The sequence below is a fragment of the Neobacillus bataviensis genome (genome assembly GCF_019969725.1).
In genome coordinates this window covers 1-57,671 of record NZ_JAHXYW010000017.1, presented here as the reverse complement: position 1 = coordinate 57,671, position 57,671 = coordinate 1, and the positions used below count along the sequence as shown (strand labels likewise).

The window sequence follows — 57,671 nt, the reverse complement described above, 5'->3', positions numbered from 1 at the left end:
CCTTTTTTCCGCGGCTTATGTAATATATTAGTGTATATTTCGTGGATAATAAGTATTGGTGCGATGTTGTCCATACTCTTCCTGCGCAAATTTACCCTTCAGGCTTTCAATTAAATAAAGGCCCATTAAATCGTATAATTCCTGTTTACTCATATCCTGAATTAAAGCAAGAAGGTCCTCATGTGACATTTCCTCCAAAAAAGCAAATGCGAGCATATCGATATCTTCTTCATCACCCGTAAGCTTGTTCCGGTACATTTCATATAGTTCATCGACTAATTTCATACTTGAACACCTCCTGCCTTAATTAGTATTTTTTCTTTTACAAACGTAAACCATTCCCATAAACAGCGAAAAATTACTTTTTCCAATTGACTGAAAAATCTGTTTTCTTAGTTTGTATGATTATTATATCGTATTCAATTCTAAAAAATGAATCGAAATTTGTAAAAGAATAAATTTTATCTTTTTGTGGATTAATAAATAGTAAAAGGGGATGACAAAAATGGATGAACAAAAGAAAACCTATTATATAGATGTTGGGACAGGCGAAATTTCTCAGAGTGCCACTAGTTCAACATGGAGCTATAAAATTCAGGCAACTGATGAAGAAATTACTCAATTACGCGAGTTGTTTGACCAAAATTATTCGACAGAGTGGAAAAACTTTATCAGGGCGCATATTCCATTTGTTGAATATCATCATGACGGTGATAATCATGCCTATGATAGTACAATCCAACAAGTATATGGGATGATCCATAAGCTAGGGGATGAAGAGGCACGAAATCATATTGAAAGTATGAATATTTTACAAAAAAATGAATAAGAAGAAGCGGGAAAATCCTAGTCTCTAGGGTTTTCTTTTTTTGTTATAATAAAAATACTAAAAACGATTTGAGGCGGGGTGGGCATGATTGATTTTTTAGATAGTAATGGAAATAAGGTGACATTGTCGTTTTCTCATGATGCTTTTTTAGAAGATGCAAAGCATGTTCTCGTCATTTGTCAATTAGGTGATGAGTGGGTCCTAACCAAGCATAAAAAACGAGGGCTTGAGTTTCCTGGCGGGAAAAGAGAGTTCGGCGAAACACTCGAGGAAGCGGCTAGGAGAGAAACCTATGAGGAAACTGGAGCCATTTTAGGTGAATTGAAATATATTGCTGAGTACAAAGTGTCAGACAAGGAAGGTTCGTTTGTAAAAGCTGTTTTTTGGGGAAAAGTAAAAAGGTTAGAGAAAACAAATACATACCACGAAACAAATGGTCCCATTTTGGTCAGAGGCAATCTGCTGCAGCTTCGTTTTGAAGAAAATTATAGCTTCATCATGAAAGATCAGGTCGTGGAGGAATGCATGAAATGGCTGCAAAATGAAAAGGAATAGTGGCAAGCTTAAAGCAATCCACTATTCCTTGATAAGTTTTTTTTCTAACAGATCGACAAGCTGATACATAATCGTTGCAAATAAAGCGATGACCAATAATGATAAGAAGACAAGTGTAAAATTAAATACCTGAAATCCATAAATAATCATATATCCGAGTCCTTTTGTGGATACAAGAAATTCTCCGACAATGACCCCAACCCATGAAAGCCCGACATTGACCTTTAATGTAGAGATAATGGTTGGAAAACTGGCAGGCATAATGGCTTCTTTAAAACATTCAAAGCGTGTGGCCCCGAAGGTTTGAAGCACCTTTAAATAATTGGGGTCTACTTCTTTGAAGGAGGTATACACAACAAGAGCTGTGATGATTACTGAAATTATAACGCCATTGGCGATTATAGACGTGTATCCCGGACTTAAGGCGACAATAATTACCGGGCCCAAGGCTACTTTTGGCATCGCATTAAATATAACAAGATAAGGATCAAGTATTTTGGACATCAAGGGGGACCACCAGAGAAGTGCAGCAATCAGGACACCCAATATCGTGCTTATAATAAATCCTACGATGGTTTCCATTAATGTGGCCCCTAAATTGGTAAGTAAAGAGCCGTCTTGAATTTTATCCAAGCATAGAGCCCAAATTTTTGATGGAGAACTGAAAATGAGCGGGTCAATCCATTGCATTCTGCTTAATAATTCCCAGCTCGAAAATAGGAGTACGAAAATAATTAACTGATAAAATCGAACCCACCGTTTTTCAATTTTTAAGGAATGAATGTAGTTTTTATGGAGGAGTTCCACCTTATATTTTTCATGATTCAAGTGACTCCAACTCCTTCCATATTGTTTGAAAGATTCCTTGAAAGGCTTCGTGATTTCTTGCTTCAAAAGGAGAAAGATTTCGAAGCTCTTCCGGCATTTCAAACGTTTTATAAATTCTTCCCGGTTTTGCTGAGAATAAAAAGATACGATCGCTCATAGCTATGGCTTCGCCAATATCGTGGGTTACGAGTATAGCCGTTTTGCTGAATTCATCTAACGTTTTGGAAACTAAATCCTCTAGCTTTAACTTTGTTTGATAATCAAGTGCCGAAAATGGTTCATCCAGCATCAGCAATTTTGGTTCTGTTGCCAGCGTTCGGACAAGGGCGACACGCTGCCTCATCCCACCGGATAACTGCTTAGGCAGCAGTTTTTCCACACCAACTAACCCAATTTGATTTAATAGGCTATGTGCTGCAGACTTTGTTTTCTCATTGAGCTGTTTTGATAATTTAAGGCCTAATAAAATATTTTCTTCAATCGTTTTCCATGGAAACAAGTAATCCTGCTGCAGCATATAGCCAATTTCATTTTTAGAAGTAGATACAGGTTTATTTTCTAAAAGGACTGTTCCCTGGGTTGGTTTCAAGAGACTGGAGATAATCGAGAGCAGAGTTGTCTTTCCACAGCCACTAGGGCCAAGGAAGGAAACAAATTCTCCCTCCTCAACCATAAGTGAAATATTGGAGAGGGCCGTGGTGGCAGAGGCTTTGGTGAAATAGGTGTGATGAATATCCTGAACCTTTAAAAAGCTCATGTTGACGGCCTCCCTTTCCTATTTATTTTTTTATTACTTTATTCGCAACATCGGTATTGACAAGTGTTTTATGGTCTACTTGTTTAGGAAGTGAACCGGCTTCCTTCATGATATTTTGCAGGTTGTTCCACTCTTCCTCGTCTAAAATAGGATCCGTGGCATAAGAGCCTTGGCTCTTATAGCGATCAATAACGGTTTTCATAATCTCAAAATCGGTATCTGGAAAATAAGGCTCTACTGCTTTAGCAATTTCCTCAGCACTATGTGCTTGCACCCATTGCTGTGCTTTGTAGATGGCCTTTGTAAATTTTTCGATTGTAGCTTTATTTTCTTTCATATAGCTATCTTTCGCCATAAAGGTTGTGTAAGGAACATGGCCAGATTCTTTACCAAAAGAAGCAACAATATAACCTTTTCCTTCTTTTTCAAAAATGCTGGCGGTAGGCTCGAATAATTGGACATAGTCGTAATTGTCGGAGGAGACAAAGGCATTAGCAATGTTGGCAAAATCGACGTTTTGGGTTAGGTTTAGATCTTTATGAGGATCGATGCCATGTTTCTTTAATACGAATTCACCTACCATCTGTGGCATTCCTCCAACACGCTGACCAAGGAAGTTAGATCCTTTTAATTGCTCCCAAGAAAAATTATCGTTTTTCTTTTTTGCTACAAGGAAGGTTCCGTCAGTTTGTGTTAATTGCGCAAAATTAATGACCGGGTCGTTAGAGCCTTGGGCGTATACATAAATGGATGTTTCTGAGCCGACAAGGGCAACATCAGCGGCCCCGGAGATAAGGGTCGTCATCGTTTTGTCTCCGCCAGGGGTTGTGGTGATGGTGACGTCAAGACCTTCATCCTTAAAGAAGCCTTTTGATGCTGCAACATATTGAGGGGCGTAGAAAATAGAGCGGGTAACCTCAGCAACTCGTACCTTTTCAAGTTTGGTTGGCTTAGCTGTGTCATTGTTATTGCAAGCAGCGAGTGAAAACATCAGTATAGCAATGAGGAGAAAAGAAAAACTGAATTTTAACCATTTTCTCATGAATGAACCTCCTTATTTACCATTCAATCTGGGCGTTTTGCCTATGATAATGTATGAAAAGGAAAAAAATGTGTGAATGCCCAGTGATAATTAATTTGGAAGGAAAGATGACAGAGTTGAACCTTGATGATGGAAAAATCTTAGACATACAGCGGTTTCCTTCACCTAATCCAAAGGTGGAATTAAAAGTAATTACGTATTTATCTGATGGGTTACGGGTTAAGGGGATGCTGGCGGAACCAAAATGTATAGGTCGGATGGATGGGTTTCTTTATTTACGCGGGGGAATTAAAAATGTTGGGAAGGTAAGGCCTTCCAGGATTGCTCAGTTTGCCTCAGAGGGGTTTATCGTGTTTGCTCCTTATTATCGTGGAAATCAAGGCGGAGAGGGCAATGAAGATTTTGCTGGTGATGACAGGCTGGATGCTTTTTCAGCTTATTTGCTGTTAAAATCTTTACCTAGGGTACAGGCTGTCCATATTTTTGGTTTCTCTCGCGGCGGTGTGATGGCGCTGCTTACGGGTATTCAGTTTCCTGAAGCAGCTTCTGTTGTCACTTGGGGCGGTGTCAGTGACATGAGCCTTACCTACTATGAACGGAATGATTTACGACGAATGATGAAAAGGGTAATTGGCGGGACACCTGCGAAGTATCCAGAACGGTATCAAGACAGAACTCCCCTTTATGGGCTTGAAAACCTTGCATCTCCAGTGCTGATCATTCACGGTGTTATGGACCACAATGTGTCTGTTGACCATGCTTACCGTCTGGAAAAAAGGCTCAGAGAATTGCACAAACCCTTGGAGTGCTGGTACTTTGAGAATTTTACACATTATTTTCCTCCTGAAATCAATCGAAAAGTCGTAAAGGATTTAACGAACTGGATGAAAACAAATGGTAAAAGATGATAAAATAGGAATATCAAGAGCAGAGGAGCGGATTTTTGATGGGTATGCCCCTTGAATTAAATACGATGATTGTAACAAAGGGTAGAGAGAAGCGAGTGGAGGAAAACCTATTTACTTTAGAAAAGGAAGGCTTCCGACTTTATCCAATTGAGATTCCAATTGATGTTAGAAAAACAATCGAAAGCGATTCAAACGGAACCGCTATGATTAAAAAAGTAGAATGGCAAAAGAACAGCACAACCATCACGTATCAACTAATTTCATTGAATTCCACGAACTAAGCAGGCGGATTGATGCCTGCTTTTTTTCTTTTTAAAAAAGTGTAAGAAAAATTTGCCAAACACGTCTAATAATTAGAGAAAAACAATTAGTTATGTTTATTGAGTAAGGGGGAGTTAGGTTGGAGCGAGCCCATCCAATTGAAAAATGGTTCATTCAATATGAAAAAGATGTCACAAATTTTTTAGTTTATTATACGGGATCGAGGGATGTAGTGGATTTGGTCCAGGAGACCTTTTTGCGGGCCTTTCAAGCATATAGCCGATATAAAAATGAAGCAAGCCCGAAAACCTGGATGATTTCAATCGCGAGAAATACAGCCATAGATTTTTACCGAAAAAGATCCGTTTGGCAGAAGCTTAAAAAGCTTTTAGATACTGAATCACCCAAACCCCTTGAGCCTGCAGAGGATTTGCTGTTCAGGAAAATGGAATATGCTAATTTATACGAGGCGATAAACCAATTAAAAGATAATTATCGCGATGTCATCATACTTAGGGGGATTGCCGAACTTTCTTCACAGGAAGCCGGCCAAGTTCTCGGTTGGTCAGAAAATAAAGTAAATGTAACATTTCATCGGGCAGTAAAAAAATTAAATGAGTGCCTGAAGGAGGGGGAGTACTATGAGGAATTTATCTGATAAAGATTTATTAGAGATTCTTGAAAATTTTCCAAAGCATGAATTAACAACAGAACAGAGAACGGATATGTTAAAGGTAATAGACGAAGCAAGTACCAGGAAACATAGAAAATTATTTAACTTTCAAAGATTAGCAGCGCTGGCCGCCGTATTTATCTTTGGTTTGTTGGCTCCTCTCCTATATTTCACTGATAAAAAAGAATCTTCTTCACAAATTACGGGCTCTGGAAAAACTAAAACAGTCCAACAAGGTGACTATTTTGCACTTAAAGATACGGACGGCTCTCCTCTTTATGCAGATAGTAATTTTGGTATCCCAAACAAAGTAAGCCTGCTGGCACCACTGGAATGGATAGCGAAGGACAGAAGAGGTGTTTCGAAGATAGCCATTTATTTATGGGGCGACTATCAAAAAGATTTTGCAAATAAGTCTCTTAATATTGAGGCCGTACATGAAAAAACGGGGGTAAAAGAACATCTAGCAACAACCGTCATTTCAGGTGGTATGTATGGGGCAGACGGGCATGCAATGACTAGCTTTAAATCGCTTGATTTACCCGGAATATGGAATCTTGAATTTACGGCAGGCAATAAAAAAATCGGCGAATTTTCCATCTATGTAAAAGAGTCCTACATTAAAGTTGGTAATTCTACTTTGATGATTTCACAAGAAGATTTGTACGCTGGTTTCTACGAGGATGTTTCCATCGAAATAGAGGGAGATGAACTTCCTCCTGAATTAAAATTAGAGGTATTTGCATTAGATAGTGCAGAAGTATCAGAATTCACCTTTAAAGATAAAACAGATTACACGACAACGGATGGTAAAAAGATGTCGATGTATAAAGGAGATTTCCACCTTAAAAAAAGCGGTAAGTACCGGTTTACCATTTTACAAAAATCAGAAGCAGTAGAAGTAAGAAAGCCCTTATCAAATTGATAAGGGCTTTTCGATATTTAAGCGATAGGTCCGCCTTTTTCTTCGATTTCAGCAGCGACATTCGTAAACTTTTTAAAGTTTTCACGGAACTTAGCAGCAAGTTCTTTTGCTTTCACTTCATAGGCCTGTGGGTCTGCCCACGTTTTAATTGGCTGAAGAACTTCATCAGGAACACCAGCAATATGAAGCGGAATGTTTAGGCCGAAGATTTTATCCTTGACTGTTTCTACATGGTTCAATTCTCCCTCAAGGGCCGCTTGAACCATTGCGCGTGTATACGAAAGCTTCATGCGGTTTCCGACACCATATTCTCCGCCAGTCCAGCCTGTATTGACTAAAAAGACATTGGCATTATGCTCAAGAATTTTTTCACCAAGCATTTCAGCATAACGAGTTGCTGGAAGCGGCAAGAAAGGCGCTCCAAAGCAAGTAGAGAAGGTTGCTTGTGGAGATGTGATTCCACGCTCGGTTCCGGCAAGCTTTGATGTATAACCGCTTAAGAAATGGTACATTGCTTGCTCTTTCGTTAACTTTGCAATTGGAGGCAATACTCCAAAGGCATCTGCTGTTAAAAATACAATTGTATTTGGATGTCCTGCAACGCTTGGCAGAACAATATTATCTATTGCTTGAATTGGATAGGCTGCTCTAGTATTTTCAGTTAATGTTCCATCATCATAATCCGGAATTCTGGATTCTTGGTTAACCGTAACATTCTCAAGCACAGTACCGAAACGAATTGCATCAAAAATTTGCGGTTCTTTTTCACGACTAAGGTTAATACATTTCGCATAGCAGCCGCCTTCAATATTAAAGACGCCATTGGAAGACCAGCCATGCTCATCATCGCCGATCAGCTTGCGATTTGGGTCTGCTGAAAGAGTAGTTTTTCCTGTACCAGACAAACCAAAGAATAACGCTACATCTCCCTCAAGCCCAACATTCGCAGAACAGTGCATTGAAAAAATATTGTTTTCAGGAAGCAGGTAATTCATCACAGAGAAAATTGATTTTTTCATTTCACCGGCATATTCCGTTCCGCCGATTAACACAATGCGTTGTTCAAATGAAATAATAATAAAGGTTTCTGAGTTTGTACCATCTACGGCTGGGTCTGCCTTGAAATTAGGAGCAGAGATAACCGTAAAGCCAGCTTCATGTTCAAGCAATTCATCTTCTGTTGGACGAATGAATAACTGGTGGGCGAATAAATTATGCCATGCATATTCATTTACGACTTGAATTGGCAACTGCGATTTTTTATCAGCTCCAGCAAAACCTTTGAATACAAAAAGTTCATTTTGTTCCTTTAAGTACTCTAATACCTTGTGATAGAGATTAGTAAATACTTCTTCGGAAATAGGCTGATTGGACCCCCAAGCGATTTTATCCTTTGTTGAATTTTCAACGACAATAAATTTATCTTGCGGTGAACGTCCTGTATACTTGCCAGTGGAAACACGAACTGCACCTGTTGAAGTTAACGATCCTTCATTTCGGCTTAGAATTTTTTCAACTAGCTGTGGAACAGACAATTGAATTTGGACGTTATTTTCTTTAAGTAATTGCTTTAATTCATTGGGAATATGAACAGAATTCATTTAATTAACCATCCTTTTTATTTAATTTTAAATGGCGTTTATTATATCAATTAGTATAACACATTTATAACATTAGTCTATACTATTTAATTAGTTCAAGTTGTATTTTATACATTATTCAGGGATTAAGCAAAAAGAAAATATTTATATCATGAAATTAAAATTTTTTTATAATTAACGCAATATACATGGTAAAAGTTTCATAAATAACAATTGACACTATTCGATATTATAGGGTATGATTTTAATTTGAACGGATACTCTCTTATCCCGAGCTGGTGGAGGGACAGGCCCTATGAAACCCAGCAACCTGCAAACGAAAAATAGTATTGTTTTAATTTTTCGGGCAAAGGTGCTAAACCTGAGGCAAGGCTTGACCTTGAACGATAAGAGTGAAAGGCACGCAAACATTTTTGCACTCAACCTTTCCTCATACGATGGAAAGGTTTTTTGTTTTTCGTGCTGCATTATCGCTTTTTCTTTATCCCATCGTGAGTTCTTCAGCCGGGTTTATTAATAATACTGCTGGTTATTAATAAAATACCCGTGTTTATTTCATACTACTAAGGGAATGAGTTCCGTATCAACCCGAGGTTAAACTAACAAGGTAGCAATAACCCCACACATAACCTCACTTTATTTCAATAATATAGGAGGAATTCAGATGTCAACAAAACGTCGTTTGTTCACTTCTGAATCAGTAACTGAAGGTCATCCGGACAAGATCTGTGACCAAATTTCTGATTCCATTTTAGATGCTATTTTAGCAAAGGATGCTAATGCCCGTGTTGCGGCTGAAACTTCCGTAACAACCGGATTAGTCCTTGTTGCTGGGGAGATTACCACTTCTACTTATGTGGATATTCCAAAAATTGTCCGCGAAACAGTAAGGGAAATTGGTTACACTCGTGCAAAGTACGGCTTTGATGCGGAAACTTGCGCCGTATTAACTTCAATCGATGAACAGTCTCCAGACATCGCAATGGGGGTTGACCAAGCGCTTGAAGCTCGTGAAGGACTAATGTCAGATGAGCAAATAGAAGCAATTGGTGCAGGGGACCAAGGTTTAATGTTTGGCTTTGCCTGTAATGAAACGAAAGAGTTAATGCCTCTTCCAATTTCACTTGCACATAAGCTGGCACGCCGTCTAACAGAAGTTCGTAAAGAGGAGCTTCTTCCTTATCTACGTCCTGACGGTAAAACACAAGTTACCGTTGAATATGATGAGAATGACAAACCAGTTCGCATTGATACAATTGTAATTTCAACACAGCACCACCCAGAAGTTTCGCTTGAGCAGATCCAGCGAAACCTTAAAGAATATGTGATTAATCCAGTAGTTCCAAAGGAACTAATTGATGAAAATACAAAATACTTCATTAACCCAACTGGCCGTTTTGTTATCGGCGGACCACAAGGGGATGCAGGCTTAACTGGCCGCAAAATCATTGTTGATACATACGGCGGTTATGCTCGTCATGGCGGCGGTGCCTTCTCTGGTAAGGATCCAACAAAAGTTGACCGTTCTGCCGCTTATGCAGCCCGTTATGTAGCAAAGAATATCGTTGCAGCAGGTCTTGCTGATAAGGTTGAAGTACAGCTCGCTTATGCAATCGGTGTAGCAAGACCAGTTTCCATTTCAGTGGACACTTTTGGCACAGGTAAAGTAAGCGAAGATGTTTTAGTTGATCTTGTAGGTGCAAACTTTGACCTTCGCCCAGCTGGTATTATCAATATGCTTGGCCTTCGCCGTCCAATCTATAAGCAAACAGCCGCATATGGACACTTTGGCCGTACAGATGTTGATCTTCCTTGGGAGCGTACCGATAAAGCTGAAACATTACGTGAGCAAGCAAATTTATAATTAGCCTGATAAGGAGTTGCATATAAATATGTAACTCCTTTTATTTTTTAGGGTTTATTTTAATATATAGCGGGTTTAAGTAGGTCGAAAGAAGTGAAAAATGGTTGTACTTGATTTTCCTCAAGTTCACAGTTCCATTTTTAAAAAAAAGTGGTAGTATAAGAGAGTATGTTTTTTAGCAAGGATATTTTGAACTGGAGTAGGTGAGGTACATAATGTGTGGTTTTATCGGTTGTGTACACGACAAAACACAAAGCTATAGTGATGAACAAAAACAACAATTTAAAAATATGAACGATATTATAACCCATCGCGGTCCTGATGATGATGGTTTTTATTATGATGACCATATTCAATTTGGCTTCCGCCGCTTAAGCATCATTGACATAGAGTCCGGACACCAGCCGCTGACCTATGAAAATGAGCGCTATTGGATCATTTTCAATGGCGAAATTTATAACTATGTAGAGCTTCGTGAAGAGCTTCTCAAAGAGGGCTTGAAGTTTGCCACTAGTTCAGATACAGAAGTCATTATCGCTCTTTACAGCCATTTGAAGGAAAAAGCGGTTGAAAAGCTGCGCGGGATGTTTGCCTTTGTCATTTGGGATAAACAAGAACAGACACTTTACGGGGCACGCGATCCGTTTGGAATCAAACCGTTCTTCTATTTTGAAGATGGTGAAAGAACTTTTTTTGCTTCAGAGAAAAAGAGTATTCTTCTTGCCCTTGAGAACGATGTGCTTAATTATGATTCCTTGCAGCATTATTTAACCTATCAATTTGTCCCTGAGCCGAATACCCTGTCTGAAGGAATTAATAAGCTTGAGCCTGGACATTATTTTACAAAGAAAATCGGCGCTAAAATGGAAATGAAGCGTTATTGGAAGGCCCATTTTAAGCCGGTTCAGAAATCTGAAAATGATTTCGTCAAAGAAATTCGTGACATCCTATTTGATTCAGTTGAGAAGCATATGCGAAGCGATGTTCCAGTCGGCTCCTTCCTTTCAGGTGGAATCGATTCTTCTATCATTGCGTCTATTGCTAAACAGTTTCATCCTGCAATCAAAACCTTCTCAGTCGGCTTTGAGCACAATGGGTTTAGTGAAATTGATGTTGCCAAAGAGACAGCCGAGAAGCTGGGCGTAGAAAATATCAGCTATGTGATTACTCCAGAGGAATATATGAATGAAGTTCCAAAAATCATGTGGCATATGGATGATCCGCTTGCAGACCCTGCCTGCGTACCGTTATACTTTGTCGCTCGCGAAGCGCGGAAGCATGTTACGGTTGTACTTTCAGGTGAAGGTGCCGATGAGTTGTTCGGCGGATACAATATTTACCGCGAGCCACAATCATTAGAGGTATTTAATAAAATTCCGAGAGTCGGTAAGGTGCTATTAAAAGGAATCGCTAATATGATGCCTGAAGGCACGAAAGGCAAAAGTTTTATCGAACGCGGCGTGACACCAATGGAAGAGCGCTATATCGGCAATGCCAAAATGTTCACGGAAGAGGAAAAACGGGAACTTCTAAATGTGTACCGTCCAGGATTAAACTATACTGACATTACAAAGCCTCTTTACGAAGAATCCAGAGGCTATGATTCTGTTGACCGAATGCAATACATCGATATTCATACATGGATGCGCGGAGATATTTTATTGAAAGCAGATAAAATGACAATGGCACATTCGCTTGAGCTACGTGTTCCATTCCTTGATAAAGCTGTTTTTGAAGTGGCTTCAAAAATCCCTACAGGCTTTAAAACAGCTAATGGGACAACAAAATATATTTTACGCAAAGCAGCCGAAGGCGTTGTTCCAGAACATGTACTGAATCGTAAAAAGCTAGGCTTCCCAGTGCCAATCCGTCACTGGTTAAAGAACGAAATGAATGATTGGGCGAAAAAAATCATTCGCGAAAGCAATACAGATCACTTAATCAATAAACAATATGTGTTAAGACTGCTTGAAGACCATTGCCAAGGCAAAGCCGATAACAGCCGGAAAATTTGGACAGTGCTTATGTTTATGGTATGGCATCAAGTATATGTCGAAGATGTTTATTCCTTTCAGCGTGAATATGCAGCCGCAAAATCATTAGAAACAATGAAAAATTAAGTTAAAAAGCACCCGGGGGGTGCTTTTTTTTCATTATGATTGTAAGGACTTATAATATTGGGCTTTCTCAGCATATTCTCTCGTGATTCTCTCCATATCCTTTATATCCTCTGGGGTTAATTCTCTAATAACTTTAGCGGGCCTGCCGAATGCTAATGTATTAGGGGGAATTTTTTTTCCTTGCGGAACAAGGCTTCCGGCTCCAATAAAGGCCCCTTCACCAATTTCAGCCTGGTCCAAAACGATGGATCCCATTCCAATTAAGGCTCGTTTCCTGATGATACAGCTGTGAAGAATTACCTGATGCCCAATCGTTACTTCATCTTCTAAAATTAGCGGGTTATTGGGACTTTGGTGTAAGATAGAATTATCTTGGATATTTACTTTATTTCCGATTTTTGTCGGGGCAACATCGCCCCTAATGACAGAATTAAACCAAACGCTGGATTCTTCGCCAATTTCAACATCGCCTGTAATCGTGACATAATCAGCAATAAAGGCCGTTTCGGCAATTAACGGATACTTATCTTTAAAGGGATAAATCATACTAGTAGCTCCTTTTTTGATGATAGTTCTATTGTAGCGAAGATTGGGAGCCTTTTTCAAAAAGTTAATGTGCTAAATTTATTTTATTTTTTGTCAATTATTTTTAGGGGGATATAAAAGTATGTGGAAGTGGGAAGCAGAAGGGGATGCAAAAGCGGTCATTGTGATGGTACACGGGGCAATGGAGCACCATCGCAGGTACGGGTGGCTGATTGAGATGTGGCGTTCTTCAGGCTTTCATGTCATTATGGCTGACCTTCCTGGGCAAGGTATGACAACACGCGCCAACCGCGGTCATATTGATTCCTTCGATGAATACATAATTGAGGTGAAGGATTGGGTTCAGGCGGCCTACCGCTATAATTTACCAGTGTTTATACTTGGACATAGTATGGGGGGGCTTATCACAATCAGGCTTTTACAGGAGGAAAGGCTGAATATAGCGGGGGTTATTCTATCTTCTCCATGTTTAGGATTGGTGAATTCTCCGTCCAAATTCTTAGATATCCTCTCCTATGGTTTAAATGTGGTGTTCCCTTCTTTAAGGATGAATTCCGGTTTAACCGTCCAAATGGCTACAAGGAATGAAGACGTGAGGGAAGCGGATTCGAATGATACTCTTTATGTAACGAAGGTTTCTATTAGATGGTACCGCGAGCTAGTACATGCCGTAAAACTTGCATTCCTAAATTTAAAAAAGATACAGGATGTTCCCATGCTTGTCATGCAAGGCGGCGATGACAAAATTGTTAATAAAGACAATGTTAAGGAATGGTTCAATCATGTCCCGTTATCGGAAAAAAGATTTAAAGAATGGCCAAAATGCTACCATGAAATTTTTAATGAACCTGAGCGTGAAGAGGTATTTGAATACGCGAAGGATTTTGTTATTAGTCAATTAAAAGCAATAGGTTATATTGTATAGAAAGGGTTGTCGCATTCCATGAAGCCAATTACTCTAATGTCCAGGGTTTACCGAAAAATACTTCCAGCCGTACACAAAGAATTGGCTTATTGGAAAAGCCGTGCTGAAAAAATACCGAATCCTGAATTAAGAACCCAGGCTCTTGCTAGTATTGAGCATAAAACCTTCCATTGTGAGGGAGGAAGTATTCTCGCTATCACTTCAGGTGAACATTATAAAAAAGCAATCAGGTTTATCGTTGCCTATCAAACGATTAGTGACTATCTTGATAATCTCTGTGACCGCAGCACCTCACTTGATCCTGATGATTTTGCGGCCCTTCACGAATCAATGCACGATGCACTTATAATAGATGCGGAAGAGAAAAATTATTACCGGCTTCGCGAAGATCAGGATGATGATAACTATTTGAATGATTTATCAGCAGCGTGCCGAGAGGTTTTAAGGGATGTCCCTCATTATGAGCTGATAAAGGATTATCTGCTTGAATTGTGCCAATATTATTGTGATTTGCAAATTCATAAACATGTTATAAAAGATGAACGAGTGCCGCGGCTCGAGAGGTGGTTCCATCACCATCAAAATCAATTGCCGCCAATGGAATGGTATGAATTCTCTGCCTGCTCTGGTTCAACGTTAGGGATATTTTGTCTGATTTCTTATGCGATGAGGGAAGATTTTCAGGCAAGTGACGCCGAAAACATTCGAAAAGGTTATTTTCCTTATATCCAAGGCTTGCATATCCTCTTAGATTATTTTATCGATCAAGAGGAGGACGTTGCCGGAGGCGATTTGAACTTTTGTTCTTATTATGAAAGCGAAGAAACGCTTTTTAAGCGGTTAAAGCATTTCGTTATAGAGGCTGACCGGCATACGGAATTCCTCCCCCATAAAAAATTCCATCAGCTAATTAATCGCGGGTTATTGGGGATCTATTTATCTGATTCAAAGGTTCGAAAACAGAAAAATGTACGTAAGCTGGCAAAAGGAATTATTAAATCTGGCGGATGGATTAGTTATTTCTTTTATTTCAATGGACTTGCCTACCGCTCGCTGCAAAAATCGGTGCCATCCTTTGTAACTAGACTTATGATTAAATAAAAAAACCAGGCGTGGCCTGGTTTTTACCTCTTTTCAATTGCAACAATAAACGGCGGGTTATTTTGTTGATTGATGAATTGATATTGGAGGACGTGTGCTGTTTTTTGGTCTATTTCTTGGCAATATTGAAGTAAAGAATCCCGTTCAATAGCCCCTTCCTCGTGACCGTGATAGATGACAAGAACAATGATGCCCTTAGGTGCCATCAACTCCATTAATTGCTCAATGGCAGCAACAGTCGTCTCTGGTTGGGTCACAATTGTTTTATCACCGCCTGGAAGGTAACCAAGGTTAAAAATAGCCCCGGTAATTTTTCCTTGGTAATCCGGTGGTATATTTTCTGATAAATGCTCGTGACCTTCATGAAAAAGGGTTACACGCTCTAACATTCCGTGTGCGCTTAGGCGTTCTTTACTGGTATGGATAGCTTCCTCTTGAACATCAAATCCAAACACCTTACCAGTTTCACCAACCAAATCCGCTAAAAATAACGTATCATGTCCATTTCCTAAAGTAGCATCCACGACAGCATCGCCGGTTTGTACAGCTTTTTTAAGTAAGCTTTTTGCAAACGGAAGAATTCGTTCCATTTTCATTGATTTAAACCTCTTGATAAAATTTGCCTTGCCAACTATCCCGTCGTTTTAGTTCCGCATCAATCGAGTTTAGTACTTCCCATTTGTTGACGCTCCACATCGGCCCAACCATTAAGTCAATTGGTCCATCTCCTGTAATTCGATGGACAATCATTTCCGGCGGTAAAATTTCTAATTGGTCACATACTAAATTTACATAATCCACTTGCGAAAGAAACTGGAGCATGCCCTTTTCATATTGTTTCACCATTGGAGTGCCTTTTAAAAGATGAAGCAGGTGAATTTTAATTCCCTGTACATCTAATTTGGCAACCTCCCGAGCTGTTTCCATCATCATGTCATACGTTTCGAGCGGCAGACCATTGATTAGATGCGAGCAGATGCGGATTCCATGCTTCCTTAGCTTATTGACTCCATCTACATAACATTGAAAGTCATGAGCACGGTTGATTAATAATGCTGTCCGCTCATGAACCGTCTGCAGACCTAACTCTACCCATAAATAAGTTCGTTTGTTTAATTCCGCTAAATATTCGACTACATCATCTGGGAGACAATCGGGACGGGTAGCAATCGAGAGACCTACTACGTTTTCCTGCTTTAGCACTGTCTCAAACTTTTCTCTCAGTACCTCAACTGGAGCATGGGTATTAGTATAGGCCTGGAAGTAGGCCATATATTTGCCGTCCTTCCATTTTGTATGCATTTTTTCTTTAATTTGGTTGAATTGTATTTCAAGAGGCTCGGCACGGCTCCCTGCAAAATCTCCGGAACCTGCAGCACTGCAAAAGGTACAGCCTCCATAGGCGACCGTACCATCACGATTAGGACAATCAAATCCACCATCTAACGCAACTTTAAATACCTTATGACCAAATTGATTTCGTAGGTGATAATTCCAGGTATGATACCGTTTATTATCAGACGCATATGGAAAAGGTTTAGTCTGAAGCATCAGAAAACCTCCTTTATTTTGTAATAATGTTGATTGGAGCGTAAATCAACATTCAAGTTTAAAAAAGTTTGCATAACTTTGATTTTAACATGAAGCGAAAAGCATATCCATTGCGTTTATCACAGTTGAATTCCCAACATTTATCAAATCGTTCATTGTCATAGGAAAGCAAATGGAGAACAGAATAAGAAATGAAGCAGTGTGCTTCTAAAGAGAAGAAGGGGGTTCTAAAGATGGCAACTCGTGAATCCATGGAGACATTAATGCAGCAATGTGAGGATGCTATTCGATATGCCCAAGATCAATACAAGGATAGCAGCCTACAAGAGCATTATAATAACGACGATTACACTAAAGCCTTACAAACGCTTGAAGAAACCTACCAGGATATTGCAAAGATGGCCCACAGTGCAAATTCACAGCAGCGGGAGCAGCTTCACAGAATGAGGCTGCAAATTCAACAGCTGCAAAATAATATGATCCTGCAAGGGCATTAAGGGAGGGAGCCTTTTGAAAAAACGTTCAAAACAACAAAACCCCGAACAAACAACACGAAATGGCATCAATAATCAAGACCTTGAATTCGGACAAGATGTTGATGTCGTGAAGCAAGCTAAAAAACAATATGAAAAGTCAGGCGGCCAGCCCGTAAAATCGAAAATGCATCAAGAAAAAGACCAATCGTCATAATAAAAATGCAAGATCCCTCATTTTTTTTCTTAGAGGGGTCTTTTTTTTCTGCATCTAAATCGCTTTCAAAAGTGCTAAAAATCACTTGTGATATCAATTTCTCATTAAAAACACCTTCAAAATAGGATAAAAACCCTGTTCACATTTTTGAAACATCTCCAATTTAATGTGTGACGGACGTCACAGATTGAGATATTTTTTAATGGTTTAAATAAGATATTGGATGACAAAATTGTTTCCAGAACATCCATTTTTTGCTAGATAAACGTTTGTTTACTAGCATCTTTTATAAAGTTTTTATGTGAATCTGTTCACAAATTTTTCACATCTATTAACCGCTCACAGTTTTCGTTATCAAATTTGGATTAAGGTACTTAGGTACTTTAACAATAAAAAGAGAAAAAGATCTTTATGGGAGGTGAAGAGATGATTAAAAAACTTCTTAAAATTGACAAAAAGCTCTTAGTTGTTATGGCTCTGTTAGGCGGAGTATTTTTATCACTGGTAACTGTAAAAACCATGGCCTATACAGATTCACCGGGCTTTTGTCAAAACTGTCACACGATGCAATCAGTTTATACTTCATTCATGGACTCAACTCACGCGAAATTGTCCTGCAATGACTGCCATCTTCCCCACGAGAATATAGCAAAAAAGCTATTTTTCAAGGGTCGGGCTGGGATGACACATGTGTACTTCAACTCCTTAGGCACAGACGATATTCCAGACGTCATTCATGCGACGGACAGAACAATGAAAGTCATTAATGAAAACTGTATTTCCTGCCACAAAAGTACGATTACGAATGTATCGCATGATGCTAAAGATAGCTGTGTTTCCTGTCACAAAACTGTACCGCATGGAAAAGGCTTTAAGGATGATCATTATAAAGAGCCGCCTAAATCAGGAGAGTTATTAGAGAAAAAGGGAGGATTTTAAAAATGGGAAGGTTAAGATTTGGGGCATATCTTTTCCTGGCTGCAATGGTATTAATCATATCCGGGTGTGGTCATGATTCCGGTGAGAAAACAGCCTCTGCAGCAGGTCAAAGAACAACGGGCCTAACTGAGGACGAAATCAGCAATGAAGCGTTTAAAAAATTATTTCCGCTGCAATATAACAGCTATAAGAAAAATGAAAAAATGGAGGACACTGCCTACGGGGGCTCTGAAAAACGTAGTAAATATGAAGCAGATAAAGAACCGCTCCTGCCAATTCTATTTAACGGATATGGATTTGCAACGGAGTACAATGAAGAACGCGGCCATACTTATGCCCTAGAAGATATTCGCAGCATTAAACGGATTACCGATAAATCAGTTGGATCTTGTTATACATGTAAATCTACAGCAGTGCCAAAAATGATTGAAGAAATGGGTGAACACTATTGGGGAGCAAATTTTAACAAGGAGATTTGGCCAAAAGGGGAGGCCATGGGTCACTCGCCAATTGGCTGTTCTGATTGCCATGATCCCAAAACAATGGATTTACGTGTAACGCGGCCAAGCTTCTTTAAAGCACTGAAAGCACAGGGTGTTGATGTTTCCAATCCAACGAAGAATGAAATGCGCAGCTACGTATGTGGTCAGTGCCATGTTGAGTATTATTTTTCTGCAAAAAACAGTGAAGTTACTTTCCCATGGACGAAGGGCTTCAAGCCAGAGGACATGTATGAATACTATAATACGATTGCCAAACAGAATGGGTTTGAAAAAGATTGGATTAGCAATATTTCCGGAACACCAATGTTAAAATCGCAGCATCCTGAGTATGAAACCCATATGTCAGGAACACACGGAAAAGCAAATGTATCCTGCGCTGATTGTCATATGCCATATGAGCGTGTAGATGGAAAAAGAAAAATCACCTCACACTGGTGGACATCACCACTTAAAACCATGCAAACCTCATGCGGCCAGTGCCACGGTGACCGTGATTTGGACAAACTAAAAGACCGCGTTCTTGAAATTCAAGAAGCAAACGTAAGTGCCTTACATGAAGCCCAAGAGGTTTCAACCACATCACACTATTATGTAAACAAAATGATTACGTCTGGTGTAAACAAGGATATAATAAAACAAGCTCAGGAATATGTACGCCAGGGGCAATGGTACTGGGATATTGTTGCTGCTGAAAACTCTGCCGGCTTCCACAACCCGCAAGGTTCAATGGATTCGCTAAGGATTTCAATTGAGCAGTCCAACAAAGCAATCCGCTTAGCGACGGAAGAACTAGTGAAAAAAGGCGTCAATATGGATGAGCTTGATAAGGAAATTGAAAAAGTGAAAAAAGCAGTACTGGAAGAAAAAGTGAATGAAAAGAAAAAAGACATGGCTGTAAACAGCTACTTCCCTGCTCAAGCACCATTAGTGCCGGCAGTTCCTGTAAAAAAATAGACCCTTTCCCTATATCTCTAATTCGTCCCGCCAAGAAGGAATAAGGATGGTATTGGAAAGAGCCTGAGAATAATTTGACCACTTAAAACACTGTTTCTTTTTTAGAAGCAGTGTTTTCTTGTGTTATTTTGTCAAAATTGTGGCAAGGTGTCAATGAAGAAAATGATTGCATTGAAAATGAAAAAGGTCTAAAATTACCAAGGATATCGAAATAATTTTATGATAAAGGAGCGTATTTTCATGCCACGTGCCTTATGGCTTTTAATTATCGGGATGGCAGTGAATGTAATCGGCTCTTCTTTTTTATGGCCTTTAAATACCATCTATATTCACGATCATTTAGGAAAATCCTTATCGGTTGCTGGAATTGTTCTGATGTTGAATGCAGGGGCAAATGTCATCGGAAATTTATACGGCGGCCATTTATTTGATAAAATAGGCGGCTATAAATCTATTCTTCTAGGAATCTTTATTTCCCTTGCAGCCCTTGTCGGATTAACCTTTTGGCATGGCTGGCCGGAATATGTTGTTTTTCTAACGATTGTAGGCTTTGGAACAGGAATTATTTTTCCCTCTATGTATGCGATGGCTGGCTCAGTATGGAAAGAAGGCGGAAGAAAGGCATTTAATGCCCTTTATGTCGCGCAAAATCTTGGTGTAGCAGTAGGTGCTGCACTAGGGGGACTAGTGGCAGATTACTCATTTCAGCTCATTTTTCTTGCCAATATGGTTATGTATGTGATCTTCCTGCTTATTGCCGTTTTCGGGTATAAAAGCATTTTAGTAGATTCGGGGAAACAAGAAAATAAAGCAGAAGCGGAAAAAGGAATAAAATCCAAGGCAAATCTTCAGGCATTAATGATTCTTTGCTTAGGTTATTTACTATGCTGGGTAGCATATGTTCAGTGGACTACCACGATCGCTTCCTATACGCAGGAAATCAATATAACCTTAACGCAATACAGTTTTTTATGGACAATTAATGGAGCGATTATTGTTCTAGGTCAACCTCTTTTAAATGGGGTGTTGAAATTTCTTTCTTCATCATTAAAGCTTCAAATACTGATTGGAATTGGAATTTTTATTATCTCATTTATTGTAGCAGGGAATGCCAGCGCCTTTTCAGAATTTCTAGTCGCTATGATAATCTTAACAATTGGGGAAATGTTCATCTGGCCCGCAGTCCCGACAGTTGCCTTCAGTTTGGCACCAAAGGGCAGGGAAGGCTTTTACCAGGGAATCGTCAATAGCACCGCAACCGGAGGCAGAATGATTGGCCCGCTGTTAGGAGGCATGCTTGTAGATTTATATAGCATGTCAGCCTTATTTACCGTTTTAATTGGATTATTCCTCATTGCAATCGTCACGACCCTTTTATACGACCGAAATTTAAGGGTGTCAGGCACCGTCCGTGGACAAATCCAATGATTTGTCCACGTGGGGTGGACAAAAGGTTTTGAGGTTTAAAAGAGAAATTTGTTGTCCATTATGAAATTAGGCAGCGGGGTTACTTGCAAATTGTTGGGAAATTTAATACAATAACCGTAATACTTTTATATTGAAAAAACAGTGATTAGGAGTAGTAATGGTCCCTATCCGCATTTAGAGAGTTGACGGCTGGTGAAAGTCAACCGGGTACATCATGAACTCGCCTATGAGTCGCAAGCATGAATCTAAAGTAATGTTTGCCGTTTACCGCGTTAAGGATAATGAAGCGAGTGTTTTAAACACTAATGTGGGTGGTACCGCGGGAAGATACATATACAATCCTCTCGTCCCTTTTTGGGATGAGAGGTTTTTTTATTTTTTTATCCAGCTACAGCGCCTAGCCCCTCTTTGGTCTAAGCCAATCCGTCGAGAAGGTTAAAAAGCAACCTTCCCGCCGGCTCGTCTTATGCTTGTCGGGGCTGGTTAAGGCGCTTCCGCTTTTACTTTAAGGAGGAACAGACAATGAGTTTCGATCATCAGCAAATCGAAAAGAAGTGGCAAAAGAAATGGGAAGAAGAAAAAACCTTTAAAACAAGCGAAGAATATGATAAGCGGAAATTTTACGCTTTAGATATGTTTCCATATCCATCAGGAGCCGGCCTTCATGTGGGTCATCCAGAAGGCTATACAGCAACCGACATTCTTTCACGAATGAAGCGGATGCAAGGGTACAACGTTCTTCACCCAATGGGCTGGGACGCATTCGGCCTTCCGGCAGAGCAATATGCCCTAGATACTGGAAACGACCCGGCAGAATTTACCGAGCAAAATATCAATACCTTCCGCAGACAAATTAAAGCACTAGGTTTCTCATACGATTGGGATCGTGAAGTAAATACAACGGACCCTGAATATTATAAATGGACACAATGGATTTTCTTAAAGCTTTGGGAAAAGGGACTTGCTTACATCGATGAAGTAGCGGTGAACTGGTGCCCGGCATTAGGTACCGTACTTGCCAATGAAGAAGTCATCGATGGCAAAAGTGAACGCGGCGGACACCCTGTTGAACGTCGTCCAATGAAGCAGTGGATGCTTAAAATTACAGCATACGGCGATCGTTTACTTGAAGACCTTGAAGAACTTGATTGGCCGGAAAGCTTGAAAGAAATGCAGCGCAATTGGATTGGCCGCTCTGAAGGTGCCGAAGTTACTTTCTCCATTGATGGGCACGAGGAAACCTTCACTGTATTTACAACTCGTCCGGATACACTTTTTGGTGCTACCTATGCGGTGCTTGCTCCTGAGCATGCTTTTGTAGATAAAATTACCACCTCTGAGCAGCGCTCAGCAGTTGACGCCTACTTAGATAAGGTAAAGTTAAAAAGCGACCTTGAGCGTACAGACCTTGCGAAAGAGAAAACAGGTGTTTTTACGGGTACTTACGCAATCAATCCAGCAAATGGCGAAAAAATGCCAATCTGGATTGCTGATTATGTATTAGTCAGCTACGGAACAGGTGCCATTATGGCGGTACCAGCACACGATGAGCGCGACTATGAATTTGCTAAAGAATTTGGGCTGCCAATTAAAGCGGTTGTAGCAGGCGGCGATATTGATAAAGAAGCTTATACCGGCGATGGTGAACACATCAACTCTGACTTCTTAAATGGTTTAAATAAAGAAGAAGCGATTTCTAAAATGATTGCCTGGTTAGAAGAAAAAGGTATCGGTACGAAAAAGGTAACGTACCGCCTGCGCGATTGGTTATTTAGCCGTCAGCGCTACTGGGGCGAGCCGATTCCAATTATTCATTGGGAAGATGGCACGATGACAGCCGTACCGGAAGACCAGCTTCCATTGATGTTACCAAAAACGAAAGATATCAAACCATCAGGAACAGGTGAATCACCTCTTGCCAATATTGCTGAATGGGTAAATGTAGTCGATCCGGAAACAGGTAAGAAAGGCCGCCGTGAAACCAATACAATGCCACAATGGGCTGGCAGCTGCTGGTACTATTTACGTTATATTGATCCAAAAAATAGTGAGGCCCTAGCTTCACCAGAAAAACTCAATCATTGGTTACCGGTTGATATTTACATTGGCGGAGCTGAACACGCCGTTCTTCACTTGTTATATGCCCGCTTCTGGCATAAATTCTTGTATGATATCGGTGTGGTTCCTACAAAAGAGCCATTCCAAAAGTTATTCAACCAAGGAATGATCTTAGGCGAAGGCAATGAAAAAATGAGTAAATCAAAAGGAAATGTTGTTAATCCGGATGATATCATCGATAGTCACGGTGCAGATACACTTCGCTTATATGAAATGTTTATGGGACCGCTTGATGCATCGATTGCTTGGTCGACAAACGGCTTGGACGGTTCCCGCCGCTTCCTAGATCGAATCTGGCGATTATTCGTAGAGGAAAATGGGGAGTTAAGTCCAAAAATTCAGCAGGATATAGAAGCATCGAATTTAGAAAAGGTCTACCATCAAACAGTGAAAAAGGTTACTGAAGATTATGAAGGATTAAGATTTAATACCGCCATTTCACAAATGATGGTATTCATCAATGAAGCCTATAAATCAACAGTTCTACCTAAAAATTACGTTGAAGGATTCGTCAAAATGCTTGCACCGGTTAGTCCGCATATTGCTGAAGAGCTATGGGAAAAACTAGGCCGCAGCGGCACGATTTCCTACGAAGCCTGGCCAGCATATGATGAAGCTAAGCTAGTGGATGAGGAAGTTGAAATTGTCATCCAAGTCAACGGTAAGGTAAAAACAAAGCTTATGGTGCCAACTGATGCAAGTAAAGAGGCATTAGAAGGGATTGCCATGGATGATGACCGAGTGAAGGAACAAATCGAAGGAAAAACAATTCGTAAAGTTATTACGGTTCCGGGCAAACTAGTTAATATTGTAGCAAACTAATACTTTTAAGCATCCTCCTTCTTTAGGGGGGATGTTTTTCTGAAAGGATGAGTGGGATGGAAGAAATTCAAACAATTACACCTGAGGAATTACAGAAGAAGCTAGAAGCTGGGGAAAAACTAGAGCTTGTCGATGTAAGAGAAGATGAAGAGGTTGCTTCTGGAATGATTCCAGGTGCAAAGCATATTCGCATGGGAGACATACCTGCCAACCTCGATTATTTTGACAAGGATAAAGAATATATTTTTATCTGCCGCTCAAGCGGCCGCAGCGGGAATGTTTGCCATTATCTGCAAGACCAGGGCTACAAAGTCCGCAATATGGTTGGCGGAATGCTGAGCTGGACAGGTGAAACAAAATAACCGATTCCATTTGGAATCGGTTTTTATTTGCCTTTATGGAGAGACCTCAAGTTTTGGTTTACTCTTTTGCTTCATGAAAACTATAAGTATAGTAGGAATAATATTAACAGCTACAATCACCACTGCCTGAAAATCCGTTCCAATAAAAAGGCCGTGAATCGTAACGAATAAATATAGAATCGGATTAAGGGCATGTAATTTCCGCCATTGCTGATAGCCAATTTTTTTCCTCATTTTTGAGGTGACGATTGTCATGATCAAGAAATATAAGGAGAAAATTCCCAAGGCCATTGGCTGCGGCTTATAGTCAGTATTAAAAGGAATCAATACTTCAACCCAATTAAAAGATATATAAGTATCAATCAACAAGAAACCAACATGGCCTAGGGTAAGAAACAACGCCCAATTCGCAAGCGATTCATGCAAAACCAACGGAACAGCTACATTACGTTTGCGCTTTTTTTGAACTTGAGTGTAAAGTCCAATGAGCACCGATAAGTATAATAATAGGTAGGCCACTGTACCCGTCGCTCTAATCATATACCATTCAAAGATTTCCATTCTGTACGCCTACTTCCCAAATCTCTCCGTCTTTATTAATCAAAACGGCTAAGCACCCTTTTTTTATTAACCATTCTTTTCCTGTTTCTTTACCTAATAATAGGGCTGTTTTGGCCCAAACATCAGCTTCCAGGGCAGTTGGAGCCGTAACTGTTGCCGATACAATCCCACTTTTAGAAGGTTTTCCGGTACGTGAATCTATTAAGTGATGTGCTTGTTTACCATTTAGGTTCCACTTTCTTTTCATGGAAGTAGACGTTGCCAGCGCCCCATCTTTTACCTGGATCGAAGAAATGATTTTTGTATTTTCAAATGGATTCTCAATTCCAATGTTCAATTGCCGTGGCAGGGAACCAAAAATGCGAATATCCCCGCCAACATTGATAAACCCAAATCCCATTTTTTCAAAAAGCTTTGAAGCCTTGTCAATGACCCAGCCCTTGGCAATCCCTCCAAGGTCGATTTTGGTATGAAGAATAACCGACTGCAAATTCTCATTTAAAGTAAAAGGGTTTATAGCAGCAATCGCTGAGGGGGAAGCTATTTCTAGCTTTTGCCCTCTAATGGATTCAATAGATTTAGAATAACCGCTGCTTTCAAGAGCTGTTAAAACACCTGGATTAAAAATTCCATCCGTTTCTTTATAAAAGCTCTCAGCCGTTGTCAATATTGAAAACATGTCTGCCGAAATAGCAGTCTCTTTTCCAATTTGCTGGTTAAGGAGCGAAAGTTCACTATCCTTTTTGAAACGGCTGCAGGTATCCTCTACACCTTCAAACAATTTATGAACCGGTATCAAATCATTCGCAAACAGCTCGCGGCTAATTGAAATCTTTACGATTGTACTCATAGAGTTAAATTGATAGTTATACATTAGGTTCCACCCGTTGTTGTATCAAACCCGCCATGATGTCCAAAACCATGACCGCCTTCATTTGAGAATTGATCTTGCCCGCTGCTATTGCCAAATTGATTGCTGTCAAAATTATCAACAGTCCCTTGATCGTTTTGATTAAATTGACTATCTCCTCCCCACGAACTGCCTTGTTCTGGTTGCTGCCCGAAATCAGAATTGTCCTGAGTCTGCTGATTAGAATTATTGTTAGAGGATTGTCCCTGATTGATGGCAACTTTATTATTAGTGTTAAATCCATTGGATAATCCAAGATAAGAGACCATCCCAGCGACTAATGCCAGGCCGCCAAAGCTGACTCCCCAAGAGATTTTTTGTTTTTTATCCATTGCCAAATCTCCTTTCAAGCTTGAAAATGTCTTTCTAGAAAATAATTTACAAGCTCAAACTTAAAATAAACTTAACTTTTTTAAGAGATTAATTTTAAAATTCAGAAAAATGGTGATAATGGTAGAAAAAAGAAAGGGAGAGTACCATGATACAGGTCAAATTGTTTGATCGCGAGCATGAAAAGGATTTAGAAAAGGAAATGAATCATTTTTTACGAGGGTTGGATGAAAAGAGTCTATTAGATATTAAATATAATGTGGCAGCGATGACAGAAGAAGAAGAGGAAGAACAAATTTATTGTTTTTCAGCGATGATTATATATAAGGCCTGATTATTAACATCAGGCCTTTTTTAATTGAAAGAATAAATTTCGACTTCGAGAATTGTCCAGCTCCAGCGCCTAACCCCTCGAGGTTGCTATTCGGGGCTGGTCAAGGCGCTTATCTTGTATCCAATGCAGCATTGGTTCCAGCCAATCTTCCCGTTACAAGAGCAGAGGTGATATTATATCCGCCAGTGTAACCATGAATATCTAGTATTTCACCGCAAAAATAAAGGCCACTTGTGAATTTTGACCCCATTGTCTGCGGTTCGATTTCTTTTACGGAAACCCCGCCGCCCGTTACAAAAGCTTTTTCCAAAGGAAGGGTTCCATTAACTTTAATCATAAATTGTTTGCAGCTTTTTGCAAAACTGCGGAATTTTTCATTGGAAATCGTGCCGCCTTGTTCCGTGGCATCAATTCCATTTTGCTCTAATAGAAAAAGTAGATATCGTTCTGGAAGCAGTCCTTTCAAAGTGTTCTTGATACTTTTCTTAGGTTCCGTTTTTACAAGCTTCACAATTTCTTGAAATAGTTCCTCTTCTTTTTTATCAGGAAGAGCATCAAGGCTCATCGTTACATCTTTCAGATTCCACTTTTTCAATGCTTTCACAACGAACTGACTGCAGCGGAGTACCGCTGGACCGCTGATTCCAAAATGGGTAAAAATCATATCCATCCGGTGAGAAATAAGCGGCCTCCCTTTTGGATTTAACACACTTAGGTCAATATCTCTTAAAGAAAGACCTTGCAGCGATTTATCTCGAATAAATGGTTCACTTGACGTGACCGGAACCTCCGTTGGAAACAGTTCTGTAACCGTATGACCTGCTTTTTCCGCCCAGGCATAGCCATCTCCAGTTGATCCTGTATGAGGAACAGACTTGCCTCCAACGGCAATGACAATGGATTTTGCCCCAATTTTTTGTCCGTCCCTTAACATTACTCCTGAAACATGACCATTTTCATACAAAACATCTGCTACAGGGCTATTTTTAAATACCTTCACCCGAAGCTTTTCCAATTGAGTTAATAAAGCATCAACGACAGACTGTGCTTTATCAGATATTGGGAACATCCGCCCATGATCTTCTTCCTTTAATGCGATTCCTAATCCCTCAAAGAACTTAATAATATCTTCATTATTGAAAATAGAGAAAGCACTATACAAAAACTTGCCGTTACCAGGCAAGTGCTTAATAATTTCTTCTACGGGCAGGCGATTGGTTACATTACAACGTCCGCCGCCGGAAATCGCCAGCTTTCTTCCAAGCTTGTCCCCTTTATCAATTAACAGCACCTTAGCCCCTTTTTCACCCGCAGCAATGGCTGCCATTAAACCAGAAGGGCCGCCGCCAATGACAATGACATCAAATTCCATATTTGCACCAACTTTAAATAGATTCACCTCATTATAAACATTTCATGGTGAAAATAAACGATTTTTCACAAATTTAACTTGGTTGTTAGTAGCATCAGAGGGAAAAGAGTTGTAAACTACTAATAGTGTGCAAAAAAAGTCGAATTTTTTATGTGAAGGTGCGCACGTATTTCTTCGGGTAGGAAGGGATTCTATGCAATCTAAGCTTTTAAGAGGAACATTTATTTTAACATTTGGAACAATACTATCGAAAATTCTTGGATTAATTTACGTTATTCCATTCTTTCAAATAGTCGGTCGGTCAGGGACGACCCTTTATCAATTTTCCTATGTTCCATACACCATTTTTATAAGTGTCGCAACCGCAGGCGTCCCGCTTGCTGTCTCAAAGTTTATTTCAAAATACAATGCCCTTGAGGAATATGCGGTCGGCCGGAAATTATTCAAATCAGGGCTTATGATTATGTTATTAACCGGTTTTTTTGCATTCCTAGTCATGTATTTTGCCTCACCGACATTAGCGGAAATGAGCATTAGCGGCGATAAAAAGGCGAATTTATCAGAGGTTACAACCGTCATGCGTGCAGTGAGTTTTGCCTTAATCGTTGTCCCGTTTATGAGTTTAATCCGCGGCTATTTTCAAGGTCATCAATCGATGGGGCCATCTGCTCTTTCACAAGTAGTAGAGCAAATTGTCCGAATTACATTTACTCTGCTGGGCGCATATGTTGTATTGCATATTTTTAATGGAAAAATGGTTACGGCTGTTAGTGTTGCTACGTTTGCTGCGTTTATTGGGGCAATCGGAGGACTGCTGGTTTTATTTTGGTATTGGTATAAAAGAAAGCCGTATTTAGACGAGTTACTTCAACATGATAAAGGAACAATGGATATCTCTCTTAAAGAAATTTATAAAGAAATCTTTATCTCGGCCTTTCCATTTGTATTAGTGGGGATTGCCAATCCATTATTTCAAGCCATTGATCAATTTACCTTTAGTAAGGCAATGGCCGAAATAGGGAAGGCGCCAAAATTAGCGGAATCCTTTTTCTCTATTTTGAATTTTGAATCACATAAAATCGTCATCATACCTGTCTCACTTGCGACTGCCTTTTCGTTAACACTTGTACCAAGTATAACAAAGGCTTTCATTGAAGGAGATAGAAATAGCCTAAACCGGCAGCTTAACCAAACCTTTCAGGTTCTATTATTTTTAACTTTACCGGCGGCTATTGGGTTATCGTTATTAGCAGAGCCGGTGTACACGGCATTTTATCAGCATGATTTGCTTGGGGCAGGAGTATTAAGGGTTTATGCTCCAGTGGCTATTCTCTTTTCCCTTTATTCTGTTACAGCCGCAATTCTACAGGGAATTAATGAGCAGCGCTATACTATTTTAAGCCTGCTGGTTGGCTTATTAATAAAATTAACCTTAAATATTCCTTTGATAAAAATGATGGAAACAAAAGGAGCCGTCTTAGCCACAACCTTAGGTTATACCGCAGCGATTATCATTAATTTAATCGTTATAAAATTGTTCGCTCGCTATCCATTCCGCCTTGTATGGAGGAGAAGCTTGTTAATTATTTTCTTTGCGGGAATGATGTGGGTAGGGACAGAAATCGTGTATAAATTATTATTACTATTCCTTTCACCAGCCTCGAAAGTACAATCTGTTTTGATTATCCTAATCAGTGCTGGTGTTGGAGCCGGAATCTATTTTTACCTGGGGCTAAAATCAGGTCTTGCGAGACGCCTATTCGGTGATAGGATAGATCGATTAATGACAAAATTAAAATTACCAGGAAGGAGGGGAACCCTTGAGAATTGACAAAATGCTGGCTAATCTCGGCTACGGGAGTCGGAAAGAAGTCAAACAACTGTTAAAAAGCGGTGCCGTTAAGGTGGACAATGCGATTGTGAAGGATGCTAAACAGCATGTTGACCCAAACACACAAACAATCACCTTAAACGGTGAAGTCATTGAATATAAAGAGTATATTTATTTAATGATGAACAAGCCTCCAGGGGTTTTATCGGCAACGGAGGATAATCAAGGTGAAACAGTCATCGATTTATTGGAGCTTGAAGATCAAGTCTATGAGCCATTTCCGGTAGGCAGGCTGGATAAGGATACAGAGGGTTTACTGTTAATTACAAATGACGGCCAATTGGCGCATCGATTGCTTTCCCCTAAAAAGCATGTTCCCAAAACCTATTTTGCTATTATTGACAGGGAAGTAACGGAGGAAGATGTGGAGGCATTTGCCAAAGGAGTCACATTGGATGACGGTTATGAAACAAAACCAGGCGAATTGAAAATCTTAAAATCGGGAATTCGTTCAGATATTGAGTTGACCATCACCGAAGGAAAATTCCATCAGGTAAAAAGAATGTTCCAAGCGGTCGGAAAAAGAGTCGTCTACTTGCAAAGGATTTCAATGGGTCCGCTTGCGTTGGATGAAACACTTGAGCTTGGCGAATACAGGGAATTAACGGATGAAGAAGTGGAATTATTAAAAGACTATCAAGTAAAGTGAAAAAGCAGCCAATTGGCTGCTTTTTGTTATTTCTTTTCTGCAAAAAAATCATATGTCTGAATATTTTTAATCCACAATTTTTCATTTTGACCATTGGAATCGGAAATCCATAAATCCTGCTTATGAAAGTCGGCGATATCCCTTTTTCGCAGCCAGGTTAATTTGTTGGCTTCGGGAATGAATTGAGGTTGATAATCACCGAAATCTTTAGGCGGGTGTGTAATTTGGGATTGAGTTTGTTCTTTTATTTTGATCATAAATAGAGAAGGATCTGGTCTTTTCTTTGCCTCATTGGACCAATCCGTTTCCTTAACCCTTGAAACATAAAGTGAATTGTCATCCTTCCATGTAAAGCCCATCTCTGCAAAATGAGCTGGTGTAAGAGTTGTTGATTTAAAGACAGGCATTTCGGTAATTTTCATATCTTTATTCTTAAAGCCTAAGACAATTCTTCCGCCGCCGGCAATATATCCTAATAGATTTTGGGAGTATGCCCATTTGGGAGAATTACCCTCATTTATGGTTTCATCTAATACCGCAAAATTTTGCCCGTCAGCCCCAATAACACAAACCATATTGCTGTCCATCGCCCATGAGGCAGTTGGGGGACTAACAATAAAAGAAACCCAGTAACCATCAGAGGAAAAATGAAAATCCCAGGGATGAGACGCTACCATGTTGACATTTCCTTTTTTTAGTTCATTGGGAATGGTAAATAACTGCTTCACGTTTTTAGTAAAGCTTGTCATTTTAGCTAAATCCTTTTCGAGTCCGATTTTAAAGAGAATCGGATTTGTCCATCCATCCGGCCTTAAGGAAGCACTTGAGGCTGTAATGAAGGATCTTCCATCCGGATACCAATTATAATCCCCAACACCTAAAGCAATGTTATAAAAATGTTCAAGGTTCGAGACGTTTAAAACCCATCCGTTTTTGAAGGCAACAATATTTTCAACTGGAGACCATTTTGGATTAGTCCCGTCATTTGTGATTCTAATATGCTTTTTCGTGTCGACATTATAAATCCATATTTCAGAATGCGAATCCGCGTTAGAGTTTGGCTTTTTCCGAGGCTCAATTTGATACAAAATCCATTTCCCATCATGGGACCATTGCGGCTGATAGGAATGCTCGGAGGGCTCTTTTGTGATTCTTGTTTCCTTCCCATTCATTTTAAGCCATACAAATCCATCTCTATAGAAGGCAACTTTGACTTTGTTTTCAATTGGTGCAGCATGTGCCATATTAGGAACAAGTAAAATTAACACAATTAAAATCCAAAAATACTTTTTCATTCTTTCACCTCATCTTCAATTATTTTCCACAGGAATCGAAGAATTATGAGGGGAATTAGTATCTTTTACCATGCAATATTAGTTTTCCATAAAAAAAGGAACTATGGGTAAATTAATAATATTTACTTGCGATAATTACCTTTTTATCTTAGGGGGACAGCGTTCATGAAACTGACACATGAGCAGGCAATTGAATTACACGGCTTTAATAACCTTACTAAATCTCTAAGTTTTAATATGTATGATATTTGCTTTACGAGGACCCGGGAAGAGCGTGAGGCTTATCTAAAGTACATTGATGAGCAATATAGTGCGGATAGATTGCAAAATATATTGAAACATGTTTCTGATATTATTGGGGCACATGTTTTAAATGTTGCAAGCCAGGATTTTGAGCCGGCTGGTGCAAGCGTCACCTTGCTTGTATCTGAAGGACCTGTTGCAGCAAACGCCCCAGAAGAAGCATTCGAGGAATCTCCTGGCCCTTTGCCGGAATCTGTGGTGATGCAATTAGATAAGAGTCATATTACGGTTCATACATATCCTGAATTTCATCCTGATGAAGGAATAAGTACATTTAGGGCCGATATTGATGTTTCAACCTGCGGTGAAATATCCCCGCTTAAGGCACTACATTATCTTATTCGCTCGTTTGAAACTGACGTTATGACGATCGATTACCGAGTACGCGGCTTTACAAGAGACAAAACGGGACACAAGCTATTTATCGATCATGAAATCAGCTCAATCCAAAATTACATACCTGATGATGTAGGCGAATTGTTCGATATGATTGATGTTAATGTCTATCAGGAAAATATTTTTCATACGAAATGCAAACTGCGTGAATTTGATTTAAATAATTATTTATTTGGATATACAAAGGATAAATTAACTCCTGATGAACACATTGAAATTACAGAAAGATTAAAGCTGGAAATGGACGAAATCTTTTACGGAAAAAATATTGCCCAATAGAGCTCAATGCCAGAGCTCTTTTTTAAATAATGCTTGACGTGAAACCAAATGGTGTTATATTATCTTAATTGTGAAACCAAATGGTTTCGTATTTGGCTTGTTTAAGAAATTTGAGGAGGATTTACAAGTGGGAAATGATACACAACAAACATTAGAGGATATTAAGTATACGTTGATTTATAATGCTCCCATTAATAAAGTTTGGGATGCCGTAGCTACCTCAGAAGGACTTGCAGCATGGTTCATGCCCAATGATATGAAACCGATAGAAGGTCATGAATTTCATTTAAATGCTGGTCAGTTCGGAATGTCACCTTGTAAAGTCACAGAAGTCGATCCACCTAACCGTCTTTCTTTCAATTGGGGTAAAGATTGGACTTTAACTTTTGAATTAAAGGAACTTGAAGGAAAAACAGAGTTTACCTTAATCCATGGCGGCTGGGATATTAATAAAGCAACCGAATTTGGTGCACCGCATGCTCCAATTCGTGAAAACATGAACCAAGGCTGGGCAGGACTTGTTAAAAAATTGCAAGGATATGTTGAGGCGTAAATGGTTGCTTCTTCAGCAAAGCATGATGTCTTTCAAGCCATTGCTGATCCGACCCGCCGGAGCTTATTAAAACTTTTAAGCAATCAAGAATTGCCTGTTACAGCTATCAGTGAACATTATCCGATTAGCCGGACAGCTGTTTCTAAGCACCTTAGGGTTTTAGCAGATGCGGGACTGGTTAAAGAACGGAAAGTCGGCAGGGAAACAAGGTACAAGCTAGAACCTGAGCCACTATTTGAACTAAAAGATTGGCTCCAATATTTTGAACTATTTTGGGAAAATAAGCTTACAGCACTTAGATTATTTGTTGAAGCGGATTCCGATATCGAGAATCAAAAGAAAAAGTAAATCAATTAAATTTTTAGGAGGCAAAAAAAATGGACAAGCAAGGACAAGAAATGTTTTTAAATTTTATTTTACAAAGAGTGCAAGAGGGCAAAGAGGATGAAGCAAAAGCAGTACTTACAGAAAACTTCAGGAAACAAAACGAAGGCACTTTTTCACAAGATGATATTCAACAGTTTATCCCGAAGATGATTAGCCTATTGAAACCAGAAAAATTAGAGGAAGTACAAGCAGTGGTAAAGCAATTTTCTGGGGATTTCGGCAATAAGTAAGGCAGCCAATTTTAGAAAGCAGTGCGATTTATGTTGTGAAACCGCACTGCTTTTTTACTTGTTTTGATATTTTTAATGTACGGCATCGACCTTAGAATTTGAATGCTGGACATGACTTGTTACCCAAGTAACCCCGGCAGCAATTACTAAATAAAAGATTAATATCATAATTTGGTGCCCGAGCTGTGCCCAATCTCCTAATGTAATGACATCCTGGAATCCCCGTAAAGAGTGTGCCATAGGCAGAACACTTCCTATCTTACTAAGAACAGGGTTCCCCAATTCACCAGGGAAAGTACCGCCGCAGGTGGCCAACTGAAGCACTAAAAATGTGACAGCAAGGAACTTTCCTGCTACTCCGAATAACGTCACCAGCATTAATATAAAGGTCATAAATGTAAATGAAACAATAATACTTGATAATAAAAACATCGGGATGCTCGCCACATGTACTTTAAATCCAAACAAAATAACCAAATCAACAATGATGGCTTGAACTAGCCCAATAGAGTACTTAAGGGCAAGTTTATTGATAAAGTGCACAGTTCCATTAACCTTTAGGTCCTGCCTGCGTCCTAATGGCAGAATATTGGCGGCCATGATTCCCCCGACATAAAAGGCAAGCGAAAGAAAATAAGGAGTAATCCCTATACCATAGTTTGGAACATTGGATAATTTTGATTCTACTAATTTAACAGGCTCAGAGAACATCGATGTTAATTGGTCATTACTGTGCACATTGGATGTTTTTTGCGCTGCATCATTTAATTTGGTCGATAATTCATTCGAACCAGCTGTTAATTGGCCGAGGCCGTTAAGCAATTGATTGGAACCATCACCTAACCGAGAACCGCCTTTTGCTAGATCAGAAATCCCATGATTTAAGGTTGAGAAGCCTTTCTCCCATTGAGCAAATCCGCTTGTAAATTGAACTGTTCCATCGGAAATTTGTTTGGCACCATCAGCAGCTTCCTGCATTTTTGGAGCAAATTGCTTCATACCAGCATTAAGCTTGGATGCTCCCAGGGCAATTTCTTCTGCACCTGCCGCAAGCTGAGTTTGCCCAGTGTTAAGTGAGTCTGATTCTTGGGCTAAACTGTTGGCACTTCCGATGATTTGCTGTAAATCTGGGTCATCTTTTGCTTCAGGATGATTTTGCATGTACTCTTCAAGCATTGTTTTAAGACTAAAGGCTGTGCTTTTCGCATGTGTCAGTCCTTGAGCCTGCTTCTTACTTCCATCAGACCAGGTATTTGTACCATCAAGTAAATGAGCCGCACCTGCTTCTAAGGAGGCATGTCCATCTGTCAGCTTCGTTAATCCGATGGACAATTGTTGGGTACTGTCCTGAATTCTTTCTAACCCTTGCGCTAATTTCTGCTGGCCGCTGGATAGTTTACTGCTTCCTTCCTTGAGTTGCTCAGAGCCATCGTGTAAACGCTCAATTCCATCCGATAATTTAACCATTCCATTTTTGGCATCACTGGTACCTTGATATAATTCAGTTGCCCCTTCACCCGCAGCACGTAATCCTTGTGCTACCTCTTGGAATTTAGCAAACACGCCATCTGCATAGGATTTTGTGATACTGGCCGCAATTTTTGTTTTCATTTTTTCAGTTGCGGTCGTGCTAATTTGTGAGGCAACAAAGTTTTTACCAGGATTCGTTTTATACATCAGTTTGGCAGGCTTAGGATGTTCATCCATTAAGGTACTTACATTTTGTGAAAAATCCTTCGGAATCGTCAGGACCATGTAGTAATCCCCGTCTTTAAGTCCTTGATTTGCCTTCTTATCTGATACAAACTGGAAGTTCAAATCCTTGTTTTCTTTTAGGTTTTTAACAAATTCTTCTCCCGCGTCAATGGGGCGGCTATCCATCATGCCCCCTTTATCTAAATTCACTACAGCTACTGGAAGCTGGTCTAATCGGCCATATGGATTCCAATATCCAGCGATAAAAAAGCCGGAATAAATTAATGGCACAATGAGAAGAAAAATTAACGCGATTCTGCCATGCTTATGATGCCACATCGCTTTTAAGTCTCTGAATACTAAATTTATCCCCTTCATATTTCCCCCTATTATCGTAAATTTTTTTAGCATAAACAATATGATATATACTTTTTTATATAATGTATAATATATAATTATCTATAAAATAATAGCCTTTAATCTATGATGGAAGGTGGACTAAGCATGGAGCTTTTGCAGCTAAAGTATTTCCAAACTGTTGCCAGGCTTGAGCATATGACTCGGGCAGCAGAAGAACTTAAGATTGCCCAGCCATCTTTAAGTAAAACGATATCCCGTTTAGAAGAAGACCTGGGTGTGCCGTTATTCGATCGGGCTAATAGACAAATCAGTTTAAATGCTTTTGGTAAACTGTTTTTAGAACGAGTGAACCGGGCATTTCTGGAGTTGAATGAGGGAAAAAGAGAAATTGTGGAATTAGCAGAGAGGAGCCAAAATCAAATAAAATTGGCCGTCAGCATTCCAAGAGTTTTGCCAGATTTATTGAGTTCGTTTTTAAAGCAATCGCCTGATGTTAAATTTCAGCAGGTATTAGAGTCCACTTCTTCCATGAAACTCCAGCTTGAAAAGGCAGAAATTGACTTTTGTATTTCTTCCGTGCCAATGGAAGGGGATGAGCTTGTTTGGGAACCGCTTATCACTGAAGACATTTATTTAATTGTTCCACCGCGTCATCGGCTGGCCAATCGGGAAAAGATTTATCTTTATGAAGTAAAGGAAGAGCCGTTTATCAGTATGAATACAGGTTATGGATTCCGCAATCTAACTGATGAATTTTGCCGGCAAGCCGGGTTTGTTCCAACTATCGCATTCGAAGGGGATGAACCAGGGGTAATTGGTGATCTTGTTAGACAAGGCCTCGGAATTGCCTTTGTGCCAGGATTGTCGTGGGTGCATAACTTAAATCCTTTTTCACACAAGCTCCAAATCATTGAACCAAATTGTCAAAGAACAATAGGATTAGGTTGGTCAAAAAGGCGATATCATTCTGATGCTGCCAAGCAATTTCGCCAATTTGTTATCAACTACTTTTCAAAAATCTCTCTTTCTTAAAATAGAAAAAAGTCAGCAATTTTGCTGACTTTTTATACTTGCCTAATAGAATTCAGGTTTACTGAGGTCCATCTTTTTTTTACAGCGAAGGAAAGAATAATTAAAACCGCAACCGTTACGAGAGAAACGGTTGATCCAATTACATTGTTAGGGTTTAATAGAAATCCAATAAATATGATGCATAAGGACACAATTGCAAATATGGTTGTATATGGATACCATTTTACACGAAAAGCCGATTGCTTTTTATAAAGGGGTCGGAGTTTTAATTGGGCCGCACAAATACTAATCCAAATTAACATTACCGTAAAACCTGGGATGGTCATAAGGTAGCTGATAACCTGACTAGGAGTTATATAAGCTAAATAAACTCCGCCTAAAATAAAGGCACTTGTAATCATAATTCCAGTTATAGGAATGCCAGACTTCGAGGTTTTTAACAAGCTTTTTGGTGCGACACCGCTTTGTGCCATCGAGAATAACGTTCTCGATGTCGCATATATACCTGAATTGGCCGCTGATAGAACGGCTGTTAATAAGACGAAATTCATAATATGTGCTGCACCTGGGAGACCTGTGCTGCTAAAAACCTGAACAAACGGGCTTTCTGCGCCGGAAACTTTATTCCATGGCATAAGTCCACAAATAATCAGGATCGGTAAAATGTAAAAAATAATGACGCGCCAAACAGCGCCTTTAATAATTTTCGGCAAAACTCGTTCAGCATCTTTAGTCTCAGTAACCGCAACGCCGATTAATTCAGCACCGCCATAAGAAAACATAACCACTAAAAAAGCACTAAACATGCCGCCTGCACCGTGTGGGAAAAATCCTCCATGTGCTGTATAGTTGGCGAAGGAATCGTGTGAGGAACCAGGAATGATTCCTAATAGAAGGAAAAATCCTAGCACAATAAAAGCGATTAACGCCAAAATCTTAATTCCTGCAAACCAAAACTCCAGTTCACCATAATATTTCACTTGGGTTAAATTGATTCCTACAATAACAACTGCACAAAGAAAGCTTAATAGCCATAATGGGGCAGAAGGGAACCAATATTGCAGAAAACTTCCTGCTGCTAATAATTCCACTACCGTAACAAGGATCCAGTTAATCCAGTACAGCCAGCCGACAATAAACGAAACCTGAAAGCCGAATGCTTTATTGACTAAATGCTGCACATTGAAGTTCGGAAAGGCCAACGCCATTTCCCCTAACGCGGCCATGATGATAAAGAGGATGAGCCCGCCAATTAAATAAGTAACGACGACGCTTGGCCCGGCGATATTCAATGTATCAGAGCTTCCTTTAAATATCCCCGTACCAATCATGCCAGCTAGTGCAATAAACTGGACATGCCTCGGCAATAACCCCTTTTTTAAGTTCTGTTGATTATTTTCCATGTTGTTTCAACTCACTTTTCTCTTTTACTTAGACGCTTTTAAGCATTAAAGTATTTTATACTAATATAGCATACTATGAAAAACTTTCAAAACGATTTTTTTTCACTTAAAGAATATTTTTTGCGTGAAGGAAACTTTATTAGATTCGGCGAATATTATAAATACAAATAGGAGGCGAATGAGATGTATATTAACCCTCGATTGCAGCGGAGGATTTATCTATATTCATTTTTATTTAAAAAGCTCGGAATTTTAAGTGAGCAGGAGTTCAATAACATTATCAAATTTGATCAAATGCATGAAAATCGGTAATTTTCAGTAACAAAAAAGCACACGATTATCTCGTGTACTTTTTTTATGCTTATTTTCATGTTTTTTTGTTTTAAGATGACATCTTCACTTTCTTTTCTGTAGTAGTCCATTTTCCGCGGCTTGGGCTTATGACCAAGTCATTATAGGCTAAGACATTTAAATCTCGTTGTATGGTGCGAGGAGTGATACCAAATTCCTCTACAAGTTCCTGCGTTGTTACAGTGCCGTTATTGCGGATAAACATGTAGATACATTTGATGCGGTTTAACATCCGGTTAGTTGAAGGTTTCAAAGAACCACTCCCTATCCTAATTTCAAACCTATGGCTTAATCCCTCTACCGACAGCCTCTTTGACAATATGTAATTTTCTTTTCCGCGCAGACAACTCCTTTTCATGGATGCTCGAAGTTGGTACTTAGATGTCATACATCTAACCATATTGTACCCATAATTTCTGAAAATTTCTACCACTATAGTAAAATTAACAAAATAATCTTTCTAAATTTACAAAAATTGTTCGGCTTTTTTCCCTCTCTTTCATGGCTGATACTATATCGTATGGGGAATAATGTGTGGTTTATGATAATTTTTTGAATTTTTAGTAAAAAACAATTTAATATTTGGATAGTTTTTTTAAAATTGATAAGATAATTGCCATAATGATATTGTTAAAAAAGAAATACATATCTTAACATGGGGGTAAAACATTGACAAAGATTAATTGGATGAGTGAGGTTGAAAAACGAAAAGATGCACTCATTAAAGACACCCAGGGATTATTACATATTAAAAGTCTTTTAGACGAAGAAAATACTACTCCGGAAGCGCCTCTTGGGCAGGGGGTTAAAGAAGCGCTCGATTATATGCTTCAGCTCGGTGAAAAAGATGGATTTACTCCAAAAAATGTTGGCAATTTAGCAGGACACCTGGAGTTTGGTGAAGGAAAAGAGCTGCTTGGCATTCTCTGCCATGTGGATGTAGTTCCAGAAGGGGACGGCTGGTCAAGCAATCCGTATGGGGCAGAAATTCGTGATGGGAAAATTTATGCACGCGGTGCTTTGGATGATAAAGGCCCAACAATGGCTGCTTATTATGCGATGAAAATTGTGAAGGACCTAGGATTGCCACTTAAAAAGCGAGTCCGAATGATCATTGGGACGGACGAGGAGAGCAATTGGCGCTGTGTGGAGCATTATTTTCAGCATGAAGAAATGCCGGCACTAGGATTTGCCCCAGATGCTGATTTCCCCATTATTAATGCGGAAAAAGGGATCGCGGATTTCGATATGGTTCAGCAAAAATCGTTCAAAGACAGCTCTGAGGGAGAGGTTGAGGTCGTCAGCTTTGTTTCTGGAAAGAGGTACAATATGGTACCTGATTATGCTAAAGCCATATTACAATTAAGTGAAAATCAAGCGGGGTTACTTGAAGACTATACTTCCTTCATGAGGGAATATGACCTCGAACATAGTCATCAAGCCGAAAACGGAACATTAATTTTAGAAGTAAAAGGTATTTCCGCACATGGGATGGAACCAAAAAACGGGAAAAATGCCGGACTGCTTTTAGCAGAATTTCTTTCAAAGCAAAATTTACAGGCGAAAGCCTCCCATTATTTCCAATTCGTATCCCGCTATTTCTTTAACGATTCAAGGGGTGTAAACCTTGGAGTGGCTTATTCTGATGATATCTCAGGAGACCTTACCATCAATCCCGGCAAACTGTCATTTTCGCCACAATCCGGCGGCAGTATTGGCATGACATGCAGGTATCCTGTTACAAACAAAATGGAGGACACGAAAGCCAAGCTGGATGCACTCCTTATAGACGAAGGCTTCGAGATTAACCATTTCTCAGACTCTAAGCCCCATCATGTGGATGAAAAAGAATTCCTCATTCAAACCTTGAAAAAGGTGTATGAAGAACAAACAGGTGAAAAGGCTGAATTAATTGCAATAGGAGGCGGAACTTACGCCCGTTCTCTTAAATCGGGTGTAGCCTTTGGACCACTATTCCCTGGAAGACCAGATATTGCCCATCAAAAGGATGAATATATGTATATTGAAGACTTGTTAAAAGCAACAGCGATTTATGCACAGGCAATCTATGAATTGGCAGAAAATGAATAAGTAAATAAAAGGGGAAATCGGAAATGAAATTCGCAATTTTAAACGGTACAATAATCGATCGATCTGAAGCAAAAGTGGATGTAGAAGACCGCGGCTATCAATTTGGTGATGGGGTATATGAGGTCATCCGGGTCTATAACGGTAAAATGTTTACTCCAGAAGAACATATGGAGAGATTTGTGAAAAGCTCTAACAGTATCGGTATTTCACTGCCAATTACTATAGAACAAATCACGCAATTACTTGAAGAACTTATTGATAAAAATAATCTTCAGCTTGGGACGATTTATATGCAAATCACAAGGGGAGTCGCAGCGCGTAATCATGCTTTCCCAACGGAAGAGACCGTCCCATCGCTGGTGGCTTATACGAAAGAGGTTGGACGGCCCGCAGAAAGTTTGAAAACGGGTGTAACAACGATTCTCACTGAAGATATCCGCTGGCTGCGCTGTGATATTAAGAGTCTTAATTTATTAGGCAACCTATTAGCAAAACAAAAAGCAGCTGAAGCAGGGGCATTTGAAGCAATTCAGCATCGTGGTCAGGATGTTACCGAAGGAAGCTCGTCGAACATCTATATTGTTAAAAATGGAATTGTCCTTACGCACCAATCAAATAACCTAATTTTAAAAGGAATCACAAAGGATGTTATTTTGGACCTTTGTTTAAAAAATAATATTCCTGTTGAGGAACGAACCTTTACCCTCGATGAATTGGCCCAGGCTGATGAAGTGTTCATGTCCAGTACAACAGCAGAGGTCATGCCGATAATCGAAATCGATGGTAAAAAAGTAAAGGCCGGCTTACCAGGTCCAGTTACAATAAATCTACAAGAGCTATTTGTTAAAGAAATAGAAAAACAATGTGGAAATCTATAGAATTAGAAAAAGACGTGCCATTTAGCACGTCTTTATTTCTATTCGAACTGGAATAAATCGCCAGATAAGTATCTTTCCCCTGTATCACAAGCAATGCATACTACTACTTTATCAGGTGATAAATTCTTTGCGACTTGTAAAGCAGCAAAGCAGGCAGCACCTGAAGATGGTCCAACAAGTATACCTTCTTCACTAGCTAATCTGCGGGAGACTTCATAAGCATCCTCATCCGAGATCTTTTGAATTTCGTCATATACATTTTGGTTAAGGATATCGGGAATAAATCCAGGGCTGGTTCCAACGAGCTTATGTTTGCCGGGTTTCCCGCCAGATAACACAGGTGACCCTTTTGGTTCCACGACATGGATTAATAAATTATCATAATGTTTTCTTAAAGCTTCTCCTGTACCTGTAATGGTCCCGCCCGTTCCGGCAGTGGCTACAAAAGCCGACAACGGCTTGCCAATTTCCTCCATCGCTTCGATAATCTCAACAGCAGTAGTGAAACGGTGGGCATCCGGGTTTGCCGCATTTTCAAACTGCATGGGAATAAAACTATTTGGAATAACTTTTGCTAATTCTTGTGCTTTTTTTATCGCACCTGGCATTTTTTCCTCCCCCGGAGTAAGAACAACCTCTGCACCGTAAGCTTTTAAAATATTAATTCGTTCCTGTGTCATCGTGTCAGGCATCACGATAACCGAGCGATAGCCGCGAGCCGCTGCATTCATTGCTAAACCAATACCTGTATTACCGCTGGTAGGCTCTATGATGGTGGAGCCTTTGGATAATTTTCCTGCTTTTTCTGCCTCGATTATCATATTAAAAGCGGCTCGATCTTTTACACTTTTACTAGGGTTAAAAAACTCAAGCTTTAAATATACAGAAGCTCCGTCTTTAGGAGCAAGGCGGTTTAGTTTGACAAGTGGTGTGTCTCCGATTAGTTCGGCAATATTATTTACGACTTTCATTTGGGCCCTTCCTTTCTGTACCTGCTATCCTAATGATAAATAATTTTCTTGGCAATGTAAAAAATATCGAATAATGTTCTTCGTTAAGTAGATACAATTATGTCAAAATAGACTAAAATTTAATAAAGGATGAACTATCATGGAACATCGGAACCATTTTTTCTTTGCAGTTAAAATCCCTTATGAAACGAAATTAGTCCTAAAGGACCGGATGGAAAAATTAAAAGAAAGCCTACCATTTAACCGCTGGGTTCATCATCAGGATTTGCATATTACCTTGGCCTTTCTAGGGGGTGCTGCTTCTGAAAAGCTGGCAGAAGCAGAAAAAAAGGTGAGAGAAGCCATAAAGGATGAAAAAGCATTTAATTTGAAAATAAACAAACTTGGAATATTTGGTAATCAAGATTCACCCAGGATATTTTGGGCGGATACGATCGAGAGCCGTGAGCTGAATGAACTAAGAGGTAAAGTTTTTTCTGCTTGTGAAAAGGCTGGCTTCCAACTAGAAACTCGGCCATTTCGCCCCCATATTACACTAGCTAGAAAATGGAATGGGGAACAAGCTTTTCAAAGAGAGCAGCTGGAAGTGTGGCAAGACCACCAGCCAGAACTACTAACCTTTCAAGCTCAACAAGTAGTGCTTTACCAAACACATCTTCAAAAAACACCTAAATATGAAGCCAAAACGATATATCCTTTAAAATAACATTCAGTAAGGGTTGGCGAAATGAAACAAATATATTTTATTATCAATCCAAAAGCAGGGAACGGCCACTGCTTTAAAATTTGGAGTCATATCGAAGCCTTATTAAAGGCAGAACAAATCTCCTACCTGGCATTTTTTACAGAATATCCAGGTCACGCCAAAATTCTCGCCAGCCAAATTGCTGCCAGCAACAATGACCTAAAAATAATCATAGCTGTTGGCGGAGACGGAACTTTGCACGAAGTTATGAATGGAATTGTAAGTAATCATAAAATTACTTTAGGATTTATCCCTGGGGGGTCAGGAAACGATTTTTCACGAGGGTTTCAAATACCTTCAGACCCAATAGAAGCCCTTAAGGTAATACTGCGTTTGATGAAGAAGGAAGGGCACTCAATTGATACTGGAAAAATAGTGCTGGGTGATCATTCAGAGCATTATTTTATAAACAACATGGGTGCAGGATTTGATGCCCTAATTTCCTATGAGGTGAATCAATCCCCAATAAAGGCCTTATTTAACAAGCTTTCAATGGGCCGCTTGGTTTATGTGTATTTTCTCCTAAAAAAGGTTTTTACTTTTAAAACATCTACAATTGATTTATCAATTGACGGGAAAAAGCATATATTTGAACAAACATGGTTTGTTACCGTTTCCAATCAACCTTATTATGGAGGCGGTATGAAAATTGCTCCTGAAGCCGAACCAGATGATGGACTCTTCGATATAACTGTAGTTCATGAGTTATCTAGAATTAAGCTGTTATTAGTTTTTATAAGTGTTTTTTGGGGGCATCATATCTATTTTAAAGAAGTGAAAACCTTTAAAGGGAGGGTTATTTCCATTCATTCACATGACTCATTCTATGTTCATGGGGATGGAGAGCATCTTGGATTTACACCCTTGACCATTAACCTGCAACAGAAAGCCCTGTCAGTGTTAACAAGAAGGGTTCGTAAAGAAATAGTTGATTTGAAAGAGAGGGACTCGAATGATTGCCACTGAACGAAATTTTCTTGCCTACTTAGATGAGTTGAAGATCATTACGATTCTTCTTCCACTTTCATATCATCATGGTTTATCCTCTTCATTCATTGTTTCCGATGACATTCAACAGATCCCCTTGACGATTATGGAAAAGCGGCAAATAGAAAACAAGATGAAGTATATTTGCCAGCTTTCAGAGGAAATTTTGTTTGGAAGGCAGTATTGGATATTGGATGAGCATGGAGGAAAGACAGATCTTCAGATAGGTGCAGTCATCCGAACGAATTCATTTGATGATAAATTTTATTATGACGGTAACGATCTAGGCGTGACATATGGTGAAAAGCAAACTCTGCTAAAAATTTGGGCTCCGACAGCAACTGGAGTCAAATTAAAATTACGTCCTCCTGACAGTCAATTTTCAGAAATTGTAAAAATGAGGCGGGAGGATCGTGGGATTTGGTCCGTTACAGTAAATGGAGATTTAGAATACTATCATTATAGTTTTCTTGTTCACGTTAACCTGGAATGGCGTGAGGTAGTTGATCCTTATGTGAAGGCCTTGACGGCAAATGGTGAACATGGTGTGATTGTAAACCTTGCAAAAACAAGGCGGCCCAAAGTCAATCTGCCTTATATCTCAAACCCTGTTGATGCGATTATTTATGAAACACATATCAGAGATTTTACCATTCATCCAAGCAGCGGAGTAAACCATAAGGGTCTTTATCTTGGCGCTGGTGAATTAGACACAAAAGGAAAAGATAGCAGTCCCACGGGATTGTCCTATTTAAAAGAGTTGGGGATTACTCACATTGAATTTCTTCCTGTACATGATTTTGCAGGTGTTAATGAACTGGAACCAAACAAGGATTATAACTGGGGATATAACCCGCTCCATTTTAATGCTCCAGAAGGCAGTTATTCGACTGATCCCTCTAATCCCTATTCCAGAATTATGGAATTAAAGCACTTAATTGATCAAATTCATCGTTCTGGTCTCAGGGTCATTATGGATGTTGTTTATAATCATATTTATATCCGCGAGAATTCCTCTTTTGAAAAAGTGGTTCCTGGTTATTATTTCCGACATAATGAGATAGGACTTCCTTCAAACGGGACTGGTGTTGGCAATGATATTGCATCTGAGCGGAAGATGGTTAGAAAGTATATATTAGACTCGATTCAATACTGGATGGAAGAATACCATATTGATGGCTTTCGATTTGACTTAATGGGTATTTTGGATGTTGAGACAATGAATTTAGTCAGAGCTCTCTGTGACAGCATAGCAAGTGACACGATTATTCTGGGTGAGGGCTGGAACTTAAACACGCCACTTCCACAAGAGCGAAAGGCGATTATAGCGAATCAGGCAAAAATGCCGGGAATAGCCCAGTTTAATGATAGGTTTCGCGACAGCATTAAAGGCAGTACTTTTAATTTATTTGATAAAGGCTATGCTTTAGGAAATGAGCATTACCTTGAGGCAGCAATTGAGTTATTGACAGGAAGCATCGGTTTCAATAAAAAAGGACATGGATTGTTTAATGAACCATCCCAATCAATAAATTATGTTGAATGTCATGATAATCATACGATGTGGGATAAGCTTCTGGCCTGTCACAAAAATACAGATGATTCTTCCAGAATGAAATATCATCGACTTGCGACAGGGTTGGTCTTATTGGCACAAGGGATTCCTTTTCTGCATAGCGGACAGGAGTTTTTTAGAACGAAACAAGGGGATGGAAACAGTTATCGTTCGCCAGATTCCATTAACCAACTCGATTGGGATCGGAAAAGCATATATAAAGAAAATGTGGAGTATATGAAAGGCCTTATTCAAATCAGAAAAACATACTCCTGCTTTCGAATGAAAACCCAAGCTGAAATTCGCTCGAATGTTCGGATTTTACCGTATAACTCCCCTGTTTTAGGAATTTATTTTGAAAAGGCAAAAGTAATCTTTATCATTAATTCGTCATCCCGAGAGAACCGGATTACCCTTCCTGAAGGGGAATGGTCTGTTTTAGCCAATCATGAATTTGCAGGGATTTCTACATCTAAAGCCTTTAAGGTTGGAGAAATAATAATTGAACCAATCTCGCTAAATGTTTTAGTGAAAAAATAGTTTCCCAAGATTACTTGACGAAAAAAGGCAATTGGAGATAAAATTTATTAAGATGGCTATTGTGTGCTATGGTTTCAATAGCCTTTTTTTATTTTTCAAATAAAGGTAAAAAGGCGCATGCGTTTTTATCTAAGGCTATTTTCGCATAAATTGTTATTTTTCGTTTACGAAAAGAGCCCTATCTAAAAGCTCCCATTAGAACGGCATAATTGAAGGTGAACAATTTTGGAACATATATTAGGACAAGAGTGGGAAATTATCCCTGCTGGAGGCGCGACAGGAGAAGCATTTTATGCAAGTTATGAAGATCAAAGGCTTTTTTTAAAGCGGAATTCTTCTCCCTTCCTAGCGGTACTATCGGCAGAAGGTATCGTCCCAAAGCTTGTTTGGACGAAACGGTTGGAAAACGGAGATGTCATAACAGCACAGCAATGGCTTGAAGGCCGGGAGCTGAAACCATCTGAGATGAATCAGGAGCTTGTTGCCAGGCTGTTGAATAAAATTCACCAATCAGAGCCGATGCTGGGTATGCTTAGCCGGTTAGAAAAGTCACCCTTGGATCCCGAGACCCTTTTTCAATCAGTGATAGATGACTTGGATGAACAAATCCTTGAATTTCCTGAAGTACAAAAAACATTGAACTTCCTAAAGAAGGAAGCAAAAAATGTTTATAGTGAAGAAAAAGTGGTATGTCACGGTGATGTGAATCATAACAACTGGCTGCTTGCGGAAGACAACCAGTTGTATTTAATTGACTGGGACGGGGCGATGATAGCCGACCCTGCAATTGACCTTGGCCTGCTTCTTTATTGGTATATTCCAGAAGAAAATTGGCAGGATTGGCTTAGCATGTACGGGAAAACGCTGACCGATCATTTAAGGCTTAGAATGAAGTGGTATACGGCTTTACAGACCTTATCTTCAATCCAATGGTATAAAAATAAACACCGCATCGAAGAAAGGGATAAGTGGATAAAGTTTTTAGCGGAAATCCTCTAATTAAGAAAACTGACCAATATCGTTTACCCATTGTGATAGGTTTTCTTGGTTAGATTGGATATGTTCATCCAAATTGGACGTCCCTGCACCATACTGGCTGTATTGATAAACCTCCTGCAAAATGTTTTTAACATTCTGATCGACCTGTGTGTTTACCATGAGGGATTTCACTAATCGTTCTAGTTGTTCACATTCTGCTACAGACCCGCAGCAATCCGTTTGATGATTGTTTAATATATCCTTTAGTAAGGCAACCTGGTCATTATGACTTAAAGGCATGACAAAACACCCTTTCAAGTGGGATTTTAATAAAAAGAATTCACAGTTAGGTTGTGAATTCTTTTTTTGTTTATGCATTTTGCTTTTTTCCAATAAGATTGGGGTTGCAAGTAAAAGTATCACGTGTTATGGTTTGAACGAAATTAATTTTTAGGAGTGCGAAAATGAGACTTAGAAATAAACCTTGGGCAAAGGATAAAATAGAGCAGCATCCTCAATATATTGTAGCGAATCCAGAATTGTATAAAGGTAAATGGCATGAGGTATTTGGAAATGAACAACCTCTTCATATCGAGGTTGGAACTGGAAAAGGCCGATTCATTACCGAAATGGCTAAAGCTAATCCAGAAATTAATTATATGGGCATTGAATTGTATGACAGTGTCATCGTTGCGGCTTTAGACCGTTTAATTGAAGCGGATTTGCCAAACCTTAGACTGCTTAATGTGAATGCGGCTGATTTAGAGAAATATTTTGCGAAAAATGATGTTGACCGTGTTTATTTAAATTTCTCAGATCCATGGCCAAAAATACGTCATGAAAAAAGAAGATTGACTTATAAAGATTTCTTAAAGCTTTATGAGGATATTATGGTTGACGGCGGGGAAATTCATTTTAAAACAGACAATCAAGGCCTGTTTGAATATTCGCTAATGAGCTTTTCAGAATACGGCTTATTGTTAAAATATCTTAGCTTAGATTTCCATAAGAGTGGTTACGAAGGTAACATCATGACGGAATACGAAGAGAAATTCTCCGAAATGGGGAATCGTATCTACCGCTGTGAAGTCAAATATCAAAACTTATGATCAGAACAGTTCCTTTTATGGACTGTTCTTTTTATTTTTCCTAAATATGGGACAATGTTAAAATAGAATAAAGGGGGTTGAAAGAATGCAAACATTAAAGATTGGAAACGTAACACTGACATGGTTATCAGGCGGAGTTACAAATTTAGATGGCGGTGCCATGTTTGGCGTGGTTCCCAAAGGATTATGGTCGAAGAAATATCCACCTAATGAGAAAAACCAAATCCAATTGCCAACCGACCCCATTCTAATTCAAATGAATGGTAAAAATTTATTAGTTGAATCTGGGATTGGCAATGGAAAGTTAACGGAGAAACAACTAAGAAATTATGGGGTGACAAGGGAATCTGAGGTTGAAAATTCATTAGCCGAACTGGGATTAAATGCCGGGCACATCGATTATGTGTTAATGACACATTTACATTTTGACCATGCCTGTGGATTAACGAAGCTTGAAGATGACGGGTATACATCTTCCTTCCCAAATGCGAAAATCATCACTTCAAATGTGGAATGGGAAGAGATGCGAAACCCGAATATCCGGTCCAAGAATACATATTGGAAAGAAAACTGGGAAGCCATTGAAACACAGGTCGAAACATTCGATGAATCATGGAGTTTCGGAGCGATTCGAATGATCCATACAGGCGGACATAGCGACGGGCATTCGATCCTTATTATTGAGGATGAAGGAGAAATGTCCATCCATATGGCGGATCTCATGGCGACACATGCCCATCATAATGTTTTATGGGTTATGGCCTATGATGATTATCCAATGGACTCCATTGCTGCTAAAGAAAAATGGGTATCCTATGCAATCGAGAAAAAGGCATGGTTTACGTTTTACCATGATGCCTTTTACCGTGCTGTCAAATGGGACTTAGATGGAAAAATAGTCGAAAGCATAAAACGAAATTAATAAAAACAAACAGCCGCATCAAATGTAGGATGCGGCTGTTTGTTAATTGTTAGTTATAGGTTGTATATCCAGAATGGTACCTGTTTGGGCATCGGCGATAAACTCAAATTGTTCATTTAATCCGTTGTTGTTTTTAGAGAGGCCGCCTTTGTATACCCGATATTTAATTTGCTGCTTTTCGTACGGCTCATCAGCCATGTGGATCCACGAACCACTAATAGGTCCATTTTGTTTAAATTGTTTCTTGACGTGCGCCAAAACTTTTTCAGGTGAAACAGTTGTTTTTTGGCTTAGGATTTCCTTTGCCGCATACCCGCCAATGGCACCAAAGGCAGCACCGAGAAGAAATGATTTCCAATTCAAAAAAAGCACCCCCATCTATTCAGAAATTATCATGAGCAAACAATCCCAACTTCAGTATATCTTATTTGGATGGTAGAGGATAATATAACAGTCGAATTAGAAATAGTGGTAAGGGGTTCAGATTTTCTGTAAAATAAAAGGATACATATTGATATCAAGAAAAACTAAAGGAGTCTGACTATGAACGAACAAACCTTAAAGCTTTTTCAAACGCTAACAGAGCTCCCTGGAGCCCCTGGGAATGAACATTTAGTTAGAAATTTCATGAGGGAACAATTATCAAAGTATGCGGATGAAATCGTTCAAGATAAATTAGGCAGCATTTTTGGTGTGAAAAAAGGTTCTGGACCTACCGTTATGGTGGCAGGACATATGGATGAAGTAGGTTTCATGGTTACTGCCATTACAGATAATGGCATGCTTCGTTTTCAGCCGCTTGGCGGATGGTGGAGTCAGGTGATATTAGCGCAGCGTGTTCAAATCATGACAAAGAATGGTCCCATTATCGGAGTGGTCGGTTCCATCCCGCCCCATCTTTTAGACGAAGCGAAACGAAACAAGCCAATGGAAATTCAAAATATGCTGATCGACATCGGGGCCGATGATCGTGAAGATGCCGAAAGGATTGGAATTAAGCCAGGTCAGGTAATCCTGCCGATTTGTCCTTTTACGCCGATGGCAAACGAAAAGAAGATATTAGCAAAAGCTTGGGACAATCGCTATGGCTGTGGTCTCGCGATTGAATTGCTTCAAGAACTAAAGGATGAGAAATTGCCAAACACCCTTTATTCAGGTGCAACTGTTCAGGAGGAAGTAGGCTTGCGTGGAGCACAAACGGCTGCCAATATGATTGATCCTGACATTTTTTTCGCGCTTGATGCGAGTCCTGCTAATGATATGACCGGAAACAAATTAGAGTTTGGTCATTTAGGAAAAGGGGCATTGCTCCGTATCCTAGATAAATCGATGGTCACACATCGTGGAATGAGGGAATTTGTTCTCGATATGGCTGAAACGCACAATATTCCTTATCAATATTTTGTTTCACAAGGCGGTACAGATGCCGGTCGTGTACATCAATCCAATCAAGGTGTTCCGAGTGCAGTTATTGGTATTTGTTCACGCTATATTCATACTCACGCCTCCATCGTTCACGTCAATGATTATGCCGCTGCAAAAGAATTGTTAATTAAATTAGTGAAGTCTTGTGATCAAACGACAGTAGATACGATTAAAGCAAACAGTTAATTTTAGGGGGGCATTCTACATGCCTCCTTTTCATATGCAAAAGGAGATGCTTACATGAAAATCATAATTGGATCAAAAAACCTGGCAAAAATTACAGCAGTAAAAAATTGCTTCCCTAATCAAGAGGCAGAGTTTATTGCTATGGATATTCCTTCAGGAGTAAATGCTCAGCCCTTTTCAGATGAAGAAACAATTCTTGGGGCAGTTAATCGGGCAGTTGAAGCGTTAAATCAAGGCAATGGCGATATTGGGATTGGTCTCGAAGGCGGCGTACAAGAAACAAGTCAGGGCTTGATGATTTGTAACTGGGGAGCGCTGGCATCAAAAGATATGGCACCGATTATTGCCGGTGGTGCCAGGGTTTTATTGCCTGAAGAAATAGCAGTAAGACTTCGCGCTGGAGACGAGCTCGGACCAGTCATGGATGATTACGCAAATATGAAAAATGTCAGAAAACACGAAGGGGCAATTGGAATTTTCACAAATGGACTCGTTAATCGAGTGGAAATGTTTACTCATGTCATGAATCTCCTTATTGGACAATATACCTATCAAAAAACACATTTAGAAGATTAATCCCTCTTTTTCGACGGTATTTTTCGACAAAAAGGCTTGTCTTTTGAATATTTTGGAAGGTATGATATAGATAGGACTATTGTCGTGTATAGGGGGGAATGCATCCTGAAAACTTTTAAAACTATTACCATATTGAGCTTATTATTTTTTGTATTAGGAGCCTGCAGCCATGCTTCACTGAAGGATGAAAGTAAAAACACGGTTAAAACAGTGAAATCATCATTTCAGGAAGCAGCGAAACAGCCAAATGAAAAAAGTAGAAAAATTCATTTTTATTTACCCGAAGGTTATAAAATAAAAGATGAAAAACCCAATAACATCATTTTAAAAAATGGCTCTAAGACCTATATACTTTTCGTAAATCCACAAGAAGACAGTTTAAGTAAAGTGGTTTATAACGGAACCGTTAAGCAATATAAACAGCTCAATACAAATGAAAAATTCACCTCAGGCAGTAAATTTGGCTTTTTAACTATTAAGGAATTAGATGATGATCAAAACGAATTGACAGTCGGAATAGGCGGTACAAAAATAACGACTCAGACGGAAACCAGTGACTTGGTTGAAGATGGAAAAGCGATGATGCAAATTGTTAATTCAGTTAAGTTTGGTAAATAATAGGAAAGTCATGGGTCATTTTCAAAAATGCAAATCCATGGACTAATCGGCAGAATGGCTGATATGATTTAAGAAGATCAAGATAATTCAAACGGAGGCGTTGAATTTGAAACATTTAGAATCAATCGAGGAATTTGAACAGCTAAGAGATAATGGGAAAACGATTTTTATGTTTTCAGCATTGTGGTGTGGAGATTGCCGTTTTATTGAACCAGCACTGCCTGAAATTGAAGCGAAATTTACGGAATATACCTTTATCCATATTGACCGCGATCAATTTATCGATTTATGCCAGCAAGTAGATGTTTTTGGGATTCCAAGCTTTATTGCTTATGAAAACGGGAAAGAGCTTGGCCGTTTTGTAAGTAAGGATCGCAAAACGCAAGAAGAAATTGAAGGATTTATCACGGGGTTGAAATCATAATACCAACTAGCTCCCTCCTTTTGAGATGGGAGTTTTTTAATGTACAATAAGGGAAATACCCTTTTAAGGAGGGAAGCAGGTTGAAAATGGATAGTAAAAAGATGCGTAAAGAACTTGAAACAAGGTTGGCTGCCAAGGATCGTCTTATCACTTATGACCGCGAAAAAGATCAGCTTAGAATCGAAAGTGAGGTAGTCAAGAAAGGGATTACCATTTCCTTGCCTGGGATTGTGGCCAAATGGAATGCAGAAAAAGAAAAGGCTATCGATGAAGTTGTTTATTATATTGAAGAAGGCCTGCGTGCTATGGAGGATACCGTCCAATTAACGGATCACGAAAAAAGAATTTACCCTGTCATTCGCTCCTCATCTTTTCCAAAGGAAGCAGAGGAAGGTGTCCCGTTTTTAATCGATGAACATACAGCTGAAACAAAAATCTATTATGCCTATGATATGGGTAAAACCTACCGGTTAATTGACGCGCGTGTGATGGAAAAAGAGGGATGGGTCCATTCACGAATAAAGGAGATTGCCCTATTTAATGTAAGATCGCTGACAACACAGCTAAAAGAGGATCCGGTTGCCGGTAATACCTTTTATTTTCTTAACACGAATGATGGGTATGATGCCAGCAGGATATTAAATAAAGGCTTCCTAAATGATATGGAGAAACAAATTACCGGGACAATGGTGGTTGCCGTGCCGCATCAAGATGTATTAATTATCGGGGATATCCGTAATGACCGGGGATACGATGTATTAGCGCAAATGGCTATGAGCTTTTTTGCTAATGGCCGGGTTCCGATTACAGCGTTATCCTTTTTATATGAAAATGGGGAATTAGAGCCTATTTTTATTTTAGGAAAAAATAAATAAAATAGAATTCGAAGAGATCACATTCTAGGTGGTCTTTTTTCATTCATTCGAAGATATATTTCGGCTAATTCTGTGAAATTATGTCGAAAAAAGATCAATTACTGATAAAATAGAATGATAGATGAAAGAGAAAGAGTGATAGTTTTGAGTTGGATCCAAGACTTTTTTCAAAGGTTTAAAAAAGATGAGGAAGAGGAATTTAACCATTTAACGATACATAATAAAAAAACGAATGGCCATCCATTTCTGAACAATGATGATAACATTAAGGATTTAGAGATTAGAATCTCTTATCAATATCCCAAAGGTGAGTTTAAGACTTCTTACAGTTCAATCAGCAAAAGACGGACAATTGGAGAAACCCCTGCAATAAAAAGAAGAGCGGCAGTAATTCCGGAAAAAAGGGTTAGGAAAGAGAAAACGGAAAGACAAACAGTACAAAAGGAAATGCCAAAAGAAAACATTAAAGTACCAATACCAAAGAAAGAACAGCCGGAAAGAATACGCGGTCCCTTTCATCCAACAGAAATCCCTTCACCTGTTTTTGGATTTAATAGGCCTAAAAAAATTGATTCAATCATCGAGCATGAATTAAGCCATTTTTTAGAAGAAGAATTTGAAAGCAATTTAGATTCAATTGCTGCAACTGCGGAAACAGTCTATGAAACAGAAGAGATTGTTTTGGTTAAGGACCATAATAATGGGCAGTTAGGTATTAAGGAAGAAGAGATGGCCGCAGTTGTTTCTTTACCTGTTGAACCCGAGCAAAGCGAAAATCTATATGAAAATAATGATGTTGCAGAAGAGATTGTTGTTGAGAAACCAATTGAGCAGCCAGAAACATCAAGACCTATTCGGTCAAAATTGCCTTTTAATGTCATGATGCTCAAACAAGATAAAGAAAAATGGGAAGCAAGAAAAAGTACTAGAAGGGAAGAACGAGAGCAAAGGCCGAAAATAGAATCAAGCAAGATTGAAAGTGTTCAAGCTAGCACTCCTGAACCTGAAAAGAAGGTTGAAAGCTATCAACCCCCAGCTTCTCAAGACGGTTACAGGTTTCCGGATTCCAGCTTATTAAGCCCGCCTATTTCGGAAGAAAAGGATAATGACTGGATTTTATATCAACAGGACCTATTAAATCAAACCTTACAAAACTTTAATGTAGGGGCAAGTGTCGTCAATGTTACTCAGGGTCCTTCTGTCACTCGTTTTGAGGTCCAGCCGGAGCCTGGAGTAAAGGTAAATAAAATAACCAATTTAAGCGACGATATAAAGCTTAGTCTTGCAGCAAGGGATATTCGAATCGAAGCGCCGATCCCAGGAAAACATACGATTGGTATTGAAGTGCCAAATCAAAAATCAAGACCCGTGATGATAAACGAAATTATCGGGAACCGTGTTTTTCAAGAATCAGCTTCACCACTAACGGCTGTCCTTGGGCTTGATATTGGCGGTAACCCGATTGTAACCGACCTAAAAAAAATGCCCCATGGCCTAATTGCGGGAGCAACAGGCTCTGGAAAAAGTGTTTGCATTAATACAATTTTGGTAAGTCTGTTATTTAAAGCGAGTCCTGATGATTTAAAGCTTTTGCTCATTGACCCGAAAATGGTCGAGCTTGCGCCATACAATCGGATTCCACACCTGGTGAGCCCTGTCATTACGGATGTAAAAGCAGCAACAGCGGCTTTAAAATGGGCGGTAGATGAAATGGAGAGACGCTATGAATTGTTTGCTCACACGGGTGTTCGAGACATAAGCCGATTTAATGAACTTGCGATTCAGCATAAAAGATATTCAGATAAGCTTCCGTTTATCGTGATTATCATTGATGAGCTGGCTGATTTAATGATGATGTCTCCTGCGGATGTCGAAGAAGCCATTTGCCGGATTGCCCAAAAGGCAAGGGCATGCGGTATTCACCTCATCGTTGCAACGCAAAGGCCTTCAGTGGACGTTATTACCGGATTAATTAAGGCAAATATTCCAACAAGAATTGCTTTTTCTGTTTCCTCACAGGTCGATTCCCGTACCATTATCGACATTAGCGGGGCGGAAAAACTGCTCGGCCGTGGTGATATGTTATTTTTAGAAAATGGCTCGTCAAAGCCAGTCCGCCTGCAGGGTACATTCGTATCTGATGAAGAAATTGATATTGTTGTGGCCCATGTCAGGGAGCAGCGGGAGCCTGATTATTTATTCGAGCAGGAGGAGCTGCTTAAAAAAGCACAAGTCACAGAAGGGGAGGATGAACTGTTTTTTGAAGCATGTGAATTCATTGTCGATCAAGGCGGTGCATCCACTTCGAGCCTGCAGCGGCGCTTTAAGATTGGCTATAACCGCGCGGCAAGATTGATGGATATGCTAGAGCAGAATGGATATATAACAAGTGCAAATGGCAGCAAAGCGCGAGATGTACTGATTACAGAGGCTGACTTAGAGTCAATACAAGACTCTAGTAATATTGGTTAATCTATAGTATTCTTTATTAACGTGAACAAATAATATATATTGCAAATATAAATGGAATCAAAGCTTCAATGCCACAAATAGTTTTTATGAATAAACAATGCTATAATTATGAAATGAATTTATTTAGAAAGTATTTTGGACGTGATATGTGCATAGGCACATCCACTTTTGTTGTTAGCAAATACAGACAGATGTCATATACTGTTTTACAGATAGACGTTGGTTGGAGGTTCTTCTATGACTATTTACCATTTTGTAGGTATAAAGGGGTCTGGAATGAGTGCACTGGCACAAGTTCTTCATGATATGAAATTTCAGGTGCAGGGCTCCGATGTCGAAAAGCACTTTTTTACTCAGGTTGCACTTGAAAAATCAGGGATTAAGATCCTTCCCTTTCAAAAGGAAAATATCGAGCCAGGAATGACGATTATTGCCGGGAATGCTTTTCCCGATACCCATGAAGAAATACAAAGGGCTATGGAGCTCGGACTTCCTATAGTACGATACCATCGCTTTTTAGGCGATTTTATGCAAAATTTTACGAGTGTCGCCATTACTGGCGCACACGGGAAAACTTCAACAACAGGGCTGATGTCCCATGTTATCGCTGGTGCCAAGCCAACCTCCTTTTTAATTGGTGATGGGACAGGTAAAGGGGAGGAAGGGGCAGAATACTTTGTTTTTGAAGCTTGTGAATATAGAAGGCATTTCTTATCCTATTTCCCTGACTATGCCATCATGACCAATATTGACTTTGACCATCCTGATTATTTCGCCAATATTGATGATGTATTTTCTGCCTTTCAGGAAATGGCTGTCCAAGTAAAAAAAGGGATATTTGCTTTTGGTGATGACGAACAGCTGCAAAAAATCCAGGCAAAAGTTCCTGTTTTGTTCTACGGATTTGCGGATGAAAATGACTATCAGGCTAAAAATCTCGTGAAGACAACGAATGGGACTACCTTTGATGTCTTTATACGAAATACCTTTTATGATACCTTTTCCATTCCAACCTTCGGTGACCACAGTGTGCTAAATGCATTAGCGGTCATTGGTTTATGCCATTATGAAGAAATCAATGCTGAAACAGTTAAGGAAAGATTAATGACTTTCCAAGGTGTAAAAAGAAGATTTTCTGAAAAAAATATGGGTTCCCAAATTTTAATTGATGATTATGCCCACCACCCGACTGAAATTAAAGCAACCATTGAGGCAGCTAAGCAAAAATATCCTGACCGCGAAATTGTAGCTGTATTCCAGCCCCATACGTTCACGCGGACGCAAGCATTCTTAGAGGATTTTGCGGAAAGCCTGCGAAGGGCCGACAAAGCCTTTTTGTGTGAAATTTTTGGTTCTGCCCGTGAAAAGCATGGCAAGCTGTCCATCAAGGATTTACAGGAAAAAATTCCTGGGGCTGAATTGCTTTCTGAAGAAAACACATCAGTGTTAAAAGACTTTAACAACAGCGTCATTATTTTTATGGGTGCCGGAGACATTCAAAAATTCCAGGAATCCTATGAAAACCAAGTTGTACAATAAAGAAAAAAGGATGCCGTCACAATGTAATGCACCCCAAAAGTTAGAGGAAAATCTGACTCTTGGGGTGTTTTTTATGGCTAAATATAGTGATGAGTTTAAGCTCATGGTTGTAAAAGAATACAAAGAAGGTACTTTAGGACATAAGCT

The 57,671-nt window shown here is 39.4% G+C and carries 59 protein-coding genes, 1 riboswitch and 1 other annotated feature; of the genes, 40 read left to right on the top strand and 19 right to left on the bottom strand.

The window, feature by feature from the left end:
* Positions 1-27 precede the first annotated feature (27 nt).
* Positions 28-285 carry a DUF6154 family protein gene (locus tag LC455_RS27290; RefSeq protein ID WP_223595769.1) on the bottom strand — a complete coding sequence of 86 codons (258 nt, stop codon included), beginning with the start codon at positions 283-285 and terminating at the stop codon, positions 28-30.
* Between the two features lie 220 nt (positions 286-505).
* Here LC455_RS27290 and LC455_RS27285 point away from each other — a divergent pair, with 220 nt between their 5' ends.
* Both LC455_RS27285 and ytkD read left to right on the top strand, forming a co-directional pair.
* A complete protein-coding gene (locus tag LC455_RS27285; protein ID WP_223595767.1) occupies positions 506-829 on the top strand; it encodes a hydrolase in 324 nt (107 codons plus the stop codon).
* A gap of 84 nt (positions 830-913) precedes the next feature.
* Positions 914-1,384 (top strand): RNA deprotection pyrophosphohydrolase, encoded by a 471-nt coding sequence (gene ytkD, locus LC455_RS27280; protein WP_223595765.1) that lies wholly within the window; start codon positions 914-916, stop codon positions 1,382-1,384.
* Positions 1,385-1,405: 21 nt separating this feature from the next.
* Here ytkD and LC455_RS27275 read toward each other — a convergent pair whose 3' ends face one another.
* From LC455_RS27275 to LC455_RS27265, 3 genes are read right to left on the bottom strand one after another with little or no spacing between them, the layout of a single operon-like run.
* Positions 1,406-2,212: an ABC transporter permease gene (locus LC455_RS27275; RefSeq protein WP_223595763.1), complete on the bottom strand. Its 807-nt coding sequence runs from the start codon at positions 2,210-2,212 to the stop codon at positions 1,406-1,408.
* A complete protein-coding gene (locus tag LC455_RS27270) occupies positions 2,202-2,969 on the bottom strand; it encodes an ABC transporter ATP-binding protein (RefSeq protein WP_223595761.1) in 768 nt (255 codons plus the stop codon). Before LC455_RS27270 ends, LC455_RS27275 begins: the two co-directional genes overlap by 11 nt.
* 22 nt (positions 2,970-2,991) lie before the next feature.
* The gene (locus LC455_RS27265) at positions 2,992-4,011 is read right to left on the bottom strand and encodes an ABC transporter substrate-binding protein (protein ID WP_223595759.1); all 1,020 of its coding nucleotides are present in this window, start codon (positions 4,009-4,011) and stop codon (positions 2,992-2,994) included.
* A gap of 107 nt (positions 4,012-4,118) precedes the next feature.
* Between LC455_RS27265 and LC455_RS27260 the strand changes: the two genes are divergently transcribed.
* From LC455_RS27260 to LC455_RS27245, 4 genes are all read left to right on the top strand, one after another.
* Positions 4,119-4,919, top strand: coding sequence for an alpha/beta hydrolase family protein (locus LC455_RS27260; RefSeq protein ID WP_440446434.1), 801 nt, complete (start codon positions 4,119-4,121; stop codon positions 4,917-4,919).
* A gap of 38 nt (positions 4,920-4,957) precedes the next feature.
* Complete coding sequence (locus tag LC455_RS27255; RefSeq protein WP_223595757.1) at positions 4,958-5,200, top strand: DUF2584 domain-containing protein; 243 nt, start codon at positions 4,958-4,960, stop codon at positions 5,198-5,200.
* A 119-nt stretch (positions 5,201-5,319) separates the two neighbouring features.
* Positions 5,320-5,838: an RNA polymerase sigma factor gene (locus tag LC455_RS27250; RefSeq protein ID WP_223595755.1), complete on the top strand. Its 519-nt coding sequence runs from the start codon at positions 5,320-5,322 to the stop codon at positions 5,836-5,838.
* Positions 5,822-6,778 (top strand): hypothetical protein, encoded by a 957-nt coding sequence (locus LC455_RS27245; RefSeq protein WP_223595753.1) that lies wholly within the window; start codon positions 5,822-5,824, stop codon positions 6,776-6,778. The genes LC455_RS27250 and LC455_RS27245 overlap by 17 nt, the downstream gene beginning before the upstream one ends.
* A gap of 17 nt (positions 6,779-6,795) precedes the next feature.
* On the opposite strand, the gene pckA is transcribed toward LC455_RS27245, so the two are convergent.
* Positions 6,796-8,379 carry a phosphoenolpyruvate carboxykinase (ATP) gene (gene pckA, locus LC455_RS27240; protein WP_223595751.1) on the bottom strand — a complete coding sequence of 528 codons (1,584 nt, stop codon included), beginning with the start codon at positions 8,377-8,379 and terminating at the stop codon, positions 6,796-6,798.
* A gap of 262 nt (positions 8,380-8,641) precedes the next feature.
* Positions 8,642-8,772, top strand: a riboswitch (SAM riboswitch).
* Between the two features lie 271 nt (positions 8,773-9,043).
* Between pckA and metK the strand changes: the two genes are divergently transcribed.
* Together metK and asnB are read left to right on the top strand one after the other, a co-directional pair.
* Entirely contained in the window at positions 9,044-10,243 is a 1,200-nt protein-coding gene (gene metK, locus LC455_RS27235; RefSeq protein ID WP_223595749.1) for a methionine adenosyltransferase, read from the top strand.
* A 215-nt stretch (positions 10,244-10,458) separates the two neighbouring features.
* The gene (gene asnB / locus LC455_RS27230) at positions 10,459-12,363 is read left to right on the top strand and encodes an asparagine synthase (glutamine-hydrolyzing) (RefSeq protein WP_223595747.1); all 1,905 of its coding nucleotides are present in this window, start codon (positions 10,459-10,461) and stop codon (positions 12,361-12,363) included.
* A 33-nt stretch (positions 12,364-12,396) separates the two neighbouring features.
* Here asnB and LC455_RS27225 read toward each other — a convergent pair whose 3' ends face one another.
* Positions 12,397-12,909: a gamma carbonic anhydrase gene (locus LC455_RS27225; protein ID WP_223595745.1), complete on the bottom strand. Its 513-nt coding sequence runs from the start codon at positions 12,907-12,909 to the stop codon at positions 12,397-12,399.
* Positions 12,910-13,030: 121 nt separating this feature from the next.
* Here LC455_RS27225 and LC455_RS27220 point away from each other — a divergent pair, with 121 nt between their 5' ends.
* Entirely contained in the window at positions 13,031-13,834 is an 804-nt protein-coding gene (locus tag LC455_RS27220; protein ID WP_223595744.1) for an alpha/beta hydrolase, read from the top strand.
* An 18-nt stretch (positions 13,835-13,852) separates the two neighbouring features.
* Entirely contained in the window at positions 13,853-14,935 is a 1,083-nt protein-coding gene (locus LC455_RS27215; protein WP_223595742.1) for a tetraprenyl-beta-curcumene synthase family protein, read from the top strand.
* Between the two features lie 23 nt (positions 14,936-14,958).
* Here the strand turns inward: LC455_RS27215 and LC455_RS27210 are convergent, their stop codons facing one another.
* Together LC455_RS27210 and LC455_RS27205 are read right to left on the bottom strand one after the other, a co-directional pair.
* Complete coding sequence (locus LC455_RS27210) at positions 14,959-15,531, bottom strand: class I SAM-dependent methyltransferase (RefSeq protein ID WP_223595740.1); 573 nt, start codon at positions 15,529-15,531, stop codon at positions 14,959-14,961.
* Positions 15,532-15,535: 4 nt separating this feature from the next.
* Entirely contained in the window at positions 15,536-16,486 is a 951-nt protein-coding gene (locus LC455_RS27205; protein WP_223595738.1) for a TIGR01212 family radical SAM protein, read from the bottom strand.
* 233 nt (positions 16,487-16,719) lie between these two features.
* On the opposite strand from LC455_RS27205, the gene LC455_RS27200 reads away from it, so the two are divergent.
* The 7 genes from LC455_RS27200 to LC455_RS27170 all read left to right on the top strand — a co-directional run bounded on the left by LC455_RS27200 (position 16,720) and on the right by LC455_RS27170 (position 24,302).
* Positions 16,720-16,983, top strand: coding sequence for a YtzC family protein (locus tag LC455_RS27200; RefSeq protein ID WP_223595736.1), 264 nt, complete (start codon positions 16,720-16,722; stop codon positions 16,981-16,983).
* 13 nt (positions 16,984-16,996) lie between these two features.
* Positions 16,997-17,176: a glycogen biosynthesis protein GlgD gene (locus LC455_RS27195; RefSeq protein WP_223595734.1), complete on the top strand. Its 180-nt coding sequence runs from the start codon at positions 16,997-16,999 to the stop codon at positions 17,174-17,176.
* Positions 17,177-17,602: 426 nt separating this feature from the next.
* Positions 17,603-18,115, top strand: a complete 513-nt coding sequence (locus LC455_RS27190) for a NapC/NirT family cytochrome c (protein WP_223595732.1) — start codon at positions 17,603-17,605, stop codon at positions 18,113-18,115.
* A 2-nt stretch (positions 18,116-18,117) separates the two neighbouring features.
* Positions 18,118-19,572: an ammonia-forming cytochrome c nitrite reductase subunit c552 gene (locus tag LC455_RS27185; RefSeq protein ID WP_223595730.1), complete on the top strand. Its 1,455-nt coding sequence runs from the start codon at positions 18,118-18,120 to the stop codon at positions 19,570-19,572.
* 240 nt (positions 19,573-19,812) lie between these two features.
* A complete protein-coding gene (locus LC455_RS27180; protein ID WP_223595729.1) occupies positions 19,813-21,000 on the top strand; it encodes an MDR family MFS transporter in 1,188 nt (395 codons plus the stop codon).
* A 132-nt stretch (positions 21,001-21,132) separates the two neighbouring features.
* Positions 21,133-21,355, top strand: a binding site (T-box leader).
* A 167-nt stretch (positions 21,356-21,522) separates the two neighbouring features.
* A complete protein-coding gene (gene leuS, locus LC455_RS27175; protein WP_223595728.1) occupies positions 21,523-23,940 on the top strand; it encodes a leucine--tRNA ligase in 2,418 nt (805 codons plus the stop codon).
* 56 nt (positions 23,941-23,996) lie between these two features.
* On the top strand, positions 23,997-24,302 hold the full coding sequence (locus LC455_RS27170; RefSeq protein WP_223595727.1) for a rhodanese-like domain-containing protein: 306 nt from the start codon (positions 23,997-23,999) through the stop codon (positions 24,300-24,302).
* Between the two features lie 33 nt (positions 24,303-24,335).
* On the opposite strand, the gene LC455_RS27165 is transcribed toward LC455_RS27170, so the two are convergent.
* From LC455_RS27165 to LC455_RS27155, 3 genes are read right to left on the bottom strand one after another with little or no spacing between them, the layout of a single operon-like run.
* Positions 24,336-24,863 (bottom strand): ferric reductase-like transmembrane domain-containing protein, encoded by a 528-nt coding sequence (locus LC455_RS27165; protein ID WP_223595726.1) that lies wholly within the window; start codon positions 24,861-24,863, stop codon positions 24,336-24,338.
* On the bottom strand, positions 24,850-25,737 hold the full coding sequence (locus LC455_RS27160) for an FAD:protein FMN transferase (protein WP_223595725.1): 888 nt from the start codon (positions 25,735-25,737) through the stop codon (positions 24,850-24,852). The genes LC455_RS27165 and LC455_RS27160 overlap by 14 nt, the downstream gene beginning before the upstream one ends.
* A complete protein-coding gene (locus LC455_RS27155) occupies positions 25,737-26,105 on the bottom strand; it encodes a hypothetical protein (RefSeq protein ID WP_223595724.1) in 369 nt (122 codons plus the stop codon). The genes LC455_RS27160 and LC455_RS27155 overlap by 1 nt, the downstream gene beginning before the upstream one ends.
* Positions 26,106-26,251: 146 nt before the next feature.
* On the opposite strand from LC455_RS27155, the gene LC455_RS27150 reads away from it, so the two are divergent.
* On the top strand, positions 26,252-26,437 hold the full coding sequence (locus tag LC455_RS27150) for a sporulation protein Cse60 (protein ID WP_223595723.1): 186 nt from the start codon (positions 26,252-26,254) through the stop codon (positions 26,435-26,437).
* Between the two features lie 109 nt (positions 26,438-26,546).
* Here the strand turns inward: LC455_RS27150 and LC455_RS27145 are convergent, their stop codons facing one another.
* Positions 26,547-27,809, bottom strand: coding sequence for an NAD(P)/FAD-dependent oxidoreductase (locus LC455_RS27145; RefSeq protein WP_223595722.1), 1,263 nt, complete (start codon positions 27,807-27,809; stop codon positions 26,547-26,549).
* A 193-nt stretch (positions 27,810-28,002) separates the two neighbouring features.
* Between LC455_RS27145 and LC455_RS27140 the strand changes: the two genes are divergently transcribed.
* On the top strand, positions 28,003-29,640 hold the full coding sequence (locus LC455_RS27140; RefSeq protein WP_223595720.1) for a putative polysaccharide biosynthesis protein: 1,638 nt from the start codon (positions 28,003-28,005) through the stop codon (positions 29,638-29,640).
* Positions 29,630-30,349, top strand: a complete 720-nt coding sequence (locus LC455_RS27135) for a pseudouridine synthase (protein ID WP_223595718.1) — start codon at positions 29,630-29,632, stop codon at positions 30,347-30,349. Before LC455_RS27140 ends, LC455_RS27135 begins: the two co-directional genes overlap by 11 nt.
* A gap of 26 nt (positions 30,350-30,375) precedes the next feature.
* Here the strand turns inward: LC455_RS27135 and LC455_RS27130 are convergent, their stop codons facing one another.
* Positions 30,376-31,644, bottom strand: a complete 1,269-nt coding sequence (locus tag LC455_RS27130) for a TolB family protein (RefSeq protein WP_223595717.1) — start codon at positions 31,642-31,644, stop codon at positions 30,376-30,378.
* A gap of 165 nt (positions 31,645-31,809) precedes the next feature.
* Between LC455_RS27130 and speD the strand changes: the two genes are divergently transcribed.
* The 4 genes from speD to LC455_RS27110 all read left to right on the top strand — a co-directional run bounded on the left by speD (position 31,810) and on the right by LC455_RS27110 (position 33,792).
* Complete coding sequence (gene speD / locus LC455_RS27125) at positions 31,810-32,622, top strand: adenosylmethionine decarboxylase (protein ID WP_223595715.1); 813 nt, start codon at positions 31,810-31,812, stop codon at positions 32,620-32,622.
* Between the two features lie 127 nt (positions 32,623-32,749).
* Positions 32,750-33,175, top strand: a complete 426-nt coding sequence (locus LC455_RS27120; RefSeq protein ID WP_223595713.1) for an SRPBCC family protein — start codon at positions 32,750-32,752, stop codon at positions 33,173-33,175.
* Entirely contained in the window at positions 33,176-33,523 is a 348-nt protein-coding gene (locus LC455_RS27115; protein WP_223595711.1) for an ArsR/SmtB family transcription factor, read from the top strand.
* A 29-nt stretch (positions 33,524-33,552) separates the two neighbouring features.
* Complete coding sequence (locus LC455_RS27110; RefSeq protein WP_223595710.1) at positions 33,553-33,792, top strand: hypothetical protein; 240 nt, start codon at positions 33,553-33,555, stop codon at positions 33,790-33,792.
* A gap of 72 nt (positions 33,793-33,864) precedes the next feature.
* Here LC455_RS27110 and LC455_RS27105 read toward each other — a convergent pair whose 3' ends face one another.
* Positions 33,865-35,865: a YhgE/Pip domain-containing protein gene (locus tag LC455_RS27105; protein WP_223595708.1), complete on the bottom strand. Its 2,001-nt coding sequence runs from the start codon at positions 35,863-35,865 to the stop codon at positions 33,865-33,867.
* 126 nt (positions 35,866-35,991) lie between these two features.
* On the opposite strand from LC455_RS27105, the gene LC455_RS27100 reads away from it, so the two are divergent.
* Positions 35,992-36,879: a LysR family transcriptional regulator gene (locus tag LC455_RS27100; protein ID WP_223595705.1), complete on the top strand. Its 888-nt coding sequence runs from the start codon at positions 35,992-35,994 to the stop codon at positions 36,877-36,879.
* Between the two features lie 32 nt (positions 36,880-36,911).
* Here LC455_RS27100 and LC455_RS27095 read toward each other — a convergent pair whose 3' ends face one another.
* Positions 36,912-38,282 (bottom strand): amino acid permease, encoded by a 1,371-nt coding sequence (locus LC455_RS27095; protein WP_223595704.1) that lies wholly within the window; start codon positions 38,280-38,282, stop codon positions 36,912-36,914.
* 382 nt (positions 38,283-38,664) lie between these two features.
* Positions 38,665-38,886, bottom strand: coding sequence for a DeoR family transcriptional regulator (locus tag LC455_RS27090; protein ID WP_173058944.1), 222 nt, complete (start codon positions 38,884-38,886; stop codon positions 38,665-38,667).
* A 416-nt stretch (positions 38,887-39,302) separates the two neighbouring features.
* Here LC455_RS27090 and pepV point away from each other — a divergent pair, with 416 nt between their 5' ends.
* The gene (gene pepV, locus LC455_RS27085) at positions 39,303-40,724 is read left to right on the top strand and encodes a dipeptidase PepV (protein WP_223595703.1); all 1,422 of its coding nucleotides are present in this window, start codon (positions 39,303-39,305) and stop codon (positions 40,722-40,724) included.
* A 23-nt stretch (positions 40,725-40,747) separates the two neighbouring features.
* Positions 40,748-41,602, top strand: a complete 855-nt coding sequence (gene dat / locus LC455_RS27080) for a D-amino-acid transaminase (protein WP_223595702.1) — start codon at positions 40,748-40,750, stop codon at positions 41,600-41,602.
* Positions 41,603-41,640: 38 nt separating this feature from the next.
* On the opposite strand, the gene cysK is transcribed toward dat, so the two are convergent.
* Positions 41,641-42,573 (bottom strand): cysteine synthase A, encoded by a 933-nt coding sequence (gene cysK / locus LC455_RS27075; RefSeq protein ID WP_223595701.1) that lies wholly within the window; start codon positions 42,571-42,573, stop codon positions 41,641-41,643.
* Positions 42,574-42,712: 139 nt separating this feature from the next.
* On the opposite strand from cysK, the gene thpR reads away from it, so the two are divergent.
* The 4 genes from thpR to LC455_RS27055 all read left to right on the top strand — a co-directional run bounded on the left by thpR (position 42,713) and on the right by LC455_RS27055 (position 47,399).
* Positions 42,713-43,279 carry an RNA 2',3'-cyclic phosphodiesterase gene (gene thpR, locus LC455_RS27070; protein WP_223595700.1) on the top strand — a complete coding sequence of 189 codons (567 nt, stop codon included), beginning with the start codon at positions 42,713-42,715 and terminating at the stop codon, positions 43,277-43,279.
* A 21-nt stretch (positions 43,280-43,300) separates the two neighbouring features.
* On the top strand, positions 43,301-44,284 hold the full coding sequence (locus LC455_RS27065; RefSeq protein WP_223595699.1) for a diacylglycerol/lipid kinase family protein: 984 nt from the start codon (positions 43,301-43,303) through the stop codon (positions 44,282-44,284).
* Positions 44,271-46,400 (top strand): type I pullulanase, encoded by a 2,130-nt coding sequence (gene pulA, locus LC455_RS27060; protein ID WP_223595698.1) that lies wholly within the window; start codon positions 44,271-44,273, stop codon positions 46,398-46,400. The genes LC455_RS27065 and pulA overlap by 14 nt, the downstream gene beginning before the upstream one ends.
* Positions 46,401-46,625: 225 nt before the next feature.
* On the top strand, positions 46,626-47,399 hold the full coding sequence (locus LC455_RS27055) for a phosphotransferase family protein (protein ID WP_223595696.1): 774 nt from the start codon (positions 46,626-46,628) through the stop codon (positions 47,397-47,399).
* Here the strand turns inward: LC455_RS27055 and LC455_RS27050 are convergent, their stop codons facing one another.
* Entirely contained in the window at positions 47,400-47,678 is a 279-nt protein-coding gene (locus LC455_RS27050) for a YtzH-like family protein (RefSeq protein WP_223595695.1), read from the bottom strand.
* Positions 47,679-47,842: 164 nt separating this feature from the next.
* Here LC455_RS27050 and trmB point away from each other — a divergent pair, with 164 nt between their 5' ends.
* Positions 47,843-48,487 (top strand): tRNA (guanosine(46)-N7)-methyltransferase TrmB, encoded by a 645-nt coding sequence (trmB, locus tag LC455_RS27045; RefSeq protein WP_223595694.1) that lies wholly within the window; start codon positions 47,843-47,845, stop codon positions 48,485-48,487.
* An 85-nt stretch (positions 48,488-48,572) separates the two neighbouring features.
* Entirely contained in the window at positions 48,573-49,409 is an 837-nt protein-coding gene (locus tag LC455_RS27040; protein ID WP_223595693.1) for a YtnP family quorum-quenching lactonase, read from the top strand.
* A gap of 42 nt (positions 49,410-49,451) precedes the next feature.
* Here the strand turns inward: LC455_RS27040 and LC455_RS27035 are convergent, their stop codons facing one another.
* A complete protein-coding gene (locus LC455_RS27035) occupies positions 49,452-49,772 on the bottom strand; it encodes a PepSY domain-containing protein (RefSeq protein ID WP_223595692.1) in 321 nt (106 codons plus the stop codon).
* A gap of 180 nt (positions 49,773-49,952) precedes the next feature.
* Here LC455_RS27035 and LC455_RS27030 point away from each other — a divergent pair, with 180 nt between their 5' ends.
* From LC455_RS27030 to murC, 7 genes are all read left to right on the top strand, one after another.
* Positions 49,953-51,020, top strand: a complete 1,068-nt coding sequence (locus LC455_RS27030) for a M42 family metallopeptidase (RefSeq protein WP_223595691.1) — start codon at positions 49,953-49,955, stop codon at positions 51,018-51,020.
* Positions 51,021-51,074: 54 nt separating this feature from the next.
* A complete protein-coding gene (locus tag LC455_RS27025) occupies positions 51,075-51,596 on the top strand; it encodes a DUF84 family protein (protein ID WP_223595690.1) in 522 nt (173 codons plus the stop codon).
* 210 nt (positions 51,597-51,806) lie between these two features.
* A complete protein-coding gene (locus LC455_RS27020) occupies positions 51,807-52,214 on the top strand; it encodes a hypothetical protein (protein WP_223595689.1) in 408 nt (135 codons plus the stop codon).
* Between the two features lie 106 nt (positions 52,215-52,320).
* Complete coding sequence (locus LC455_RS27015) at positions 52,321-52,638, top strand: thioredoxin family protein (protein WP_223595687.1); 318 nt, start codon at positions 52,321-52,323, stop codon at positions 52,636-52,638.
* An 86-nt stretch (positions 52,639-52,724) separates the two neighbouring features.
* A complete protein-coding gene (locus tag LC455_RS27010; protein WP_223595804.1) occupies positions 52,725-53,513 on the top strand; it encodes a DUF1444 domain-containing protein in 789 nt (262 codons plus the stop codon).
* A gap of 144 nt (positions 53,514-53,657) precedes the next feature.
* A complete protein-coding gene (locus LC455_RS27005) occupies positions 53,658-55,985 on the top strand; it encodes a DNA translocase FtsK (RefSeq protein WP_223595685.1) in 2,328 nt (775 codons plus the stop codon).
* Between the two features lie 237 nt (positions 55,986-56,222).
* Positions 56,223-57,524, top strand: a complete 1,302-nt coding sequence (murC, locus tag LC455_RS27000; protein ID WP_223595683.1) for a UDP-N-acetylmuramate--L-alanine ligase — start codon at positions 56,223-56,225, stop codon at positions 57,522-57,524.
* Positions 57,525-57,671 lie beyond the last annotated feature (147 nt).

Excerpts from the sequence above, each read along its gene's own strand:
- LC455_RS27290 (WP_223595769.1), bottom strand. The coding sequence starts at position 285 with ATGAAATTAGTCGATGAACTATATGAAATGTACCGGAACAAGCTTACG.
- LC455_RS27285 (WP_223595767.1), top strand. The coding sequence starts at position 506 with ATGGATGAACAAAAGAAAACCTATTATATAGATGTTGGGACAGGCGAA.
- ytkD (WP_223595765.1), top strand. The coding sequence starts at position 914 with ATGATTGATTTTTTAGATAGTAATGGAAATAAGGTGACATTGTCGTTT.
- LC455_RS27270 (WP_223595761.1), bottom strand. The coding sequence starts at position 2,969 with ATGAGCTTTTTAAAGGTTCAGGATATTCATCACACCTATTTCACCAAA.
- LC455_RS27265 (WP_223595759.1), bottom strand. The coding sequence starts at position 4,011 with ATGAGAAAATGGTTAAAATTCAGTTTTTCTTTTCTCCTCATTGCTATA.
- LC455_RS27260 (WP_440446434.1), top strand. The coding sequence starts at position 4,119 with ATGACAGAGTTGAACCTTGATGATGGAAAAATCTTAGACATACAGCGG.
- LC455_RS27255 (WP_223595757.1), top strand. The coding sequence starts at position 4,958 with ATGGGTATGCCCCTTGAATTAAATACGATGATTGTAACAAAGGGTAGA.
- LC455_RS27245 (WP_223595753.1), top strand. The coding sequence starts at position 5,822 with ATGAGGAATTTATCTGATAAAGATTTATTAGAGATTCTTGAAAATTTT.
- pckA (WP_223595751.1), bottom strand. The coding sequence starts at position 8,379 with ATGAATTCTGTTCATATTCCCAATGAATTAAAGCAATTACTTAAAGAA.
- metK (WP_223595749.1), top strand. The coding sequence starts at position 9,044 with ATGTCAACAAAACGTCGTTTGTTCACTTCTGAATCAGTAACTGAAGGT.
- asnB (WP_223595747.1), top strand. The coding sequence starts at position 10,459 with ATGTGTGGTTTTATCGGTTGTGTACACGACAAAACACAAAGCTATAGT.
- LC455_RS27225 (WP_223595745.1), bottom strand. The coding sequence starts at position 12,909 with ATGATTTATCCCTTTAAAGATAAGTATCCGTTAATTGCCGAAACGGCC.
- LC455_RS27220 (WP_223595744.1), top strand. The coding sequence starts at position 13,031 with ATGTGGAAGTGGGAAGCAGAAGGGGATGCAAAAGCGGTCATTGTGATG.
- LC455_RS27215 (WP_223595742.1), top strand. The coding sequence starts at position 13,853 with ATGAAGCCAATTACTCTAATGTCCAGGGTTTACCGAAAAATACTTCCA.
- LC455_RS27210 (WP_223595740.1), bottom strand. The coding sequence starts at position 15,531 with ATGAAAATGGAACGAATTCTTCCGTTTGCAAAAAGCTTACTTAAAAAA.
- LC455_RS27205 (WP_223595738.1), bottom strand. The coding sequence starts at position 16,486 with ATGCTTCAGACTAAACCTTTTCCATATGCGTCTGATAATAAACGGTAT.
- LC455_RS27200 (WP_223595736.1), top strand. The coding sequence starts at position 16,720 with ATGGCAACTCGTGAATCCATGGAGACATTAATGCAGCAATGTGAGGAT.
- LC455_RS27190 (WP_223595732.1), top strand. The coding sequence starts at position 17,603 with ATGATTAAAAAACTTCTTAAAATTGACAAAAAGCTCTTAGTTGTTATG.
- LC455_RS27185 (WP_223595730.1), top strand. The coding sequence starts at position 18,118 with ATGGGAAGGTTAAGATTTGGGGCATATCTTTTCCTGGCTGCAATGGTA.
- LC455_RS27180 (WP_223595729.1), top strand. The coding sequence starts at position 19,813 with ATGCCACGTGCCTTATGGCTTTTAATTATCGGGATGGCAGTGAATGTA.
- leuS (WP_223595728.1), top strand. The coding sequence starts at position 21,523 with ATGAGTTTCGATCATCAGCAAATCGAAAAGAAGTGGCAAAAGAAATGG.
- LC455_RS27170 (WP_223595727.1), top strand. The coding sequence starts at position 23,997 with ATGGAAGAAATTCAAACAATTACACCTGAGGAATTACAGAAGAAGCTA.
- LC455_RS27165 (WP_223595726.1), bottom strand. The coding sequence starts at position 24,863 with ATGGAAATCTTTGAATGGTATATGATTAGAGCGACGGGTACAGTGGCC.
- LC455_RS27160 (WP_223595725.1), bottom strand. The coding sequence starts at position 25,737 with ATGTATAACTATCAATTTAACTCTATGAGTACAATCGTAAAGATTTCA.
- LC455_RS27155 (WP_223595724.1), bottom strand. The coding sequence starts at position 26,105 with ATGGATAAAAAACAAAAAATCTCTTGGGGAGTCAGCTTTGGCGGCCTG.
- LC455_RS27150 (WP_223595723.1), top strand. The coding sequence starts at position 26,252 with ATGATACAGGTCAAATTGTTTGATCGCGAGCATGAAAAGGATTTAGAA.
- LC455_RS27145 (WP_223595722.1), bottom strand. The coding sequence starts at position 27,809 with ATGGAATTTGATGTCATTGTCATTGGCGGCGGCCCTTCTGGTTTAATG.
- LC455_RS27140 (WP_223595720.1), top strand. The coding sequence starts at position 28,003 with ATGCAATCTAAGCTTTTAAGAGGAACATTTATTTTAACATTTGGAACA.
- LC455_RS27130 (WP_223595717.1), bottom strand. The coding sequence starts at position 31,644 with ATGAAAAAGTATTTTTGGATTTTAATTGTGTTAATTTTACTTGTTCCT.
- speD (WP_223595715.1), top strand. The coding sequence starts at position 31,810 with ATGAAACTGACACATGAGCAGGCAATTGAATTACACGGCTTTAATAAC.
- LC455_RS27115 (WP_223595711.1), top strand. The coding sequence starts at position 33,176 with ATGGTTGCTTCTTCAGCAAAGCATGATGTCTTTCAAGCCATTGCTGAT.
- LC455_RS27110 (WP_223595710.1), top strand. The coding sequence starts at position 33,553 with ATGGACAAGCAAGGACAAGAAATGTTTTTAAATTTTATTTTACAAAGA.
- LC455_RS27105 (WP_223595708.1), bottom strand. The coding sequence starts at position 35,865 with ATGAAGGGGATAAATTTAGTATTCAGAGACTTAAAAGCGATGTGGCAT.
- LC455_RS27100 (WP_223595705.1), top strand. The coding sequence starts at position 35,992 with ATGGAGCTTTTGCAGCTAAAGTATTTCCAAACTGTTGCCAGGCTTGAG.
- LC455_RS27095 (WP_223595704.1), bottom strand. The coding sequence starts at position 38,282 with ATGGAAAATAATCAACAGAACTTAAAAAAGGGGTTATTGCCGAGGCAT.
- dat (WP_223595702.1), top strand. The coding sequence starts at position 40,748 with ATGAAATTCGCAATTTTAAACGGTACAATAATCGATCGATCTGAAGCA.
- cysK (WP_223595701.1), bottom strand. The coding sequence starts at position 42,573 with ATGAAAGTCGTAAATAATATTGCCGAACTAATCGGAGACACACCACTT.
- thpR (WP_223595700.1), top strand. The coding sequence starts at position 42,713 with ATGGAACATCGGAACCATTTTTTCTTTGCAGTTAAAATCCCTTATGAA.
- LC455_RS27065 (WP_223595699.1), top strand. The coding sequence starts at position 43,301 with ATGAAACAAATATATTTTATTATCAATCCAAAAGCAGGGAACGGCCAC.
- pulA (WP_223595698.1), top strand. The coding sequence starts at position 44,271 with ATGATTGCCACTGAACGAAATTTTCTTGCCTACTTAGATGAGTTGAAG.
- LC455_RS27050 (WP_223595695.1), bottom strand. The coding sequence starts at position 47,678 with ATGCCTTTAAGTCATAATGACCAGGTTGCCTTACTAAAGGATATATTA.
- trmB (WP_223595694.1), top strand. The coding sequence starts at position 47,843 with ATGAGACTTAGAAATAAACCTTGGGCAAAGGATAAAATAGAGCAGCAT.
- LC455_RS27040 (WP_223595693.1), top strand. The coding sequence starts at position 48,573 with ATGCAAACATTAAAGATTGGAAACGTAACACTGACATGGTTATCAGGC.
- LC455_RS27030 (WP_223595691.1), top strand. The coding sequence starts at position 49,953 with ATGAACGAACAAACCTTAAAGCTTTTTCAAACGCTAACAGAGCTCCCT.
- LC455_RS27025 (WP_223595690.1), top strand. The coding sequence starts at position 51,075 with ATGAAAATCATAATTGGATCAAAAAACCTGGCAAAAATTACAGCAGTA.
- LC455_RS27010 (WP_223595804.1), top strand. The coding sequence starts at position 52,725 with ATGGATAGTAAAAAGATGCGTAAAGAACTTGAAACAAGGTTGGCTGCC.
- murC (WP_223595683.1), top strand. The coding sequence starts at position 56,223 with ATGACTATTTACCATTTTGTAGGTATAAAGGGGTCTGGAATGAGTGCA.